At 66.7% G+C, this 57,342-nt stretch carries 48 protein-coding genes (1 of these 48 only partly in view); 19 read left to right on the forward strand and 29 right to left on the reverse strand.

Features of this window, described 5'->3' with window-relative positions; all coding sequences use genetic code 11:
- The first annotated feature begins 321 nt into the window (after positions 1-321).
- The gene (locus tag GL279_RS10010; RefSeq protein ID WP_155064491.1) at positions 322-933 is read left to right on the forward strand and encodes a YitT family protein; all 612 of its coding nucleotides are present in this window, start codon (positions 322-324) and stop codon (positions 931-933) included.
- Here the strand turns inward: GL279_RS10010 and GL279_RS10015 are convergent.
- Entirely contained in the window at positions 930-1,274 is a 345-nt protein-coding gene (locus GL279_RS10015) for an arsenate reductase family protein (RefSeq protein ID WP_155064492.1), read from the reverse strand. The two genes, GL279_RS10010 and GL279_RS10015, sit on opposite strands and share 4 nt — an antisense overlap.
- Positions 1,275-1,292: 18 nt before the next feature.
- Positions 1,293-2,585: a DUF3422 family protein gene (locus GL279_RS10020; RefSeq protein WP_155064493.1), complete on the reverse strand. Its 1,293-nt coding sequence runs from the start codon at positions 2,583-2,585 to the stop codon at positions 1,293-1,295.
- Between the two features lie 161 nt (positions 2,586-2,746).
- On the opposite strand from GL279_RS10020, the gene GL279_RS10025 reads away from it, so the two are divergent.
- Both GL279_RS10025 and GL279_RS10030 read left to right on the forward strand, forming a co-directional pair.
- Positions 2,747-3,256 (forward strand): L,D-transpeptidase family protein, encoded by a 510-nt coding sequence (locus GL279_RS10025; protein ID WP_155064494.1) that lies wholly within the window; start codon positions 2,747-2,749, stop codon positions 3,254-3,256.
- Between the two features lie 235 nt (positions 3,257-3,491).
- The gene (locus GL279_RS10030) at positions 3,492-3,731 is read left to right on the forward strand and encodes a hypothetical protein (RefSeq protein ID WP_246175268.1); all 240 of its coding nucleotides are present in this window, start codon (positions 3,492-3,494) and stop codon (positions 3,729-3,731) included.
- Positions 3,732-3,838: 107 nt separating this feature from the next.
- Here the strand turns inward: GL279_RS10030 and GL279_RS10035 are convergent, their stop codons facing one another.
- The 4 genes from GL279_RS10035 to GL279_RS10050 all read right to left on the reverse strand — a co-directional run bounded on the left by GL279_RS10035 (position 3,839) and on the right by GL279_RS10050 (position 10,061).
- On the reverse strand, positions 3,839-5,278 hold the full coding sequence (locus tag GL279_RS10035; RefSeq protein ID WP_155064496.1) for an NAD(P)(+) transhydrogenase (Re/Si-specific) subunit beta: 1,440 nt from the start codon (positions 5,276-5,278) through the stop codon (positions 3,839-3,841).
- Positions 5,279-5,288: 10 nt separating this feature from the next.
- Complete coding sequence (locus GL279_RS10040) at positions 5,289-6,863, reverse strand: Re/Si-specific NAD(P)(+) transhydrogenase subunit alpha (protein ID WP_343039769.1); 1,575 nt, start codon at positions 6,861-6,863, stop codon at positions 5,289-5,291.
- A gap of 213 nt (positions 6,864-7,076) precedes the next feature.
- Positions 7,077-9,215, reverse strand: a complete 2,139-nt coding sequence (locus tag GL279_RS10045; protein WP_155064497.1) for a malate synthase G — start codon at positions 9,213-9,215, stop codon at positions 7,077-7,079.
- 174 nt (positions 9,216-9,389) lie between these two features.
- On the reverse strand, positions 9,390-10,061 hold the full coding sequence (locus tag GL279_RS10050) for a hypothetical protein (RefSeq protein WP_155064498.1): 672 nt from the start codon (positions 10,059-10,061) through the stop codon (positions 9,390-9,392).
- Positions 10,062-10,229: 168 nt separating this feature from the next.
- Between GL279_RS10050 and pepN the strand changes: the two genes are divergently transcribed.
- The gene (gene pepN / locus GL279_RS10055; RefSeq protein ID WP_155064499.1) at positions 10,230-12,782 is read left to right on the forward strand and encodes an aminopeptidase N; all 2,553 of its coding nucleotides are present in this window, start codon (positions 10,230-10,232) and stop codon (positions 12,780-12,782) included.
- A 61-nt stretch (positions 12,783-12,843) separates the two neighbouring features.
- A complete protein-coding gene (locus GL279_RS10060) occupies positions 12,844-13,731 on the forward strand; it encodes a 1-acyl-sn-glycerol-3-phosphate acyltransferase (protein ID WP_246175269.1) in 888 nt (295 codons plus the stop codon).
- Between the two features lie 70 nt (positions 13,732-13,801).
- On the opposite strand, the gene proB is transcribed toward GL279_RS10060, so the two are convergent.
- Both proB and obgE read right to left on the reverse strand, forming a co-directional pair.
- On the reverse strand, positions 13,802-14,914 hold the full coding sequence (proB, locus tag GL279_RS10065; RefSeq protein ID WP_343039770.1) for a glutamate 5-kinase: 1,113 nt from the start codon (positions 14,912-14,914) through the stop codon (positions 13,802-13,804).
- Positions 14,902-15,933 carry a GTPase ObgE gene (gene obgE / locus GL279_RS10070; protein WP_343039771.1) on the reverse strand — a complete coding sequence of 344 codons (1,032 nt, stop codon included), beginning with the start codon at positions 15,931-15,933 and terminating at the stop codon, positions 14,902-14,904. The genes proB and obgE overlap by 13 nt, the downstream gene beginning before the upstream one ends.
- Before the next feature lie 159 nt (positions 15,934-16,092).
- Between obgE and GL279_RS10075 the strand changes: the two genes are divergently transcribed.
- From GL279_RS10075 to eno, 4 genes are all read left to right on the forward strand, one after another.
- Positions 16,093-16,428, forward strand: coding sequence for a DMT family transporter (locus GL279_RS10075; protein WP_155064503.1), 336 nt, complete (start codon positions 16,093-16,095; stop codon positions 16,426-16,428).
- 53 nt (positions 16,429-16,481) lie between these two features.
- Positions 16,482-17,900: a protein adenylyltransferase SelO gene (locus GL279_RS10080; protein ID WP_155064504.1), complete on the forward strand. Its 1,419-nt coding sequence runs from the start codon at positions 16,482-16,484 to the stop codon at positions 17,898-17,900.
- A 6-nt stretch (positions 17,901-17,906) separates the two neighbouring features.
- Positions 17,907-18,665: an endonuclease/exonuclease/phosphatase family protein gene (locus GL279_RS10085; protein ID WP_155064505.1), complete on the forward strand. Its 759-nt coding sequence runs from the start codon at positions 17,907-17,909 to the stop codon at positions 18,663-18,665.
- Positions 18,666-18,731: 66 nt separating this feature from the next.
- Complete coding sequence (eno, locus tag GL279_RS10090; RefSeq protein ID WP_155064506.1) at positions 18,732-20,009, forward strand: phosphopyruvate hydratase; 1,278 nt, start codon at positions 18,732-18,734, stop codon at positions 20,007-20,009.
- Positions 20,010-20,058: 49 nt separating this feature from the next.
- Here eno and GL279_RS10095 read toward each other — a convergent pair whose 3' ends face one another.
- From GL279_RS10095 to cysS, 3 genes are read right to left on the reverse strand one after another with little or no spacing between them, the layout of a single operon-like run.
- Positions 20,059-20,871, reverse strand: a complete 813-nt coding sequence (locus GL279_RS10095) for a squalene/phytoene synthase family protein (RefSeq protein WP_155064507.1) — start codon at positions 20,869-20,871, stop codon at positions 20,059-20,061.
- Positions 20,868-22,490: a citramalate synthase gene (gene cimA / locus GL279_RS10100; protein ID WP_155064508.1), complete on the reverse strand. Its 1,623-nt coding sequence runs from the start codon at positions 22,488-22,490 to the stop codon at positions 20,868-20,870. The genes GL279_RS10095 and cimA overlap by 4 nt, the downstream gene beginning before the upstream one ends.
- Positions 22,491-22,520: 30 nt before the next feature.
- Positions 22,521-23,939 carry a cysteine--tRNA ligase gene (cysS, locus tag GL279_RS10105; protein WP_155064509.1) on the reverse strand — a complete coding sequence of 473 codons (1,419 nt, stop codon included), beginning with the start codon at positions 23,937-23,939 and terminating at the stop codon, positions 22,521-22,523.
- Between the two features lie 154 nt (positions 23,940-24,093).
- On the opposite strand from cysS, the gene GL279_RS10110 reads away from it, so the two are divergent.
- On the forward strand, positions 24,094-24,435 hold the full coding sequence (locus GL279_RS10110) for an MmcQ/YjbR family DNA-binding protein (protein ID WP_155064510.1): 342 nt from the start codon (positions 24,094-24,096) through the stop codon (positions 24,433-24,435).
- Positions 24,436-24,528: 93 nt separating this feature from the next.
- Complete coding sequence (locus tag GL279_RS10115) at positions 24,529-25,290, forward strand: hypothetical protein (RefSeq protein ID WP_155064511.1); 762 nt, start codon at positions 24,529-24,531, stop codon at positions 25,288-25,290.
- 598 nt (positions 25,291-25,888) lie between these two features.
- Here GL279_RS10115 and GL279_RS10120 read toward each other — a convergent pair.
- The 6 genes from GL279_RS10120 to GL279_RS10145 form a co-directional block, all read right to left on the reverse strand.
- On the reverse strand, positions 25,889-26,332 hold the full coding sequence (locus tag GL279_RS10120) for a pore-forming ESAT-6 family protein (protein ID WP_155064512.1): 444 nt from the start codon (positions 26,330-26,332) through the stop codon (positions 25,889-25,891).
- Between the two features lie 98 nt (positions 26,333-26,430).
- Entirely contained in the window at positions 26,431-27,585 is a 1,155-nt protein-coding gene (locus tag GL279_RS10125) for an ABC transporter ATP-binding protein (RefSeq protein WP_155064513.1), read from the reverse strand.
- A complete protein-coding gene (locus tag GL279_RS10130) occupies positions 27,582-28,391 on the reverse strand; it encodes an ABC transporter permease (RefSeq protein ID WP_155064514.1) in 810 nt (269 codons plus the stop codon). Before GL279_RS10130 ends, GL279_RS10125 begins: the two co-directional genes overlap by 4 nt.
- Positions 28,388-29,257, reverse strand: a complete 870-nt coding sequence (locus GL279_RS10135) for an ABC transporter permease (protein ID WP_155064515.1) — start codon at positions 29,255-29,257, stop codon at positions 28,388-28,390. The genes GL279_RS10130 and GL279_RS10135 overlap by 4 nt, the downstream gene beginning before the upstream one ends.
- 94 nt (positions 29,258-29,351) lie before the next feature.
- Entirely contained in the window at positions 29,352-29,777 is a 426-nt protein-coding gene (locus GL279_RS10140) for a secondary thiamine-phosphate synthase enzyme YjbQ (protein WP_155064516.1), read from the reverse strand.
- Positions 29,774-31,246: a DNA recombination protein RmuC gene (locus GL279_RS10145; protein ID WP_155064517.1), complete on the reverse strand. Its 1,473-nt coding sequence runs from the start codon at positions 31,244-31,246 to the stop codon at positions 29,774-29,776. Before GL279_RS10145 ends, GL279_RS10140 begins: the two co-directional genes overlap by 4 nt.
- A gap of 142 nt (positions 31,247-31,388) precedes the next feature.
- Here GL279_RS10145 and GL279_RS10150 point away from each other — a divergent pair, with 142 nt between their 5' ends.
- Positions 31,389-31,937: an NADPH-dependent FMN reductase gene (locus GL279_RS10150; protein WP_155064518.1), complete on the forward strand. Its 549-nt coding sequence runs from the start codon at positions 31,389-31,391 to the stop codon at positions 31,935-31,937.
- Positions 31,938-32,003: 66 nt separating this feature from the next.
- Here GL279_RS10150 and rpoD read toward each other — a convergent pair whose 3' ends face one another.
- From rpoD to GL279_RS10165, 3 genes are all read right to left on the reverse strand, one after another.
- Positions 32,004-33,992, reverse strand: coding sequence for an RNA polymerase sigma factor RpoD (gene rpoD / locus GL279_RS10155; protein WP_155064519.1), 1,989 nt, complete (start codon positions 33,990-33,992; stop codon positions 32,004-32,006).
- A 164-nt stretch (positions 33,993-34,156) separates the two neighbouring features.
- Positions 34,157-36,082 (reverse strand): DNA primase, encoded by a 1,926-nt coding sequence (gene dnaG, locus GL279_RS10160; protein WP_155064520.1) that lies wholly within the window; start codon positions 36,080-36,082, stop codon positions 34,157-34,159.
- 70 nt (positions 36,083-36,152) lie between these two features.
- Positions 36,153-36,737: a TetR/AcrR family transcriptional regulator gene (locus GL279_RS10165; protein ID WP_155064521.1), complete on the reverse strand. Its 585-nt coding sequence runs from the start codon at positions 36,735-36,737 to the stop codon at positions 36,153-36,155.
- A 99-nt stretch (positions 36,738-36,836) separates the two neighbouring features.
- Here GL279_RS10165 and GL279_RS10170 point away from each other — a divergent pair, with 99 nt between their 5' ends.
- Both GL279_RS10170 and GL279_RS10175 read left to right on the forward strand, forming a co-directional pair.
- Positions 36,837-37,223, forward strand: coding sequence for a hypothetical protein (locus tag GL279_RS10170; protein ID WP_155064522.1), 387 nt, complete (start codon positions 36,837-36,839; stop codon positions 37,221-37,223).
- A gap of 11 nt (positions 37,224-37,234) precedes the next feature.
- Positions 37,235-38,398 (forward strand): alpha-hydroxy acid oxidase, encoded by a 1,164-nt coding sequence (locus GL279_RS10175; RefSeq protein ID WP_155064523.1) that lies wholly within the window; start codon positions 37,235-37,237, stop codon positions 38,396-38,398.
- 7 nt (positions 38,399-38,405) lie between these two features.
- On the opposite strand, the gene GL279_RS10180 is transcribed toward GL279_RS10175, so the two are convergent.
- On the reverse strand, positions 38,406-39,416 hold the full coding sequence (locus GL279_RS10180) for an acyltransferase family protein (RefSeq protein ID WP_155064524.1): 1,011 nt from the start codon (positions 39,414-39,416) through the stop codon (positions 38,406-38,408).
- A 177-nt stretch (positions 39,417-39,593) separates the two neighbouring features.
- Here GL279_RS10180 and GL279_RS10185 point away from each other — a divergent pair, with 177 nt between their 5' ends.
- The 3 genes from GL279_RS10185 (at position 39,594) to gluQRS (ending at position 42,480) form a co-directional block, all read left to right on the forward strand.
- Positions 39,594-40,205: a 50S ribosomal protein L25/general stress protein Ctc gene (locus GL279_RS10185; RefSeq protein ID WP_155064525.1), complete on the forward strand. Its 612-nt coding sequence runs from the start codon at positions 39,594-39,596 to the stop codon at positions 40,203-40,205.
- 104 nt (positions 40,206-40,309) lie between these two features.
- Entirely contained in the window at positions 40,310-41,647 is a 1,338-nt protein-coding gene (trmFO, locus tag GL279_RS10190) for a methylenetetrahydrofolate--tRNA-(uracil(54)-C(5))-methyltransferase (FADH(2)-oxidizing) TrmFO (RefSeq protein WP_155064526.1), read from the forward strand.
- Positions 41,629-42,480 carry a tRNA glutamyl-Q(34) synthetase GluQRS gene (gene gluQRS / locus GL279_RS10195; RefSeq protein WP_155064527.1) on the forward strand — a complete coding sequence of 284 codons (852 nt, stop codon included), beginning with the start codon at positions 41,629-41,631 and terminating at the stop codon, positions 42,478-42,480. Before trmFO ends, gluQRS begins: the two co-directional genes overlap by 19 nt.
- Here the strand turns inward: gluQRS and hisI are convergent.
- On the reverse strand, positions 42,469-42,828 hold the full coding sequence (gene hisI, locus GL279_RS10200; protein WP_155064528.1) for a phosphoribosyl-AMP cyclohydrolase: 360 nt from the start codon (positions 42,826-42,828) through the stop codon (positions 42,469-42,471). The genes gluQRS and hisI overlap by 12 nt on opposite strands.
- A 60-nt stretch (positions 42,829-42,888) precedes the next feature.
- On the opposite strand from hisI, the gene GL279_RS10205 reads away from it, so the two are divergent.
- Complete coding sequence (locus GL279_RS10205) at positions 42,889-43,326, forward strand: iron-sulfur cluster assembly scaffold protein (protein ID WP_155064529.1); 438 nt, start codon at positions 42,889-42,891, stop codon at positions 43,324-43,326.
- Positions 43,327-43,771: 445 nt separating this feature from the next.
- Here GL279_RS10205 and recG read toward each other — a convergent pair whose 3' ends face one another.
- The 4 genes from recG to GL279_RS19580 form a co-directional block, all read right to left on the reverse strand.
- Positions 43,772-45,904, reverse strand: coding sequence for an ATP-dependent DNA helicase RecG (recG, locus tag GL279_RS10210; RefSeq protein ID WP_155064530.1), 2,133 nt, complete (start codon positions 45,902-45,904; stop codon positions 43,772-43,774).
- Complete coding sequence (ligA, locus tag GL279_RS10215) at positions 45,880-48,249, reverse strand: NAD-dependent DNA ligase LigA (RefSeq protein WP_155064531.1); 2,370 nt, start codon at positions 48,247-48,249, stop codon at positions 45,880-45,882. The genes recG and ligA overlap by 25 nt, the downstream gene beginning before the upstream one ends.
- 98 nt (positions 48,250-48,347) lie before the next feature.
- Entirely contained in the window at positions 48,348-49,688 is a 1,341-nt protein-coding gene (locus GL279_RS10220; protein WP_155064532.1) for a sigma-54-dependent transcriptional regulator, read from the reverse strand.
- Entirely contained in the window at positions 49,685-51,394 is a 1,710-nt protein-coding gene (locus GL279_RS19580) for a sensor histidine kinase (RefSeq protein WP_343039772.1), read from the reverse strand. The genes GL279_RS10220 and GL279_RS19580 overlap by 4 nt, the downstream gene beginning before the upstream one ends.
- A 193-nt stretch (positions 51,395-51,587) precedes the next feature.
- On the opposite strand from GL279_RS19580, the gene GL279_RS10230 reads away from it, so the two are divergent.
- Positions 51,588-52,955 (forward strand): dicarboxylate/amino acid:cation symporter, encoded by a 1,368-nt coding sequence (locus tag GL279_RS10230; protein ID WP_155064533.1) that lies wholly within the window; start codon positions 51,588-51,590, stop codon positions 52,953-52,955.
- Between the two features lie 234 nt (positions 52,956-53,189).
- On the opposite strand, the gene GL279_RS10235 is transcribed toward GL279_RS10230, so the two are convergent.
- The 3 genes from GL279_RS10235 to ptsP form a co-directional block, all read right to left on the reverse strand.
- A complete protein-coding gene (locus GL279_RS10235) occupies positions 53,190-54,902 on the reverse strand; it encodes a fructose-specific PTS transporter subunit EIIC (protein WP_155064534.1) in 1,713 nt (570 codons plus the stop codon).
- Positions 54,903-54,973: 71 nt separating this feature from the next.
- Complete coding sequence (gene pfkB / locus GL279_RS10240; protein WP_155064535.1) at positions 54,974-55,924, reverse strand: 1-phosphofructokinase; 951 nt, start codon at positions 55,922-55,924, stop codon at positions 54,974-54,976.
- On the reverse strand, positions 55,921-57,342 hold the 3' portion of the coding sequence (ptsP, locus tag GL279_RS10245; RefSeq protein ID WP_343039773.1) for a phosphoenolpyruvate--protein phosphotransferase. Its footprint extends 1,113 nt past the window's final position; the window shows 1,422 of its 2,535 coding nt (coding positions 1,114-2,535); its start codon lies off the right edge, out of view; the stop codon is at positions 55,921-55,923. Before ptsP ends, pfkB begins: the two co-directional genes overlap by 4 nt.

A 57,342-nucleotide genomic window follows, 5' to 3' on the forward strand; every position in this document is an offset into this window, starting at 1 on the left:
ATCAGCATCCCGTGCTCGGCCTCCGATAATCATCGAAGGCACAATGGACCCAACCCCCGGTCGGTGGGGTCCCTTTTGGACGCCGATCACCCCAGAAGCGGGGTCCTTATTGCAAGCCGTTCAACATTTAGGTGTTCGATATGGTCATCACCAAGGCGCCAGAGGGGGCCTATGTGACGGTGATCACCGACCGCGCCTTCGACTGAGGCCGGCTGCCTCCGGCGGGGGTATTTGGGAAATGATGAAGGCCGGGGCTCTGTCCCGGCCTTTGCGCTTTTGCAGGGGCTTGCGGATCGCGCAGGGGCGCGGCATGGCTGCGACATGGAACCGACACCCGCACGCCCGACCCGCCACAGCCTGATCGACGATGCCCAGGGGCTGGCCTTTGGCAGTTTCATGGCCTCGGTCGGGGTGCTGTTGCTGACCCATCTGGGGCTGGTGACCGGGCAGACGGCGGGGCTGGCGCTGCTGATCGCCTATGCCACCGGCTGGGGCTTTGGCCCGGTGTTCTTTGTCGTCAACCTGCCGTTCTACTGGCTGGGCTATCGCCGGCTGGGGCTGGCCTTCATGATCAAGAGCTTTGTCGCGGTTGCCGGGCTGTCGGTGCTGGTGAGCTGGTTGCCGGCCCAGCTGCAATTCGGTGCCGTGCATCCCGCCGTGGGCGCGGTGCTGGTCGGCTGTCTGAGCGGATCGGCGCTGCTGGCGCTGTTCCGGCATGGCGCCTCGCTGGGCGGCATCGGCATCGTCGCGCTGTATCTGCAGGATGCCACCGGCTTTCGCGCCGGCTGGACGCAGCTGATCTTTGACGCCTGCCTGTTCGCGCTGGCGCTGTTCGTGCGCGACTGGCAGGCGGTGGCATGGTCGGCGCTGGGGGCCTTGGTGCTGAATCTGGTGATCGCGCTGAACCACCGGCGCGACCGCTACATCGCCTAGGCCGCCACGCCGAGGGCGCGTTTGACATTGGCGGTCCAGCCGAGCAGGCGGTTGTCGCCTTGCAGGATCGCCGGGCGCTTCATCAGCGAGGGCTTGGCCTGCAGCATGGCGAGCGGGGTCTGGGCGCGCTCGGCCTCGGACATGGCGCGCCATGTCAGGCTGGCGCGATTGACCAGCTTGTCGCCGAAATCGGCGATCATCGCCTGCCATTCGCTGTCGGAGAGCGGTTCCTTGGCCACATCGCGGAAGTCGATGCTCCAACCCGCCGATTCGAGCTCGGCGCGGGCCTTTTGCACCGTCGAGCAATGTCCGAGGCCATAGATCCTGAGTGACTTGCCCATGCGGACCCCCTTTCCTTGTCAGTGTTCGGCGTGCAGCCGCGCCTTGATCCGGCGCATCAAAGCCCATGCGCCAAGCACCACCACCGGGGTCAGCGCGGCGACCAGCACGCCCTTGTCGATGTCGAGCGCATGGGCCAGCGGATAAAGCGCATAGCCCAGCAATCCGACGGCGTAATAGCTGATCGCGACCACCGAAAGCCCCTCGACCGTGTGTTGCAGGCGCAATTGCAGGTCGGCGCGCCGGTCCATGCGCTGCATGATGTCCTGATTCTGGGCGCTGCGCTGGACATCGACGCGGGTGCGCAGCAATTCGCCGGCACGTTCCGCCCGATCAAGCATGGTGACCAGCCGCCTATGGGCGGATTTCGCCGTGCGCATCGCCGGGTGATAGCGCCGGGTCATGAATTCGGTCAGCATCTGGCCGCCCAGAAAGCGCGTCTCGCGCAGGGCGGCAACGCGGTCCATCACGATCGCCTCATAGGCATCGGTGGCGCCAAAGCGGAAATCATGCTGGGTGGCGGCGCTTTCCAGCCGGGTCGAGACGCTGAGCAGTTCGTGCAGCACCGCATCCGCCGGGCGGGATTCGTCGGCCATGCCCTGCACGATGCCAGCGAGCTGCGGGTCAAGCGCATTGAGCTGCGCGGTCAGTTCGCGCGCGCGGCCAAGGCCCAGCATGGACATGGCGCGATAGGTTTCCAGCTCCATCAGGCGCTGGACGATGCGGCCAATGCGGCCCGAGCCGGTGCCGGGACGCACGAAGACGGCAAAGCGCATCCAGCCGGCCGGGTCGATGCGGAAATCACCCGCGACCACCGCCGCCTCATCGAGCACCCAGACCGAGGCGAGGCTGTCGGCGGCGAACCATTCCTGAAGCCGGGGCAATACCTCTTGCGGGTCGTCGGGCAGGAAATCCACCTGAATCATCACCGCCGCCACCCGCTTGCCCGGGGCCCGTGCCTGCCAGTCGCGCGGGAACACCGCCCCCGCCGAAGGGTCGAAGGGGCTGGGCGGCAGGCCGCGCATGAAGGCGGCATAGGTCACGAATTCGGTATGGCTTTCCCAGCGCAGCTTGTAGCGGCCGAAGCTGGCCTTGTAATGGCCGGCCTGCGGATCGGGGCGCGGCGCGCCGTTGCGGGCGCAGAATTCGGCCAGATGCGCGACATCGCGGGCGCGGTCGCGGTTGGCAGCATCGCTGGGCTCTTTGATGGCCAGAAACACCGCCGTGCAGGGCGCCTCGAGCCGCGGCGAGGGCCGGGCATGCAGTTCATTGACCAGCGCATAGCGCTGCGGATGTTCGGCATCATCGTTCATGAACGATGAATATCAGGCGGCCATGGCCTCGCAAGACAGAAAGCGGGATGAGGCCCGGTTTGCGGCGCGGTTGTGGCCGCATCATGTTTTCGTGAAGACCGGCGCATTGCCGCGCCGGGACGGGCGGGGCAAAATGCGGCCAAACAGCATCGAGGGCAGGAATGAAACGCGGGATCATCAGGCTGGTTGCAGCCATTCTGATCATAGGGCTGGCCGCCTGTGCGCCGAGCAAGTTCAAGACCTACAACGGTCCGCCCGTCACCCAGGTTCTGGTGAAAAAGGGCGAACGCAAGATGTATCTGCTGAGCGGCAATACGGCGCTGAAGGTCTATGACATCGGTCTGGGCAATATGCCCATCGGCCACAAGCAGTTCGAGGGTGACGGCAAGACGCCCGAGGGCATGTATTTCATCGACCGGCGCAACCCCGACAGCCGCTATCACCTGTCGGTGGGTGTCTCTTATCCCAACCCGACCGACACCGCCTTTGCGCTGGCGCAGGGTCAGCAGCCGGGCGGCGACATCTTTATCCACGGTCAGGGCCCCGAGGGCCGAGCGTTGTCCAAGCAGCATCGCGACTGGACGGCGGGCTGCATCGCCGTCACCGATGATCAGGTCGAGGATATCTATGCGATGGTGCCCGATGGCACGCCGATCCTGATCCTGCCCTGAGGCGATTTCGGGCCGGCCGGCAAGCCCGGCTGGCCGCCTCCCCGGCCTGCGGGCCCCCTTTACCCCCCGGTTGCACCGCCGAAACCCCCTGCCCGCAGGGGCGGATTCGCATCGCCGTGGTATGGCAGACCTGTTCAAAAGGTCAGATGGTCAAGCGCCGACGCAGGGATTAACTTTTTCACGAGTAACCCAGCCGCGCAGAGCCCCGATGTTTCCCCCGGTCATCCATGAGAACATGATCGATTCCCCCGAGACGCTGGGCTACGTGCCCGGCCAGATCGCATTCGTCATGCGCTTCGGTCCCAAGTCCCGCTGGCGTGCCGGCGCCATCGTGGACAGTTCGGCCGAACGCTCGCAGGCCGTGGCAACGCGCTGCGCCCTGCTGATCCCCCGCCGTGGCAAGCGCACGCGCAAGCTGGCGCTGCACCCGGCGTTGCCCGCCGATGTCGTCAAATCCATGCTCCAGGCTCTTTGACCGTCCACCACCAGCACATCGACGGGAAATGACAAAGGCGGGCCCTTCGGGGCCCGCCTTTATACTGTGTCGCAGGGGTCGGGCGGCCGGGGTCCGGCCGCGCCCCGTCATTCGATCATCGGCAGCAGCTGGTCGATGGATTTCTTGGCGTCGCCATAGAACATCCGGGTGTTGTCCTTGTAGAACAGCGGGTTTTCGATGCCGGAATAGCCGGTGCCCTGACCGCGCTTCGACACGAAGACCTGCTTTGCCTTCCAGACCTCCAGCACCGGCATGCCGGCGATGGGCGAGTTCGGATCCTCTTGCGCCGCCGGGTTCACGATGTCGTTCGAGCCGATGACGATCACCACGTCGGTATTGGGGAAATCCTCGTTGATCTCGTCCATCTCCAGCACGATGTCGTAGGGCACCTTGGCCTCGGCCAGCAGCACGTTCATGTGGCCGGGCAGACGGCCTGCGACCGGGTGGATCGCGAAGCGGACGTTCTTGCCCTTGGCGCGCAGCTTGCGGGTCAGTTCGCTGACCGATTGCTGGGCCTGCGCCACCGCCATGCCGTAGCCGGGGACGATGATGATCTCGTCGGCATCGTTCAGGGCCGCCGCCACGCCGTCGGCGTCGATGGCGATCTGTTCGCCGGTGATTTCCATCGCCGGGCCGGTCTCGCCGCCAAAGCCGCCAAGGATGACGCTGACGAAGTTGCGGTTCATCGCCTTGCACATGATGTAGCTGAGGATGGCCCCCGACGAGCCGACCAGCGCGCCGACCACGATCAGCAGATCATTGCCCAGCGTGAAGCCGATGGCCGCCGCCGCCCAGCCCGAGTAGCTGTTCAGCATCGAGACCACGACCGGCATGTCGGCGCCGCCGATGCCCATGATCAGGTGGTAGCCGATGAAGAAGGCGGCCAGCGCGATGACCAGAAGCCACAGCACCGGCGCGCCGGTAGTGCAGTAAAGCACCAGCGCCAGCACCGACAGCGCCGCAGCCGCCGCGTTCAGCATATGGCCGCCGGGCAGTTTTTTGGGCTTGCCGTCGATCTTGCCGGCCAGCTTGCCAAAGGCGACGATCGAGCCGGTGAAGGTGACGGCGCCGATGAAGATCCCCAGCGCCACCTCGACCTTGAGCATGGCGATTTCGGCGGGGGTCTTGTGGGCCAGCACGGCGGCAAAGCCGTGGAACTCGGCCATGGCATCGGCGGCGCGGGCGCGCAGCACGCGGCTGAGTTCGAACTGGGCGTTGAAGCCGATCAGCACGGCGGCAAGACCGACAAGGCTGTGCATGGCCGCGACCAGCTGCGGCATTTCGGTCATCTGGACGCGCTTGGCGACGACCCAGCCGATGCCGCCACCCACGGCCAGCATCAGGATCGAGATCAGCCAGTTGCCATAGCCCGGCCCGATGAGCGTGGCGACCACGGCCAGCGCCATGGCAGAAATGCCATACCAGACCGCGCGCTTGGCGCTTTCCTGACCGGACAGACCGCCCAGAGACAGGATGAACAGCACGGCCGCGACGACATAGGCGGCGGTGGTGAAACCGTATTCCATCGCCCTCTCCTTACGATTTCTGGAACATGGCGAGCATCCGGCGCGTGACCATGAAGCCGCCAAAGATGTTGACGCCGGCCATCAGCACCGACAGCGCCGCCAGAAGCACCACCAGCCACGAGCCCGAGCCGATCTGCAACAGCGCGCCCACGATGATGATCGAGGAGATCGCGTTGGTGATCGCCATCAGCGGCGTGTGCAGCGAATGGCTGACGTTCCAGATCACCTGGAAGCCGATGAACACCGACAGCACGAAGACGATGAAATGCGACAGGAAGCTGGCGGGGGCAAAAAGGCCGACCAGCAGCATCAGCACCGCACCGGCGCCCAGGAGCGTCACCTGACTGCGGGTCTGCGCCTTGAAGGCGGCGACCTCGGCGGCGCGCTTTTCCTCGGGCGTCAGCTCGCGGGCCTTTTCCTTGGGCTTTTGCGCGGCGATGGCGGCCACCTTGGGCGGCGGCGGCGGCCAGGTCACGTCGCCGTCAAAGGTGACGGTGGCGCCGCGGATCACGTCATCCTCCATGTTCTGGACGATGACGCCATCCTTGCCTGGCGTCAGATCCGACAGCATGTGACGGATATTGTTGCCATAAAGTTCCGAGGCCTGCGCACCCATCCGCGACGGGAAGTCGGTGTAGCCGATGATGACCACGCCATTGTCGGTCACGATGCGCTGATCGGGAACGGTCAGATCGCAGTTGCCGCCCCGCTCGGCCGCAAGATCGACGATGACCGAGCCGGTCTTCATCGCCTCGACCATATCGGCGGTCCAAAGCTTCGGCGCGGGCCGTCCGGGGATCAGCGCCGTGGTGATGACGATGTCCATCTGCGGCGCCAGTTCGCGGAACTTGGCCAGTTGCGCCTCGCGGAATTCGGGCGACGAGGGTGCGGCATAGCCGCCGGTCGCCGCGCCATCTGTCTGGGCTTCCTTGAAGTCCAGATAGACGAATTCGGCGCCCATGGATTCGATCTGCTCGGCCACTTCGGGCCGCACGTCAAAAGCATAGACCTGTGCGCCAAGGCTGGTCGCGGCCCCGATGGCCGCAAGACCCGCGACGCCCGCACCGACGATCAGCACCTTGGCCGGCGGCACCTTGCCTGCCGCCGTCACCTGCCCGGTGAAGAAGCGGCCGAAGTTGTTCGCCGCCTCGATCACCACGCGGTAGCCGGCGATATTGGCCATCGAGGACAGCGCGTCCATCTTTTGCGCGCGCGAGATGCGCGGCACCATGTCCATGGCGATGGCGGTCACGCCCTGCTCGCGCGCGGTTTCCAGCAGATCGGCGTTCTGCGCCGGCCAGAAATGCGAGATCAGCGTCTGGCCGCGCCGCATGGCGTGGATTTCATCCGTGCTGGGGGGACGGACCTTGACCACGACATCGACGTCGTTGATCAGCGCCTGCGCCGTGGGCTCGACGGTCACCCCCGCCGCCTCATAGGCGGCATCGCTGAAACCGGCGCTGCGGCCAGCCCCAGATTCCACATAGACCTCATGGCCCAGCTTCTTGAGATGGGCTGCCGAGGACGGGGTCACCGCTACGCGCGCCTCCCCCTCGTAACTCTCTTTCAAAGCGCCGATTTTCACGAGGGCACCTCCCCAATTCGCGTCTTGATCGGGACTGCATAGCACCGCGCAACAATCTTTCACAAGGGCGCGAGGAGCCGTGACAGCGTGAAAAACGACGCTACGTCATGCGACCTTTGGTCCGGTCTGACCAAGCCATGCTGCAAATTCAGGCAGCAAAACGGCCCCGGAGCCTGCGCGCCGGGGCCGTTCGCGTGGTGGAACCTTTACCGCTTACGCGCGGCGTTCGGCCTTGGCCTGCAGGCGGCGGGCGTGCAGCACCGGCTCGGTATAGCCCGAGGGCTGGACACGGCCGAGGAAGACCAGATCGCAGGCGGCCTGAAAGGCCACGCCGTCAAAGCCCGGCGCCATCGGCAGATAGGCCGGATCGTTCTGGTTCTGACGGTCGACCACGGCGGCCATCTTGCGCATCGCGTCCATGACCTGCGCTTCGCTGACCACGCCCTGATGCAGCCAGTTCGCCAGCGACTGCGCCGAGATGCGCAGCGTGGCGCGGTCCTCCATCAGGCCGACATCATTGATATCGGGCACTTTCGAGCAGCCGACGCCCTGGTCGATCCAGCGCACGACATAGCCAAGGATGCCCTGACAGTTGTTTTCCAGCTCGCGGGTGATTTCCACGTCGCTGTAGTTGCGGCCCAGAGCCAGCGGCACGGTCAGCAGATCGTCCAGACGCGCCGGGCGTTTCAGCGCCGCGATCTCGGCCTGACGGGCATGGACATTGACGCGGTGGTAATGCGTGGCATGCAGGGTCGCGGCGGTCGGGCTGGGCACCCATGCGGTATTGGCGCCGGCCATCGGATGGGCGATCTTTTGCGCCAGCATCTCGGCCATGTGGTCGGGGATCGCCCACATGCCCTTGCCGATCTGCGCCTTGCCGGCCAGACCACAGGCCAGACCGATATCGACGTTGCGATCCTCATAGGCCGAGATCCACGGCTGCGATTTCATCTCGCCCTTGGCCAGCATGGTGCCGGCCTCCATCGAGGTGTGGATCTCGTCGCCGGTGCGGTCGAGAAAGCCCGTGTTGATGAAGGCCACCCGATGTTTCGCGGCGCGGATGCATTCCTTGAGGTTGGCGCTGGTGCGGCGTTCCTCGTCCATGATGCCCAGCTTGACGGTGTGGCGAGGCAGTCCCAGCGCATCCTCGACGAAATCGAAGATCTCGCTGGCGAAGGCGACTTCCTCGGGGCCGTGCATCTTGGGTTTCACGACATAGATCGAGCCGGTGACCGAGTTGCGCGGCCCCTGCCGTTCCAGATCGCGCTTGGCGCAAAGCACGGTGATCATGGCGTCCAGCAGGCCCTCGAACACCTCCCTGCCCTCGCGGTCAAGGACGGCGGGCGTGGTCATCAGGTGGCCCACGTTGCGCACCAGCATCAGGGCGCGGCCCTTGGCCGTCACCTCGGCGCCATCGGGGCCGGTGAAGGTCACATCGGGGCTGAGCCGGCGGGTGAAGGTCTTGCCGTTCTTTTCGACGGATTCGGTCAGCGTGCCGTCCATCAGGCCCAGCCAGTTGCCATAGGCCAGCGCCTTGTCCTCGCCATCGACGCAGGCGACCGAATCCTCGCAATCCATGATCGCCGACAGGGCGGATTCGATGACGATATCGGCGATGCCGGCGCGGTCCTGCTGGGCCACCGGCTTGCTGGCATCAAGGGTGATGCGGATGAAGAGGCCGTTGTTTTTCAGGAACACGTCCGTGGGTTTGGCGGCATCGCCGATATGACCGGCGAATTTCGCCGGATCACGCAGCGCCGGGACCAGCGCGCCGTCCTTGACCGACAGCCCGTCGATCCCCGCCCAGGACCCTTCCGCCAGCGGCGTGGCGCCGTCGAGGAACTCGCGGCCCCAGTCGATGACGCGGGCGCCGCGGGTGGCATCATAGCCCTTGCCCTGCGGCAGATCTCCCATCGCGTCGGTGCCGTAAAGCGCGTCATAGAGGCTGCCCCAGCGGGCGTTGGCGGCGTTCAGCGCATAGCGGGCATTGGTGATCGGAACCACCAACTGCGGGCCGGCAAGTTCGGCGAATTCGGGGTCGGTGGCGGGGGTCTCGATGCTGAAATCCTCGCCCTCGGGGACGAGATAGCCGATCTCGGTCAGGAAATCGCGGTAGGTGCCGGCGTCGATATCCTGGCCCCGATGCGCCAGATGCCAGCCGTCGATGGCCGCCTGCAGCGCCTCGCGCTTGTCCAGCAGGGCGCGGTTGCGCGGGCCGAACTCATGCAAAAGCCGCGACAGCGACTGCCAGAACTGCTGCGGCTCGACCCCGCTGCCCGGCAGGCCGCGGTCATTGAGGAAATCCGCCAGAGTCTGGTCCACCCGCAATCCGGCTTTTTCAACGCGACCCATGGTCAATCCTTCCTCTTTCTGCAGCACACCTAAATATGGTGTGCGGTGGTATGCCAAACACGGCTCCAGTTCAATTGTCCTATCTTTCCACGAATCCGATAAGGAGAATTGCGGATTTCAAAGGAAACGCCGCCCCGATCAGGGGCGGCGCGGCGGGCATTGCCCAACAGTCGGTCAGTTGCTGCTGGCCGGAGCGCCGGTTGCCGGCGCCGGAGTGGTCGGTGCGGGCGTGGCCGGTTCGACGCTGATCGCATTGTCGATGGCCTTGGCCGCGTCCGAGGCGGCATCCTTGGCCGCGCCTGCGGCATCGCGCGCGGCATTGGCAGCATCGGTCGCGACATTGTCGGCGGCGGTGCCAGCGGCTGTGGCGGCATTGCCGGCAGCAGTCGCGGCATCAGAGGCGGCGTTCTTGGCCGCATCGACCGCCTGACCGGCGGCATCCATCGCGGCGGTGCCACCCTCTTTGACGGCCTGACCCGCGGCATCGGCGGCGCTCTTGGCGGCGTCGGCGGCGTTGTTCGCGGCATCGGCGGCCGATTTCGCCGCATCCTCGGCGGGCGTGGTGGTGGTGGTGGTGGCAGCCGGGGCAGTCGCGGGGGCGGTGCTGGTTTCAGCCGGGGCCGGGGTGGTCACCGCCGGTTGCTCGGGCGTGGTGGTGGCCGTTGTGCCGTTCATGAAATACTGCAGCACGAAATAGGCGATCGCCAGGGCCAGAAGGATACCGACGATCAAGGGCAAGGGCGACGCCCGGCGCTCGACAGGCTCGACATAGGTCTGGTTCACCTGGCCCGGACGCACCGGATCGACGAGGTCAACCCGCTTGGGATCGTTCGGATCGTAGGACATGTGGCTCTCCTCTTTGTGGAACCGGCCGATCGCGCCGCGGCCCTGACCGGCTGCATTTTCAGCGCCGGTTGCGGGCCGGCACTCAGGCCACTAACTATTGGTTTCGCATGGGGTTCCCTGACCCGGGAATTTTCATCGCGCCGCCTCAACCGCCTTCGGGAGCCCAAGATGACCGCCACGCAATATCTCGCCGACTGGCGCCCCTATCCATTCGAGATCGACGAGACGCGGCTGGAATTCCACCTGCACCCGACCGCGACCCGCGTGCTGTCGCAGATCGACTTTCGCCGCACGGCGCCGGGCGATCTGGTACTGGACGGCGCCGGCCTGCGCACGCTGTCACTCAGCGTCGATGGCCAGCCGATCGACCCGGCGCTGATCCACGAAGCGGATGAGCGGCTGACCATCCCCGACCTGCCCGACCGCTTTACCTTCTCGGCCGAGGTCGAGATCGACCCGCAGGCGAATACCGCGCTGGAGGGGCTGTATCTGTCGGGTGGCATGTTCTGCACGCAATGCGAGGCGCAGGGCTTTCGCCACATCACATGGTATCCCGACCGCCCCGATGTGATGGCGCCCTTCCGCGTCACCATCCATTCCGACCAGCCGGTGCTGTTGTCGAACGGTAACCCGGTCGAGCAGGCGCCGGGCCGCGCCGTCTGGGTCGATCCGTGGAAGAAGCCCGCCTATCTGTTCGCGCTGGTCGCGGGCGATCTGCGCGCGGTCTCGGACCATTTCACCACCATGTCGGGGCGCGATGTGGCGCTGAACGTCTGGGTGCGTCCGGGCGATGAGGGGCGCGCGGGCTATGCGATGGAAAGCCTGATCCGCTCGATGCGCTGGGACGAGACGGCTTACGGGCGCGAGTACGATCTGGACGTGTTCAACATCGTCGCCGTCGATGATTTCAACATGGGCGCAATGGAGAACAAGGGGCTGAACATCTTCAACTCGAAGCTGGTCCTTGCCACCGCCGAAACCGCGACCGATGGCGATTACGAGCGCATCGAGGGCGTGATCGGGCACGAATATTTCCACAACTGGACCGGCAACCGCATCACCTGCCGCGACTGGTTCCAGCTGTGCCTGAAAGAGGGGCTGACGGTGTTCCGCGACCAGCAGTTCACCAGCGACATGCGCAGCGCAGCGGTCAAGCGCATCCATGATGTGCAGACCCTGCGCGCCCGCCAGTTCCGCGAGGATTCGGGCCCGCTGTCGCATCCGCCGCGCCCCGATCACTATCAGGAAATCAACAACTTCTACACTGCGACGGTCTATGAAAAGGGCGCCGAGGTCATCGGTATGCTGAAACGGCTGGTCGGCGATGACGGCTATGCCAAGGCGCTGGATCTCTATTTCACCCGCCACGACGGGCAGGCCTGCACGATTGAGGACTGGATCGCGGTGTTTCAGGACGCGACCGGCCGCGACCTGACCCAGTTCAAGCGCTGGTATACCGATGCCGGCACGCCGCGCCTGACCATGACCGAGGATTGGCAGGACGGCACGCTGGTCCTGAACTTCCGCCAGGACATCGCGCCGACGCCCGGCCAGTCCGAGAAGCCGCCGCGCGTCATCCCCATCGCTATCGGGTTGATCGGCCCGAATGGCGACGAGGTGCTGCCGACCACGGTGCTGGAGATGACCGAGGCGCAGCAAAGCTTCCGCTTCGACGGACTCGGCGCGCGGCCGGTGGTCTCGCTTTTGCGCGGTTTCTCGGCGCCGGTGACGGTCACGCGCGAGATCACCGCGAATGAGCAGGCGCTGCTCTTGGCGCATGACAGCGATGCCTATGCCCGCTGGCAGGCCGGCCACGATCTGGCGCTGGACGAGCTGACCCGGCGCGCCACTGGTGCAGCCGGCAGCCGCGCGCTGGTGCAGGCTCTGGGCGGCGTGCTGGATGATGCCGAACGCGACCCGGCCTTCGCGGCACTTTGCCTTGCGCTGCCGGGCGAAGAGGAAATCGCCACCACGCTGGCCGCGCGCGGCACCCCGCCCGACCCGGATGCGATCCACGCCGCCCGCCACGCGCTTCTCTCCGAGATCGCCGAGGCGCATCAGACGGCCTTTGCCCGGCTTTACGAGGCCATGGCGCCGCAAGGCCCCTATCGCCCCGATGCCGAGGGCGCGGCGCGGCGCAGCCTGCGCCTTGCCTGCCTTGCCAACCTGTCGCGGCGCGATGGCGGCGCCCGGGCCGAGGCGCTGTTTGCCAGCGCCGGCAACATGACCGAACGCCAGGGCGCGCTCGAGCAGCTGATCGCGCTTGGCCGCGACGCGCAGGCGCTGGCAGATTTCGAGGCCGAGTTCCGCGACAACCGGCTGGTCATGGACAAATGGTTCATGGTCCAGCCGCTGCGCGCCGCCCCAGATCAGGCGGTGGCCCGCGCGCGTGCCCTGGCCCAGCGGCCGGATTTCGACTGGAAGAACCCCAACCGCTTCCGCTCGCTGATCTCGGGGCTGACCGCCAATCACGCGGCCTTCCATGCCGCAGATGGCTCGGGCTATGACTTCCTGGCCGACTGGCTGATCCGGCTTGATCCGGTGAACCCGCAGACCACGGCGCGCATGTGCTCGGCCTTCGAGACGATCAGCCGCTATGACGCGACCCGGCAGGCCCGCGCCAAGGCCGTACTGGCCCGGATCGCCGCCCTGCCGGGGCTGTCGCGCAACACCGCCGAGATGGTTACGCGTATCCTCGCCGGTCTGAACCGGGCCGAGTAGAACCGCCCTTGCAGCCGCCTCGCGGGCACGGCATTACATATCCATGGATGCCCGCGAGGACATGAGAAACCGTCTGGATCCGCTGATACACGAGCGGGCGCCGTGGCTCTTTTCGGGCCGCTGGCATCATGGTCTGGCGCGTCAGGCGCTGATGTGGCTGCTCCGCTATCCGCAGACCGTCCGGCTTGGCGCCGAATACCGCGACCTGCCCACCGAAGACATCATGCGCCGCCTCGCGCAGCTGATCGTGCGCGATCTGACGGTCGAAGGGATCGAGAACATCCCGGCCAACGGCCCGGCGCTGATCGTCTCGAACCACCCGACCGGCATTGCCGATGGCATCGTGCTGAACGCGCTGGTCTCGGCGGTGCGCGACGACCTCTTCATCTATGCCAATCACGACATCATGCGCATCCTGCCGCAATTCGCGTCACTGATCGCGCCGGTCGAATGGCGGCTGGACAAGCGCAGCCATTCCAAGACCCGCGCCACCATGGATTACACCCGCACCGCACTCGAGCGGGGCCGGATCGGGTTGATCTTCCCCTCGGGCCGGCTGGCCAAGCGTCAGGGGCTGACACTCCACGAACGGCCGTGGATGGCCAGCGCCGCGATGATCGCCAAGAAGTTCGGCGTGCCGGTGATCCCGCTGCACATCCGCGCCCGCAACTCGGCGCTGTTCTACACGCTCGACGCCATCCACCCGACGCTGCGCGACGTGACCCTGTTCAACGAGGTGCTGAACAAGGCGGGCCAGCCCTTCCGCGTCACCATCGGCAAGCCCATCGACCCGGCCGGCCTGCCCGCGCGCAGCGAAGACGGCATCGCCCTTCTGCGCGATGCGACGCTGGCCCTGCCGCCCCCCGGCCCCGGCGCGGTCAAGCTCGCGCAACTGCCAAGGTTTCGCCAGTCCCCCCCGGCCGTCGCCGCCCCGCACGCCATCGACTGAGCGCCGCGCCAGCCATTCACCATTTTCCAAATACCCATGCGACAGCGCCACAGGCACTGCCGGCTATAGGTCACACGACCATATCGTCGCGATGCACCAGCGCCGCGCGACCGGGATAGCCCAGAATCGCCGCGATCTCGTCGCTGCGATGCCCGGCAATCGCCCGCGCCTCGGTCGAGGAATAGCGCACCAGTCCCGAGGCCAGTCGCGCACCGCGCATATCCTGCACCACCACCGGATCACCGCGCCCGAACCGACCCGAGATCGCCGTCACCCCGGCCGGCAGCAGCGATTTGCCGCGCCCCAGCGCCTCGGCCGCGCCGGCGTCCACGGTGATCTCGCCCTTGGGCTTCATTGCCGCGATCCAGCGCTTGCGCGCTGCCTGCGGGTCGGTGTCGGGCAGGAACCAGCTGACCCGCGCGCCGCCCGCGACCGCAGCCAACGGGTGCAGCACCGAGCCCTCGGCAATCGCCATGGCGCAACCGCCCGCGACCGCGGTGCGCGCCGCCAGCAGCTTGGTCTTCATGCCGCCTTTGCTGAGGCCCGAGATCGGGTCGCCGCCCATGGCCTCGATTTCCGGGGTGATCTGTTCGATCACCGGCAGGTGCCGCGCGGTCGGGTCCGTCTTGGGATTGGCGGTGTAAAGCCCGTCCACGTCCGAAAGCAGCAACAGTTGATCCGCGCCGCAGGTCACCGCGATCTGCGCGGCCAGCCGGTCGTTGTCGCCAAAGCGGATCTCGTCGGTGGCGACGGTGTCGTTTTCGTTGACGATCGGCACCGTGCCCATGTCCAGCAGCACCTGCATCGTGGCGCGGCTGTTCAGATAGCGGCGGCGGTCGGTGCTGTCGTCCAGCGTCAGCAGCAGCTGCGCGGTCTTGACGCCATGCGGCGCCAGAGCCTCTTCATAGGCGCGCGCCAGACGGATCTGGCCCACGGCGGCAGCCGCCTGCGATTGCTCGACCCGCAGCGCGCCGGCCGGCAGGCCCAGAACCTTGCGCCCCAGCGCGATGGCGCCCGAGGACACCAGCACCACATCCGTGCCGCGCGCCCGCGCCGCCGCCACATCGTCGCAAAGCGCCCGCAGCCATTCGGCGCGCAGGCCGTTATCATCCACCAGCAGCGCCGAGCCGATCTTGACGACCAGCCGCTGCGCCCGGCTCAGTTCCGGGATCACGGTTGCCACGGACTGTCGTCCTTGTCCTCGACCGGGCCGCGCGAGGGGGCGATCTGGGCCCAAAGCGCGCGCAGCACCTCGGGCACGCCCTGCCGCGAGACGCCCGACATCAGCAGGACCGGCCCGCCGATCTCGGCCTCAAGCGCGGCGCGCTTTTCGGCCAGCTCCTCGGGGTCGATGGCGTCGATCTTGTTCAGCGCGGTCACGCGCGGCTTTTCGGCCAGCGCCGGCGAATAGGCCGCAAGCTCGTTCAGGATGGTGCGGGCATCACCCGCCACATCCTCGCCGGTGCCGTCGATCAGGTGCAAGAGCACGCGCGAGCGCTCGACATGGCCCAGGAACTGGTCGCCAAGGCCCCGCCCCTCGCTTGCGCCTTCGATCAGGCCGGGGATGTCGGCCATGACGAATTCATGCTGGTCGATGCCCACGACGCCCAGATTGGGGTGCAGGGTGGTAAAGGGATAGTCGGCGATCTTGGGTCGCGCATTCGACACCGCCGACAGGAAGGTCGACTTGCCCGCGTTCGGCAGCCCCAGCAGGCCCGCATCGGCGATCAGCTTCAGCCGCAGCCACAGGGTCCGCTCGATCCCCTCCTGCCCCGGATTGGCCCGGCGCGGCGAGCGGTTGGTCGAGCTTTTGAAATGCAGGTTGCCAAAGCCGCCATTGCCGCCGCGCGCCAGCAGCACGCGCTGGCCCGGCTCGGTCAGATCGGCGATGACGGTTTCCTGATCCTCTTCCAGAATCTCGGTGCCGACGGGCACGGTCAGCACGATGTCGTCACCCGAGGCGCCGGTGCGCTGCGAGCCCATGCCGTGCTGGCCCGACTTGGCAAAGAAATGCTGCTGGAAGCGGAAATCGATCAGCGTGTTCAGACCGCCCACCGCCTCGGCCCAGACATCGCCGCCCTTGCCGCCGTCGCCGCCATCGGGGCCGCCGTATTCGATGAACTTCTCGCGCCGGAACGAGACGCAGCCCGCGCCACCGCCGCCCGAGCGGATATAGACCTTGGCGAGATCGAGAAATTTCACTGGCTGCACCCCTGGAATTGGCAAGACATCGGGATAGTCAGAACGGGGCCCGTATTCAAGGGTGGCGTGTTCAAGGGTGGCGTGACTTTTCCCCGCCGCCGGGACTAGATGGCGCGGCCAGTCCCCGCGCCTGCGGGACACCCGCCAAGGATATCCGCCATGCTGACGACCTATGCGACGCTGTTGACCGCCATCGTGCTGGAAGTGATCGGCACCTCATTCCTGCAACGCAGCCAGCAGTTCACCCAAGTTCTGCCGACCGTCATGATGGGGCTGTGCTACGCCGCAAGTTTTTATTTCCTGACGCTGGTGCTGCGTTCGATGCCGCTTGGCATCGCCTATGCGATCTGGAGCGGTCTGGGCATGGTGCTGGTATCGGTCATCGGGCTGCTGGTCTTTGGGCAGAAACTGGACGGGCCTGCCGTGCTGGGTCTGGGGCTGATCGTGGCCGGCGTCATCGTCGTCAATCTGTTTTCCAAGACCGTCGGTCACTAAGCGGCCTTAACATTTCCGCGCCAGAGGCTAGATAATGTCCAAAGGAGGGTCCGATGATCCACTTCGACAATTCCTACGCCCGTCTGCCGCAAGGCTTCTTCACCCGCACGGCGCCCACTCCGGTGGCAGCGCCGCGCCTGATCGCGCTGAACCGGCCGCTGGCCGAGCGGCTTGGCCTTGACGCCGATTGGCTGGACAGCCCCGAGGGGGTGCAGATGCTGGCCGGCAACGCCCTGCCCGAAGGGGCCGAGCCCATCGCCCAGGCCTATGCCGGCCACCAGTTCGGCGGCTTTTCGCCGCAGCTTGGCGATGGCCGCGCGGTGCTGCTGGGCGAGGTGGTGGCCCCGGACGGCGCACGGTTCGACATCCAGCTGAAGGGCGCGGGCCCGACGCCGTTTTCGCGCCGGGGCGATGGCCGCGCCTGGCTGGGCCCGGTGCTGCGCGAATATCTGGTCAGCGAATTCATGTCGGCCTTTGGCATCCCGACCACCCGCGCCCTGGCCGCCGTCGTGACCGGCGAGACGGTGATCCGCGAAACCCTGCTGCCCGGCGCCGTGCTGACCCGCGTGGCCGCCAGCCATATCCGCGTCGGCACCTTTGAATTCTACGCCGCGCGCGGCGACCGCGACCGACTGCAACTTTTGGCCGATCACGTCATCGCCCGCCACTACCCGCAGGCCCGAAGCGCCGCCGATCTGCTGCAATGCGTGGTCGATGCGCAGGCGCGAACCATTGCCGGCTGGATGGGCCTTGGCTTTATCCATGGCGTGATGAACACCGACAACATGTCCGTCTCGGGCGAGACCATCGACTATGGCCCCTGCGCCTTCATGGATGGCTATCGGCCGGATCAGGTGTTTTCCTCGATCGACGCGCAGGGGCGCTATGCCTGGGACCAGCAGCCGAATATCGCGGTCTGGAACCTTGCGCAGCTGGCCAGCTGCCTTGTGCCCCTGATGGGCAATGACGATGCCGCCGTGGCCGAAGCGACGCGGATCGTGCACAGCTTTCCCGAGATCTATCAGCGCGAATGGCTGCGCGTCTTTGGCGCGAAACTGGGCATCAATGCCCCCGAGCCGCAGGACCGCGCCCTGATCGAGCGGCTGCTGGCGGTGATGGCCGCCGAGCGCGCCGATTTCACCCGCGTCTTTTCCGGGCTCTCGGATGGCACCGCGCGCGACGAATTCACCGACCCCGCCGCCTATGACACCTGGGCGCGCGACTGGCAGGGCCGCATTGCCGAACTGCCCGAGGCGGCGGCGCTGATGGCCCGCGCCAATCCGCGCCGCATCCCGCGCAACCACCGGATCGAGGAAGCCATCGTCAAGGCCCGCGACGAGGGGGATTTCACCCTGTTCCACCGGCTGGACGACGCCCTGCGCGCGCCCTTTGACGACCGCCCCGAATGGGCCGATCTGGCGCAGGCGCCGCTGCCCGATCAGATCGTTCACCGCACTTTCTGTGGCACCTGACGCCCCATGCCCCTGCGACATCCCAGCCTGCGACTGGCCAGCTACAACCTGCACAAATGCCGGGGCATGACCGGGCCGCACGCGCCCGAACGCAACCTGCGCGTCATCGCCGACCTGCGGCCCGATGTCATCGCGCTGCAAGAGGTCGACTTCCGCATGGGCCGCCGCCCCGAAGCGCTGCCCCGCGCCATGATCGAAGAGATGACCGGCATGGTGCCGGCGGCCTTTCTGGGCACCGGCGAGAATTCGCTGGGCTGGCACGGCCAGACCATCCTGATGCGCCCCGAACTGATGGAGCAGGCCCGCGTGCGCCGCCTGCCCCTGCCCGGCATCGAGCCGCGCGGCGCCATCGCGCTGCGGCTGCCCGGTCTGACGGTGATCGCCGTGCATCTGGGGCTGGCGCGCTCCTCGCGGCGTCAGCAGCTGGCGCGGCTGGTGGCACAGGCCGGCCGCATCGGCCATGAGCGGCTGATCCTGACCGGCGATTTCAACGAATGGCACGACAATCGCGGTCTCGAGGCGCTGGAGCCGATGCATGTCATCGCCCCCGGCCCCAGCTGGCCCGCGCCGTTTCCGCGCCTGCGCTATGACCGCATCGCCGTCTCGCGCGGGATCGAGGTGCTGGATTGCGGTGTCTGGGACAGCCGGACCGCGCGGCAGGCCAGCGACCATCTGCCGATCTGGGCCGATCTGGCGCTGGAGCCACGCTCGGCCGCGCCGGAACCGGGCGCCGCCGGTCGAATTGTTAGCGGTAACAAAGAATGACGCTTCCCCCCTCATCCGAAGGTCGCTAAACAACCGTCAATCATTGCCATGAGGGGACGGAAGACAATGACCGCCATCATCGACATTTACGCGCGCGAGATTCTGGACAGCCGGGGCAACCCGACCGTCGAGGTCGACGTGACCCTGGAAGACGGCACCATGGGCCGCGCCGCCGTGCCCTCGGGCGCCTCGACCGGCGCGCATGAGGCCGTGGAAAAACGCGACGGCGACAAGTCGCGCTACATGGGCAAGGGCGTGCTGGAAGCCGTCAATGCCGTCAACGGCGAGATCGCCGAGAACCTGATCGGCGAAGACGTCACCGACCAGATCGGCATCGACCGCCTGATGATCGAGCTGGACGGCACCCACAACAAGGGCCGTCTTGGCGCCAATGCGATCCTTGGCGTGTCGCTGGCCGCCGCCAAGGCTGCTGCCGAAACCAGCGCGCAGCCGCTTTACCGCTATGTCGGCGGCACGGGCGCGCATGTCCTGCCGGTGCCGATGATGAACATCATCAACGGCGGCGAACATGCCGACAACCCGATCGACATTCAGGAATTCATGATCATGCCGGTCAGCGCGGAAAACATCCGCGAAGCCGTGCGCATGGGCTCGGAAGTGTTCCACACGCTGAAGAAAGAACTCTCGGCGGCGGGTCTGGCCACGGGCGTCGGCGATGAGGGCGGCTTTGCCCCGAACCTCTCCTCGACCCGAGATGCGCTGGACTTCATCCTGAAGGCCATCGAGAAGGCGGGCTATACCCCGGGCGAGGACATCATGCTGGCGCTGGACTGCGCCTCGACCGAGTACTTCAAGGGCGGCAAGTATGAGATGAAGGGCGAAGGGAAATCCCTGGCCCCGGCCGAAAACGTCGCCTATCTGGAAGCGCTCTGCAACGACTACCCGATCCTGTCGATCGAGGATGGCTGTTCCGAGGATGACTGGGACGGCTGGAAACTGCTGACCGACACGCTGGGCAACCGCGTGCAGCTGGTGGGCGACGATCTTTTCGTGACCAACCCGGCCCGTCTGGCCGAGGGCATCGCCAAGGGCTGCGCCAACTCTCTGCTGGTCAAGGTCAACCAGATCGGCACCCTGACCGAGACGCTGGACGCCGTGCGCATGGCCGACCGCGCCCGCTACACCTCGGTCATGTCGCACCGCTCAGGCGAGACCGAGGACGCGACCATCGCCGATCTCGCCGTGGCCACCAACTGCGGCCAGATCAAGACCGGCTCGCTGGCGCGTTCGGACCGGCTGGCGAAATACAACCAGCTGATCCGCATCGAAGAGGCTCTGGGCGCCTCGGCCGTCTACGCCGGCACCTCGATCCTGCGCGGCTGATCCCGGCCCACCAGAAACGATCAGGGCGGTCCTTGCGGGCCGCCCTTTTTCATATCCACCAGCGATGCGTCAGCCCCAGCCGCATCAGCGCCCAACGCCTGCGAAACTCCGAAGGGCGCGCCTCGGCCAGCGCCTCGATCCCCTGCGGCGCCGCTGCCAGCGTCGGCTGCACGCCCGCCCCGGCAAACAGCACCGGCGCCAGCCGTCGCGGCACCAGCCGCCGCCCGGCCCGCGCCACCGCCAGCCGTTCGCGCGCCAGTGTCGCGATCTGGCCCAGCACCTCGGGCGAAGCATCCCACAGCCCCAAGTCCATGCCCTGCAACGCCGGCAGGGCCGCCAGCCATTGCGCGAGCCCCACCCCCTCGACCTGCGCCGCGATCACGTCCGCACTTCTTTCGTGGTCAAATATCCCACGGGAGTGCGGGGGTGTGAAACCCCCGCCGCCGACCTCGCCGCTGATCGCCTCCGCCGCGAACAGCGCCAAGGGCACTGCGGTGCCGCGCACATATTCAGCCACCGCCTCGGGCCCGTCATGCGGCTCACGCAGGCAGTCGCGGCGGCGCGGCTCGGCGAGAGCGGCGAACGCCGCCGCCCGCGCCCCCCAAGCTTCGGCCAGGGGCGTCAGCAACTCATGCGAGGGCACCTGCCCGGCGCCGATCGCCTGCAGCCGCTCGACCCACCATTGCAGGCGCATCTCGGCGATCAGCGGCTCGGCCGAGGCCAAAGGCGCGCGCGCCAGCTCAAGGTTCAGCGCGTAAAGCGTCAGCAGCTTCGGCCGCGCGGCCGGATCGGCCAGCAGGCAGATGCCGAACCGCTCCGGGTCATGTTCGCGCAGCAGTGCGCCGCAGGCGTCAAGTTTCATGCCGGTTTCACTCCGTCGCGGATCAGCTTCCAGCGGATCGCCTCGACAAGCGCCTCGAAACTCGCATCGACGATATTGGGCGAGACGCCCACGGTCGCCCAGCGGCGGCCCTGCCCGTCGGCGCTTTCGATGATGACGCGCGTCGTGGCATCCACCCCGCTGCCGGTGATGCGCACGCGGAAATCGACCAGATGCATGTCGCTGATATTGGCCTGATAGGGGCCCAGATCCTTGGCCAGCGCCCGCCACAGCGCGTTGACCGGGCCCAGATCCTCGCCCTGCTCATCGACACTTTCGCTGACCGACAACATGCGCTCGCCGCCGATCCGCACCACCACCACCGCCTCGGACACCGAGATGCGCCGCCCGATCGCGTTCTTGCGCCGCTCGACCGTGACGCGGTAGCGCTCGACGTCAAAGAAATGCTGCATCCGGCCCAGCTCGCCCAAGGCCAGCAGCTCGAAACTGGCCTGCGCGCCGTCATAGGCATAGCCCTGATCCTCGCGCAGCTTGACCAGATCAAGGATGCGGGCCAGCGCCGGATCGTCGCGGCAGACCTCGATCCCGGCCTCGGCCAGACGCGCGCGCAGGTTCGACTGCCCGGCCTGGTTCGACATCGGGATGATGCGCTGATTACCGACCAGCGCCGGATCGACATGCTCATAGGTCGCGGGGTTCTTCAGGATGGCGCTGGCATGCAGCCCGGCCTTGTGGGCAAAGGCCGAACTGCCGGCATAGGGTGCGGCGCGCAGCGGCGGCCGGTTCAGGATCTCGTCCAGCCGGCGCGAGATGCGGGTGATCTGCGACAGCCCCTGCGCCGTCACGCCGATCTCCAGCGTCGAGCGATAGGGCTCCTTCAGCATCAGCGTCGGGATCAGTGTGGTCAGACTGGCATTGCCACAACGCTCGCCCAGACCGTTCAGCGTGCCCTGGATCTGGCGGGCGCCGGCATCGATGGCGGCCAGCGCGCAGGCGACCGCATTGCCGGTGTCGTCATGGGTGTGGATGCCCAGACGCGCTCCCGGAATGCCGGCGACGATGACCGCGCGCGTCACGCGCCCGACCTCGGCCGGCAGGGTGCCGCCATTGGTGTCGCACAGGATGACCCAGGTCGCGCCCGCCTCCAGCGCGGTCTTTAGGCACAGGACGGCATAATCGGGGTTCTCGGCATAGCCGTCAAAGAAATGCTCGGCATCGAACAGCGCCTCGCGCCCCTCGGCCACCAGATGCGCGACCGAGGCGCGGATATTGTCGAGGTTTTCCTCCAGAGAAATCCCCAGCGCCTCATGCACGTGGAAAGGATGCGTCTTGCCGACCAGACAAACGGCGGGTGTGCCGGCGTTCAGAACGCCCGCCAGCACCTCGTCATTCTCCGCCGAACGGCCCGCGCGCTTGGTCATGCCAAACGCCGTCATCGTGGCGCGGGTCGCGGGCGCGGCGGCAAAGAATTCGCTGTCGGTCGGATTGGCACCGGGCCAGCCGCCCTCGATATGATCGACGCCAAGCGCATCCAGCATCAGCGCGATCTCGGTCTTTTCAGCAGCCGAGAACTGCACGCCCTGCGTCTGCTGACCGTCGCGCAGGGTGGTGTCGTAGAGGTAGAGGCGCTGGCGCGTCATCGGGAAAACCCCATTGGCTGGCTGATGGCACTATTGCGGCAGTCGGGCAGGATCGAAACGAGGGCCGGGAATGAGCTCAACGTTCGCTTTACTCATCCTGACTTCGACCCCAGCATCGACTATTCTGCCTTTCAGCTCATCCAAGGCTGAGAAGTCCTTGGTTTCCATCGCAAGCTGTCTCAAACCGGCAAGACGCCCCGTCAGATCGGTCAGCACCTCATCGACACTGACAATCATGCTTTGGGCCACGCCGAGGTCATGCTCCATCCATTGACCCATTCCTGGCTCTAGAAACCCTAGCAAGCGGGCCGAGGTCAGGAGTTGGCTTGGATCGTCCTTCAACCGATGCAGGATTGAAATTGCCTCTGCCGTGTTCAAATCGTCGGACAGAGCAGCGAGAATACGTTGGTCAGGGATCGGAGCAGGTTCCACTCCATCCGTGATCAACCGCCACTCCCATAATACATCTCTTGCTTGGTCTTTTTTTTCTTCCGTCCAGTCCATCGGCTTGCGGTAATGCGTCGACAGCAGCACGAACCGCACCACCTCGCCGGGGATGCCCTGATCCAGCAGATCGCGGACGGTGAAGAAATTGCCAAGGCTCTTGGACATCTTCTTGCCCTCGACCTGCAGCATCTCGTTATGCAGCCAGACCCGGGCGAATTCGCCCTGCGGATGCGCACAGCAGCTTTGCGCGATCTCGTTCTCATGATGGGGGAATTGCAGGTCGATCCCGCCGGCATGGATGTCAAAACTGTCACCCAGCAGCTCATAGGACATGGCCGAGCATTCGATATGCCAGCCCGGACGGCCCCGGCCCCAGGGGCTGTCCCAGCCCGGCAGATCGGCATCCGAGGGCTTCCACAGCACGAAGTCCATCGGCTCTTCCTTGAATGGCGCGACCTCGACCCGCGCGCCCGCGATCATGTCATCGACCGAGCGGCCCGACAGCCGGCCATATTCCGCATAAGAGCGCACCCGGAACAGCACATGGCCGTCGCGGGCATAGGCATGGCCGCCCTCGATCAGCGTCTGGATCATCGCGATCATCTGGGCGATGTAATCGGTCGCGCGCGGCTCATGGTCCGGGCGCGTCGCCCCCAGCGCATCCATGTCGGCGTGATACCAGCCGATGGTTTCCTCGGTCCGCTCGCGGATCAGATCCTCCAGCGTGCCGGGCGCGCCGGCCTGCTGGCGGGCCAGCGCCGTCGCGTTGATCTTGTCATCGACATCGGTGAAGTTGCGCACATAGGTGACGTGATCCGCGCCATAGACATGGCGCAACAGCCGCACCAGCACGTCGATAACGACCACCGGCCGGGCATTGCCCAGATGCGCGCGGTCATAGACCGTGGGGCCGCACAGATACAGCCGCACATTGCCCGCATCCAGCGGCTGGAACACTTCCTTGCTGCGTGTCCTGGTATTCGTCAGCTTGATCTCGACCATGACTTCCCCTTTGCGGGCGTCATCAGGTCACCATGATCCGCCCGCCTGTATTTCAGCCGGTAATGATGCAGCAGATGGTGATGGTGCAGCACTTCATGCGCCCGCCTTAACGCATCACCTTGCCTCTGCCAAGAGAGGCTGCAAAACTCGTGCCATGAGCCGCGAACTTGTCAATGAAATCTGTGCCGCACAGCCGGGGGCCGAATGGTCGGACCCCTGGGGCGGCGGGCATGACTGTTGGAAGGTCGGAGGCAAGACATTCGCCGTCACCGGCGCCGTGGGCACGCATGTCTCGGTCAAGACCGACAGCGTCGAGACTGCCGCCTTCCTGATCGAAACCGGGGCTGCGGAACGCGCGCCCTATCTGCATGCAAGCTGGGTCGCCCTGCCCCTTGATGCGGCGCCGGACGAGCTGGCGCACCGCATCCGCCATTCCTATCGCATCGTCCGCGCCGGGCTGACGCGGGCGGCGCAGGCGGCCTTGCCGCCGCTCTAGAACCGGCAGGATTGGCCCTGCCGGCGGCGGAACATTCACCCGCCCCAAGGGGTTGAGCCCCAGCCAATGCGTTTCGCACCAAGGACCATGCCCATGCGCCCGACCGACAAGCCCGCCCCGCACCACCCCGAGCCGGAAGGCCGCGTTCACCTCCGCCCCGAGGCCGATGCCGACAGCGAGACCCGTTTCGGCCCGCGCCCGGTCCCCGAAGGGCATCGCGCCGCCGCCGGCCCGTCGGAATCGCGGCGGATCCCGCCCTCGGGTCAGGTGTCGCCGGACGGCACCCGCGCCTATCCGCGCCCCTCGCAAAGCGCGAAATGGCTGGTCTGGGGCGGCACCGCGCTGGCCGCCGCCGCAGCGACTGCGGGCACGGTCTATGCCGCGCGCCATATCGCCGCACTGATCGCGGGCGACGGCGATCGCCAGCCCCGCCCCAAGCCGCGGGATACGCAGGCCCCGGGCTTTTACCGGCCCGCCCCGACCAGCCGCACCGCGCCCGAGCGCGATCACGAAGCGCCCCGCGCGCAGCGGCCGCGCCCGACCCGCAAGGCCCGGCCCAATCTGATGCAGGAAATCCAGTCGAACACCGCCAGCCTCAGCCAGGGGATGGATGGCGTGATGCAGTCGCTGAGCTCGGCCGTCGCCGGGTTTCGCGGTGTGGCCGGACAGGCCAGCACCATCATCCGCGACTTCAGCGATGCCGCCGCGCTGGTGCGCGACATCATCGACGCCAAGCCCGCGCCGGATCGGGCCGATGAAGGAGAGCGCAGCGCCTCGGCCCATGCAGCCCGCCCCGCTCCGCAGGAAGCCGAGCGCGAACCCGCCCTGCGCGATCCGCGCACACATCGGCTGTAGGGCGGGCGTTGCGATAAGGCAGGCTAGCGATGGCCCGCCTTCTCCGCGGCGGGAAGTGTGCGCAGTTCGGGCCAAGCTGGTGCGACGCGCGGGTTGGCTTCATTGTCGGATGGGCTTTTCCTAAAGCTTAGCAGCTTGCGACGGCATGCTAAGCTGCACGCCGATTTTCCGCGCTATCACGGGCTAGCTGGATAGCGTGCGGTTGGCGATTGGACCCTCTGCAGGTGCGGAGCTGACAGGGCAACGGCCCCCTGCAATCTTTTTGACTCAAGTTCCGATGATGACGGCTGCCTTGGGCTTCGCCCCTTTGACCAGCACCGGCTCAGGTCGCGCAAGGCGAGCGAGCCGGAAAACGGTATAGTCCGGCAGCGGGTTTGAGCTCTGCGTCTTCGCCAATCTCGCGCAGAGGGCATTGCTGGGAATGAGCTGCAAGCCGTATGCTTGGAAAGGCGGACCCTGCTCCCCCTGTGCACAGTCCGCCAATGATCAAGCCCGACGCGGCAGGCAGACGCTGGCCTCACGCCCTCGCACCCGCCCGAAAACGAAAAGGCCCCTCCCGCAGTGCGGGAAGGGCCCGATGGCAGCCGGTCGAGGCCGCTCAGCTCGGCACTTGCGTCGCAAGCTGTTGCAGCAGTGCGTCCATCTGCTTGCACAGCGCGTCCTCGGTCGTCTTTTGCTCGGTCGCTGCATCGGCCAGCGAGCGTTCGACGCCCATGGCCGAAACGGTGCCTTCCTTGCCCTTGGCCTCGGCGGCATCGCCCTTGGCGGTGTCGCCGGCCGGGATCATGGTCAGCAGCTTGTTCTGGGTCTCGACTGCCTTGCCGTCGATATAACCCTTTTCCTGACAATAGCTCAGCACGCCCAGCTGGTTGCGGGCGCTTTCATAGGCGGCGCCGGCATCCGCTGCGGCAGGAGCCGCCGGGGCCGCGCCAGCGGCAGGGGCATCGCCGGTCGCGGGCGCGGGGGTGGCTTCTTGCGCCAGGGATGCGCCGGCGGTCAGGGTGGCCACGAAGGCGGCCAGAATGGCGGAACGTGCGATCATCTCGATCTCCGTCTGTTTGCATTGCCGGCCAAGGGTGGCACGCCAGCCCGCCGGTCGCAAATCACGACCCGGCAAGTTCTTGCGCATGGGGCGCGATTTCAGCGGAAAAGCACCAAAGACCCCGGAGACCAGCTCACATTCGCGCGGGTGCCGACATCCTGCACCTCGCGGCCAAAGACGTTGCGCATGGCGATGCGCACGGGCCGCGCCTTGCCGTCAAACCCGGCGGAGCCATCCAGACGCACGTCGTAATAGGTCATGTCGCCGTAATAGACGACTTCGTCGATGACGCCGGGCGTGACGCGGGCGCCGGTCTGCTGATGCGCACCCAGCAGAGACACCGCCTCGGGGCGGAAGCCGACCGAAGGTCCCTCATCGCCCGGATCGGCATGGCTGATATTGGCGGCCGGGATCTCGACCCGGCCCAGCCCCGGCACGTCCACCTCGACCCCGGTGGCGCTTTCGCCAAGGATGCGGGCGGGCAAAAAGTTCATCACGCCGATGAAGTTCGCCACCCGGCGGCTGGTCGGGTGCGCATAAAGCGCCTCGGGCCCGTCCAGCTGGGCGATCTGGCCCTCGAACATCACGGCGATGCGGTCGGACATGACCAGCGCCTCTTCCTGATCATGAGTGACCAGCACGAAGGTGATGCCGACCTGACGCTGCAGCTTGATCAGCTCGACCTGCATCTGCTCGCGCATCTTGCGATCCAGTGCAGACAGCGGCTCGTCCAGAAGCAGAACCTTGGGCTTCAGGATCAGCGCCCGGGCCAGCGCGACCCGCTGGCGCTGGCCGCCCGACAGCGCGTGGCTGGCGCGGTTGCCATAGCCCTTGAGCCCGACCATCGCCAAAGCCTCTTCAACCGCCGCCGCCTTTTCCGCCTTCGAGCGCGGATCGCGGCGCAGGCCAAAGCCCACGTTTTCGGCCACCGTCAGATGCGGGAAGATGGCATAGGACTGAAACACCATATTGGTCGGACGCCGTTTCGCCGGCACCCCCTGCATGTCCTGCCCGTCGATCAGCACCACGCCCGAGGAGATATCCTCAAACCCTGCGATGGTGCGCAGCAGCGTTGTCTTGCCGCAGCCGGACGGCCCCAGCAGCGAAAAGAACTCGCCCGAGCGTATGGTCAGGTCGATGCCGCGCAGCGCATGATAATCGCCATAATATTTCTGCACATCGCGGCATTCGATCATCGGCTTGGCCGTGGCTGTGCGCGCGCGATAGGCGGCGGCGCTGGATTGGGTGCTCATAGGAAGCCTCCGCTATCGGTGGCGCCGGTCTTGGCGATGCCGCGACGGCGGAAATATTCGGCGACGGTCAGCAGGATCACTGACAGCACCACCAGCATGGTCCCCAGCGCCATGATCATCGGGATCTGCTTGGGGAAGCGCAGCTGGCTATAGATATAGGTCGGCAGCGTCGGCTCGTTCCCGGCGAGGAAGAAGGCGATGATGAATTCATCAAGGCTGATGGTAAAGCTCATCAGCAAGGACGAGATGATGCCCGGCATGACCAGGGGCAGGATGACCAGCCGGAACGCGCTCCACCGGGTTTCGCCCAGATCATAGGCCGCCTCTTCCAGCGAGCGGTCGAGCGAGTTGAAGGCCGTGGACAGGATCACCGTGGCATAGGGCATGCAGATCAGCGTATGGCCCAAAATCACCGTCAGCACGGTCAGCTGCACGCCCAGCGACAACAGCACCACCAGAAGCGAAATCGAGACGATGATCTCGGGCAGGACCAGCGGCAGCATGATCAGCCCCATGACCGGGCCCTTGCCGGGAAAATCGAACCGGGTCGAGGCGCGGGCGGCAAAGATGCCAAGGCAGGTCGCAAAGATCGACGAGCTGACCGCAATGGTCAGCGAATTGCCCAGTGCCTGCCGCAGCGAGGCATTCTCGAACATCTGCGTGAACCACTGGGTGGTAAACCCCTTCAGCGGAAAGGCGATGATCGTGCCCGAGTTGAACGCAAAGACCGGCAAAAGCAGGATCGGCGCATAGAGAAACAGCAGATAGAGCAGCGCATAGGCGCGCAGGCCGGCACCGGGCTTCATTGCCGCACCTTCAGGAAACGCCGGTTCATCGCCATGAAGATCAGGCTGATCGCCGCGACGATCAGCATCGCCGTCACCGCCAGCGCCGAACCCATCGGTCGGTTGTCCTGATCCAGCATCTGGCTTTGGATCATGTTGGCGATCATCGGAATCTTGCCGCCGCCGATCAGCGCCGGCGTTACATAATCGCCGATGGTCGGAATGAAAACGATCAGCGACGCCGCCACCACGCCCGGCATGGCCAGTGGCAAGGTGACGCGCCAGAAGGTCATTGCCCGGCTTTCGCCGAGATCGCGCCCGGCTTCGAGCAGTGAACGGTCGATCTTTTCCAGCGCAATATAGATCGGCAGGATGGCAAAGGGCGCGTAGGCATGGGCCAGCGTCATCACCATCGAATTGACGTTATAAAGCAGAAAGCTCAGCGGCTGTTCGATGATGCCCAGCGATTTCAGGCCCGAGTTGACCACGCCGTTATAGCCAAGGATCACCTTCCACAGAAACACCCGGATCAGGTAGCTGGTCCAGAACGGAATGGTGATCAGAAACAGCCACATGGATTTCTTTCGCGGATCCACCACGAAGGACAGGAAATAGGCCACCGGAAAGGCCAGCGCCACCGTGACCAGCGTCACCAGCCCGGCCACGCCCAGGGACCGTAACATGATCTTGTGAAAGATCGGGTCGGCCCAGACGGCGCGGTAATTCTCCAGCGTGAATTCGCGGATGACGGTCAGATAGCCGTCCTTGAGAAAGGAATAGGCCACGATGGTCAGCAGCGGCGCCGCCATGACCAGCACGGCGTAAAGGAAAGGCGGGGCGATCAGTGTCAGCCCCTGTCTGTCCTGAGTCTGGTTTCCCGTTGCCATGCCGCTGTCTTTGCTGCCTGCCCTTTTGTTACGCAAGCTTTCACAACATCCCGTTAAGGGGAAGCCGTTTTTGCCGCCCGCGCCGCAGCTTTCGTCAGCCTGCCTGAAACTTCACCACCACCTCGCGGCGATGCGGATGGCGGCGATGCTCGACCAGATAGATACCCTGCCAACGGCCCAAAGTCATGCGCCCGGCCTCGACCGGGATTTGCAGGCTGGTCGGCAGAACCGCCGCCTTCAGATGCGCCGGCATGTCGTCGGGCCCCTCGTCGCGATGGGTGATCCAGCCCATCGTCGGGTGATCGGAAGGCGGCGCGATGCGGTTCAGCCAGGCCAGCAGATCGACCTGCACATCGGGATCGGCGTTTTCCTGGATCAGCAGCGAACAAGAGGTGTGGCGGACGAACAGCGTGACCACCCCGTCAGCCGCACGGATGCTGCGCAGCCAGTCCGCGACCTCGCTGGTGATCTCGTGGCAGGCGGGACCATGGGTTGCGATGCCAAGCCGGTGCAGGCTCATTCCGCTGCCTCGCCCAGATCGCTGTCGGGCGGCGGCAAGGCGCCGGCATCATGGTCCAGCGCCAGCCGCTTTTGCGTGCGTGCGCCCAGTTCGCGCAGCATCTCGGCCTGCCGGATGACATTGCCCGAGCCGCGCGTCAGCCGGTCCATCGCCGTGGCATGGCTTTTCTGCGCCCGGTCCAGCGCGGTGCCGACCTCTTCGATGGCGCCGACGAAACCGTGCAACTTGTCATAAAGCTGGCCCGCCCGCGCCGCGATCTGCATGGCATTCGATTCGCGCCGCTCGACGGTCCAGATGTGATCGACGGTGCGCAGCGTCAGCATCAAGGTGGTCGGCGTCGACAGGCCCACGCGGTTTTCCATGGCAAAGCGCGCGAGGTCCGGATCGATGCGCAGTGCCTCGGAAAACGCGCCCTCGACCGGAATGAACATCAGCACGTAATCGACCGAGCCCTCGTCCAGCGCCTGATAGCCCTTGGCCGAAAGCTGCTGGATATGGGTGCGCATGGCCGCGACATGGCGACGCAGCGCCGCCTCGCGCAGCGCGGCATCCTCGGCATTCACCGCCTCTTCATAGGCCACCAGCGAAACCTTGCTGTCGACGATCAGCAGCTTTTTCTGCGGCATTTTCACGATCACGTCCGGGCGCCAGCGCCGGCCCTCGGCATCGGTCTGGCTGGACTGGGTCAGATAATGCGTGCCGGCGATCAGCCCGGAATCCTCAAGGATACGCTCAAGGATCATCTCGCCCCAGGCGCCGCGTTTCTGGCTGTCGCCCTTCAGCGCGCGGGTCAGCGCCACCGCCTCGCGCGAGATGTCCTCGGATCGCTTGTGCAGATATTCGATCTGCTCCTTCAGCCGGGCGCGTTCCTCATCCGTGGCCTTGTTGCGGGCCTGCAATTCGGTCTGAAAGCGGTGCACCTGCTCGCGGAAGGGGTTCAGCAGCGATTGCAACTGCTCGCCCTGCGCCTTTTGCATCTCGCTGCCTTGGGATTTCAGCGTCTCATGCGCCAGCAGGCGGAACTGGCCGGTCATCTCTTCGCGCAATTCGCGCAGGGTGGCGATGTCGCGATCTGCCGCTTCGCGGTCTTTTTCAGCGGCCAGCCGGGTCTCTGCCAGCTGACGCTGCACCACGGCCAGCGCCTGACGTTCGCGGTGCAGCGCATCGGTCAACCCGTCGCGCTCTTCGACCAGCTCGCCCAGCCGCTGCGCCTGCGACTCGCCCCGGGCCTCCAGACGACCGCCGGCCAGCTGCTGGTCGTGCAACTGGCGGTTCAGGCGTTCCAGCCGGTCGCGCAGTTCCGCCTCGCTCTGGCGCGCCGCCTCGGCGGCATCCGTGGCCGAACGCCGCGTTCGCCGCAGCGCAACGAAGGCCGTCAGGAACCCGACCAGCAGCAGCACAGCCAGCACCTGCAGATTGCCTGAATCTGCCAGCCATCGTTGAATTTCCTGCCCCAGCTGCGCTTGCATCGGCGGTTCCTGCCCGTTCGTTGTTCTGGTTATCCGCGGCGACTGTTCCCCTTTTGCCCCGGAATTGCAACCGAAAGCCCCCTATCCAAGCTTCAAGACCGGATTTAGCTTTCGCAGGCAGAAACCATCATCGGAGATTGTCATGGCCAAATCAGTCGCGCTGATCATCGGCTCGCTTCGCAAGGATTCAATCAACCGTAAGCTCGCCAAGGCGCTGGAAAAGCTGGCCGAGGGCCGGCTGGCCTTTCATGAGCTGCATATCGGCGATTTGCCGCATTACAATGAGGAGCTTTGGGACCACCTGCCGGACGCCGTGGCCCGGCTCAAGGACCGGGTCGAGCATTCCGACGCGGTGCTGGCACTGACGCCGGAATACAACCGCAGCTATCCCGGCGTCATCAAGAACGCGCTGGACTGGGGCAGCCGCCCCTATGGCGCCAACAGCTGGGCCGACAAACCCGCCGCGATCACCGGCACCTCGCCGGGCGCCATCGGCACGGCCGTCGGACAGGCGCGGCTGAAAGGCGACATGCTGAACCTTGGCATGATCATCATGGCCCAGCCCGAAGCCTATATCCAATGGAAGCCCGAAGCCGTCGCCGCCGATGGCAGCATCAGCGACGAGCCGCTGCGCAAGTTCCTGGCGGCCTATGTCGATGCCTTCGTGGCATTCGTGGAAAAGCACGGCTGAAACGGCAGGGGCCCCGCGATATGCCGCGCGGCCCCGGTTCTATGGATCATGTGGCCAGCGCCGGCCCTATTGGTCGAGGAACGAGCGCAGCTTGCGCGACCGCGACGGGTGCTTCAGCTTGCGCAGGGCCTTGGCCTCGATCTGGCGGATGCGTTCGCGGGTGACGCTGAACTGCTGGCCGACCTCTTCCAGCGTATGGTCGGTGTTCATGCCGATGCCGAAACGCATGCGCAGAACCCGTTCTTCGCGTGGGGTCAGGCTGGCCAGAACCCGGGTTGTGGTTTCCTTGAGGTTTTCCTGAATGGCGCTGTCCAAAGGCAGCACGGCATTCTTGTCCTCGATGAAATCGCCCAGCTGGCTGTCTTCCTCGTCCCCGATCGGGGTTTCAAGGCTGATCGGCTCCTTGGCGATTTTCATCACCTTGCGAACCTTTTCCAGCGGCATCTGCAGCTTTTCGGCCAGCTCTTCCGGCGTCGGCTCGCGGCCGATTTCGTGCAGCATCTGGCGGCCGGTGCGGACCAGCTTGTTGATCGTCTCGATCATATGGACCGGGATGCGGATCGTGCGGGCCTGATCCGCGATCGAACGCGTGATCGCCTGCCGGATCCACCAGGTCGCATAGGTCGAGAACTTGTAGCCGCGCCGGTATTCGAACTTGTCCACCGCCTTCATCAGGCCGATGTTGCCTTCCTGAATAAGATCAAGGAATTGCAGGCCACGGTTCGTGTATTTTTTCGCAATCGAGATCACCAGACGCAGGTTGGCCTCGACCATTTCCTTCTTGGCCTGACGCGCCTCTTTCTCGCCGCGCTGGACCTGATTCACGATGCGGCGGAATTCCTCGATGTCGACGCCGACGTGCTGGCCGACCATCGCCATCTCGCCGCGCAGATCCTCGACCTGACGGCGAGACTTGTCGAACAGGGTCTGCCAGCCGCGGCCCTTGTTCTCGAACATGCGATCGACCCAGGTCGGATCCAGTTCCGAGCCGCGATAGGCGTCGATGAACTCGCGCCGGTTGATGCGGGCGGCATCGGCCAGCTTGACCATGCCCGAGTCGATGGTGACGATGCGGCGGTTGATGCCATAGATCTGGTCCACCAGCGCCTCGATCCGGGCGTTGTGCAGATGCAGTTCGTTGACCAGCGCCACGATGCGCGAGCGCAGATGCTGATAGGCGATCTCGTCGGCGGCGGAAAAGCTGCCGTCCTCGTTCAGCGTGGCGGACATGCGGTTGTCCTGCATATGCGCCAGTTCTTCGTAGCCCTGGGCAATCGCCTCAAGCGTTTCCAGAACCTTGGGCTTGAGCGAGGCTTCCATGGCCGAAAGCGACAGGTTCTGGCCGTCCTCGTCCTCGTCCTCATCCTCGGCGCGCAGGATCGGGTTGCCGTCGGCGTCAAGCTCGGCCTCCTCGCTGGCCGGGGCGGCTTCGGCGCGCGGCGCATCGCCGGGCTCGGGCAGCACCTCTTCCTCGTCGCCATCCTCATCCATCGAGCGGCCGAAGGTGGTTTCCAGATCGATCACGTCGCGCAGCAGGATGTCTTCGTCCAGCAGCTCCTGACGCCACAGCGTGATCGCCTTGAAGGTCAGCGGGCTTTCGCACAGGCCGGCGATCATGGTGTTGCGGCCGGCCTCGATGCGCTTGGCAATCGCGATCTCGCCCTCGCGCGACAGCAGCTCGACCGAGCCCATCTCGCGCAGATACATGCGCACCGGGTCATCGGTGCGGTCCAGCTTTTCGGTCTCGGTGGTGGCGATGGCCACCTCGCGCGAGCCCGAACTGGTGGTGGCGACCTGACCGCCGGTCTCGCCCTCGTCGGCCTCTTCGTCATTCTCGACGACGCGGATGTCCATTTCCGAGAGCATGGACATCACGTCCTCGATCTGGTCCGAGCTGGCCTGCTCGGGCGGCAGCACCGCGTTGAGCTGGTCATAGGTGATGTAACCACGCTCGCGCCCTTCGGCGATCATGCGCTTGACCGCAGCCTGCGACATGTCCAGCGAATGATCGTCGTCCTTGGTGTCGGGCTTCTGGTCGTCGTCGTTGGCTGCCATGCTGGCTCCCTTGAGGCGAATGATTCGCGAATCAGCGAATCGGGTCGGCTTGTCGGCCGGTTCTATTCAAATCGCGGGCGGATTTCAAAGCCTGCACCGGACGGAACCTGCAGTGATTCCATTCATGATTCGGGACTGCCGCGAATGGCGGCCCCGCTGAGGGGTCAACGGCGCGGCTTGCGCCATATCTGGTTTTCGATCGCGGCCCGCAATTGTGCGACCAGCGCCTCGCGGTCCTCGCCGAAATCCGACAGGTCCGAAAGCGAGGCGTGATCGGCATTCTGACGGGCCCGGTTCGACTGCGCCACGCGCCATGTCAGCCCCTCGTCCGCCAGCCCCTCGATCTCGGCCTCGGCGCGGGCGATCTCTTCGCGGGCGACCCGGCGCGCCTCGATCCGGTCGAGGGCATTGGTCAGAATTTCGGCCGCGCCGGTGCCATCCTGCGAACGCAGGATGGCCGGAGCCGCCCTGACATGGGGCTCGGCCATGATGCTTTCAAGAGCGCGCTGCCCGGCCTGCGACTGGCTGCCCGCGAGCAGATCGTGGACCAGTTGCGCGCGGTCGGCATCCTCGGGGTCCAGCCGCTCCAGCCGCGCCTCGACGGCGCCGATCAGCTGCGGATGCGTGGCGCAGATCGCAAGGATCATCGCCTCGATCAGCGCCTCGGCGTCGCGCTCGCCAGCCTCGGGCGAGGACAGGCGCGAGGCGCGCGTCGGTGCCGCCGGCGCAACCGGCAGCGCGACACGCATGCCGCGCGGCTGCCATGGTTGACGGGCCTGCCCCTGCGGGGCCGCCTCGCGCCGGCGCGCGCCGAACATCTCCCATTTCAGGTTCTTGAGCGTGGCAAAGTAATGGTCGCGGGTGTCCTTGTCGGGGATTCTGGCGATGGCCTCGCCCAGCACCTTGTCCAGCGCGGCCTTGCGTTCGGGGCTGTCAAAGACGCGGCCCTCGGTCTCGCGCCGCCACAGCAGGTCGATCAGCGGGCGCGATTCGTCCAGCACCGCCGCCATGGCGCCGGCGCCGCGCGCCCGGATCAGGTCGTCGGGATCCTGCCCCTCGGGCAGAAAGGCGAAACGCAGCGCCTGCCCCGGCGCCGTCATCGGCAGCGCCAGATCGATCAGCCGCATCGCCGCGCGCAGCCCGGCGCTGTCACCATCAAGCGCGATCACCGGCTCGGGCGAGATGCGCCACATCAGCCGCAGCTGATCCTCGGTGATGGCGGTGCCCAGCGGCGCCACCGCGCCCTCGAAACCGGCGCGCACCAAGGCGATCACGTCCATATAGCCCTCGGCCACCAACAGCGGCTTGCCCTTGGCCACCGCCGCCCGTGCCGGGCCGACGTTGTAAAGGTTGCGCCCCTTGTCAAACAGCGGCGTTTCCGGCGAGTTCAGGTATTTCGCCCGCGCGTTCGGGTCCAGCGAGCGGCCGCCAAAGGCGATGCAGCGCCCGCGCGCGTCGCGGATCGGGAACATGATCCGGCCGCGAAAGCGGTCAAAGGGCGCGCCGCCGTCGTCGGGCTTGGCGCAAAGCCCGGCCTCGACGATCAGCGCATCGGCGACGCCCTTGCTGCGCAGCGCGTTGAACAGGCCCTGCCGCTGGTCGGGGGCAAAGCCGATGCCGAATTGCTCGCAGGCCGCCGCATCCAGACCGCGCCGGGTCAGATAGTCGCGCGCGGATTGCGCCACGCCCATGCCCAGCTGCATGCGAAACCAGCGCACCGCCTGCTCCATCACCTCGACCAGCTCGGTCCGGCGGTCGGCGCGCTGCACCTGACGCGGATCGCGTTCGGGCATCTGCAGCCCGGCCTCGGATGCCAAAAGCTCGACCGCCTCGATAAAGCTCATGCCCTCGGCCTCGCGCAGAAAGGTCAGCGCGTCGCCCTTGGCGTGGCAGCCAAAGCAGTAATAAAAGCCCTTCTGGTCATCGACATGGAACGAGGCGGTTTTTTCGCCGTGAAACGGGCAAGGCGCCCACCAGTCGCCCTTGGCCTGATTCGAGCGGCGCAGATCCCACACCACCTTGCGCCCGATGACGCGCGACAAAGGCACGCGGGCGCGGATCTCGTCAAGGAACTGGGGCGAAAGGCTCATAGGCCTTTATATCGGTCGCGCGGCAGCTTTTGAACAGCCCCGCTGTCGCAAGACTTTGTGCCCCCCGTCATCACGCCCCCACCGCGCCGCGCACCAGATCCCAATAGGTCGCGACCACCCGGTCGCGGTCCAGCCGCCCGCCCTCGCGATACCAGTTCGTCACCCCGGTCAGCATGGCGATCAGCGCCATCGTGGTCAGCCGCAGGTCCGGCACCACCATGCTGCCCTGCGCCACACCATCGGCCAGGATCGCCTGCAAGGCATCCTCATAGCGCCGACGCAGCAGGGCCAGCGCGCGGCGGTTCTCGGGCGTCAGGTTGCGCAGCTCCATATAGGACAGGAACACGTCCTCGGGATGTTCGAGACTGGTCGAGACATGAAAGCGCAGGAAGGCATGCAGCCGCTCGGGCGCCGGACGGCTGGCATCGTCCTGCCAGCGCGCCAGCAGGAACTCCATATGGCTGCGCAGCAGATCGGCCAGCAGCGCCTGCTTGTCGGGGGTATAGCTGTAAAGCGTGCCGACCTGCACGCCGACCTCGGCCGCAATCTGGCGCATCGAGACGGCGGCATAGCCATGGCGCGCAAACAGCCGCCGCGCCGCGTCGCGGATCAGCGGACCGGTGATCTCTGCCTTGGATCCTTGGGTTCGGGCCATGCCGTCTTCTAGGCCGGGGTCCGGGATCGGGAAAGCCGTATCTTGCCCCTGCCCCGCCCCCGCGCCTATGTTGCGGCAATTCGGCAAGGATGCGAGGACATGAAGGCAGGAGTGATCGGTTTGGCCGTTCTGGCGGCGGGCGCACTGGCGGGCTGCAGCGACCGGATCGGCGACTATCCCGCGCTGCTGCCCACGGATCAGGTTCTGGCCGAGCCGCAGCTGCCCGGCCATGCCCGCGACGCGGCCCGTGATCCGCAACAGACCCGCGATGCGCTCAGCGCGCGCGCGGCGGGGCTGAGCGCATCGGCCGGTGCGGGGCCGGGTTCGGACAGCGCGCTGACCGCCCGGGCCGAGGCGCTGCGCGCCCGCGCCGCCGCCCTGCGCAAGACCTCGCTCGACTGCCCCGAGGGTCAGGCCGATTGCCCGCCCCCCGCAGCCGAGCCCGCAACCCAACCGGCCGCCACGACGACGACGACCCAAGACTGAAGGACAGACCCATGGCGGTCATCACCTGCATCGACGACCTCAAGACCCTCTATCGCCGGCGCGTGCCGCGCATGTTCTACGATTACGCCGAAAGCGGCAGCTATACGGAAAGCACCTTCCGCGAGAATTGCAGCGACTTCGCCCGCATCAGGCCGCGCCAGCGCGTCGCCGTGGACATGAGCGGGCGCAGTACCGCCAGCGCCATGATCGGCCAGAACGTGACCATGCCGGTGGCGCTGGCCCCGGTTGGCATGACCGGCATGCAATCGGCCGATGGCGAGATCAAGGCCGCGCAGGCAGCGCATAAATTCGGCGTGCCCTTCACACTGTCCACCATGTCGATCTGTTCGATCGAGGATGTGGCGGCGGCAACGCAGGCCCCGTTCTGGTTCCAGCTTTACGTCATGCGCGATCAGGATTTCCTTGAAGCGATCATCGAACGGGCCCGGCGCGCCAATTGCTCGGCGCTGGTGCTGACGCTGGATCTGCAGATCCTTGGCCAGCGGCACAAGGATCTCAAGAACGGCCTGTCGGCGCCGCCCAAGATGACACTGCCGGTGATGCTGGACCTTGCCACGCGCTGGCGCTGGGGTCTTGAGATGCTGCGGACCAAGCGGCGGTTCTTTGGCAATATCGTCGGCCATGCCAAGGGCGTCGGCGATCCGTCGTCGCTGATCGAATGGACGGCCCAGCAATTCGATCCGCAACTCGATTGGGACAAGATCGCCCGCATCCGCGACCTCTGGGGCGGCAAGCTGATCCTCAAGGGCATCAACGACGCCGAGGATGCCCGCATCGCCGCCGATTTCGGTGCCGATGCAATCATCGTGTCGAACCATGGCGGCCGGCAGCTGGATGGCGCGGTCAGCTCGATCCGGATGCTGCCCGAGATCGTCGCGGCGGTGGGCGACCGCGTCGAGGTGCATCTCGACAGCGGCATCCGCTCGGGTCAGGACGTTCTCAAGGCGCTGTCGCTGGGGGCCACGGGCACTTATATCGGCCGCGCCTTCATCTATGGTCTGGGCGCCATGGGTGAAGCCGGCGTGACCAAGGCGCTGGACATCATCCGCAAGGAACTGGACATCACCATGGCGCTCTGCGGCGAACGTGATGTGCGCAACCTTGGCCGGCACAACCTGCTGCTGCCGCCGGATTTCCTGACCCCCTGGTGCTAGGACGGGGCTAGGACGCGGGCTCGACCGGCGGCTGCGCCGCCTCGGCGCGGCGTGCCGCCCCACCCCGGCGCATCAGCCGGCGTGAACGCGGCACAAGGGCACCATAGAGCAGCGCGATCAGGGTCGGCACGCTGACCCCGATCAGCAACAGCTCCCAGCGGGTATCGAAGCCCAGCAGATAGCCCAGTTCGAAGGCCCAGATATGCAGGAAATAGATCGAGGCCGAGATCAGCCCCAGATCGACGGCCTGCGGCGGCGCGTCGACCCCCAACACCAGCAGGAAGACCGCCGGCACCGCCAGATAGGTCATTACCGGGATCTCGATCATCACCCCGGTGCCGCGCCAGCTCTGCACCAGCCATGCCTCAAGGCACAGCAGTCCCAGCCCCAGCGCCGCAACTGCCAGAAGCCGGCGCCGCCCGGCGATGGGATTGCCGCCCGCCATCTGCCGGCTCAGCATGAAACCGATGACAAGAAAGGGAAAACACAGGAACAGCCCATTGCGATAGCGCTGCGCCGAAACCGAAGCGAGGCCCGACAGGTCCAGATATTCCAGCGTCACCCCGACCAGCGCGCAAAGTGTCGCCGGCAGGATGACGAACCAGATCTCCCAGCCCGGCGCCAGCCGCCGCCCCAGCGCCAGCAGCCCGGTCAGCGCCAGCCCGGCCAGCAAAAGCCCGCTCAGAAACCACAGATGCAGATAGCCCCAGAACAGCGTGGTGCCCAGCGACCGCAGCCCCGTCACCTGCCCCCGCCAATGCGGGTAATAAAGCGCCATCCAGAACACATAAAGCATCAGCACGCGCAGCAACCATTTCCGGGTCTTGCCCCGCTGCACGGCATGGAACAGGAAATAGCCCGCGATGACGCAAAACAGCGGCACCAGCATGCGCAGCAGCCCGTTGCCCACGACAAAGACCCGCGGCGACATGTTCGCCTGCATCCAGTTGGTATGCGCGAACACGACCAGAACGGCAAAAACGGTCTTGAGATAGTCAAGGGAATGAATACGTTTCATCAATGCGGACCCGGGATAATGAGCGGACTTTCGCCGAAGCCCCGCTCGAAAAGCAAGCGCTTTTCACTTGATGCTGCGGTATTTCGCTTCCAATGCTACGCATTTGCCGCTATAGGGCCGGCTTCGGCCGTGCACCCTTGGAGGACGGCCGCCTACACTTAGCAAAGGAATACCAACATGGCCAAAGAGATCCCGGATCTGGTGGTCGAGGCACGCGCGGGGACAGGCAAGGGGGCCGCCCGCCAAGCTCGCCGCGAAGGCAAGGTGCCCGGCATCGTTTATGGCGACGGCAAAGACCCGCAGCCGATTCAGATCGAGTTCAACTCGCTGCTGACCAAACTGCGCGCCGGTCGCTTCCTGTCCACGCTGTGGAACCTGAAGATCGACGGTCAGGATGACGTGCGCGTCGTCTGCCGCGGCGTTCAGCGCGACGTGGTGAAAGACCTGCCGACGCATATCGACTTCATGCGCCTGCACCGCAACACCCGCGTGAACCTGTTCATCCACGTGAACTTCGAAAACCACGAGGAAGCCCCCGGCCTGAAACGCGGCGGCACTCTGGTTATCGTGCGTCCCGAGGTCGAGCTGGTCGTCACCGCCTCGGAGATCCCCGATCACATCACGGTCGACCTGACCGGCAAGAAGATCGGCGACACCATCCACATCAGCGACATCGTGCTGCCGAACGGCGCGAAGCCGACCATCGACCGCGACTTCGTCATCGCCAATATCGCTGCGCCTTCGGGCCTGCGTTCGGAAGAGAACGAAGAAGCCGCTGCCGAAGCCTGATTTCAGGCTGACGGCAGGTATCGGGCGGCATCCCCAGCGGATGCCGCCCTTTCTCTTGCCTGCGGGCGGTGCTAACAGACCCGCCTGACGAGAAAGAGGCTGACATGGACCCCATCCACATCATCGGTGCCGGCCTCGCCGGATCCGAGGCCGCATGGCAGATCACCCGCGCCGGCGTCCCGGTCGTGCTGCACGAGATGCGCCCCAAGGTCGCCACATTCGCCCACAAGACCGGCGATTGCGCCGAGATGGTCTGCTCGAACAGCTTCCGCTCGGATGACGACCGCATGAACGCGGTGGGCCAGCTGCATTGGGAAATGCGGGCGGCGGACGGGCTGATCATGGCCATGGCCGAACGCCACCGCCTGCCCGCCGGCGGCGCGCTGGCCGTAGACCGAGACGCCTTTTCGGCGGCGGTGACGCAGGCCCTGCACGATGAGCCGCTGGTCAGCTTCGCCCCCGGCGAGATCACCGAATTGCCACAGGACGGCCGCTGGATCATCGCCACCGGCCCGCTGACCTCGCCCGCGCTGGGTCAGGCGATCCTGCAAGCCACCGGCGAAGGCGCTCTGGCCTTTTTCGACGCCATCGCCCCCATCGTCCATGCCGAAACCATCAACATGTCCGTCTGCTGGCTACAAAGCCGCTACGACAAGGGCGAGACCGAGGCCGAGCGCACCGCCTATATCAACTGCCCGATGACGCGCGCGGATTACGAAACCTTCATCGACGCGCTGCTGGCTGCCGACAAGACCGAGTTCCACGAGGGCGAGACGGCGGGCTATTTCGACGGCTGCCTGCCCATCGAGGTCATGGCCGAGCGCGGCCGCGAGACCCTGCGCCACGGCCCGATGAAACCGGTGGGCCTGACCAACGCCCATAACCCGACCGAAAAGCCCTATGCCGTGGTGCAACTGCGCCGCGACAACGCCATGGGCACACTCTACAATATCGTCGGCTTTCAAACCAAGATGAAATATGGCGCGCAAACCGATGTTTTCCGGCGCATTCCCGGTCTGCAGAACGCAAGTTTCGCGCGCCTCGGCGGCATCCATCGCAACACGTTCCTGAATTCTCCGCGCCTGATCGATGACCGGCTGCGGCTGCGCGCGCGGCCGAACCTTCGTTTTGCCGGTCAGGTGACCGGGGTGGAGGGCTATGTCGAATCGGCCGCCATGGGCCTGCTCGCGGGCCGCATGGCCGCGGCCGAGGCGCTGGGGCGCGACCTGCCGCCGCCGCCCGTCACCACCTCGATGGGGGGGCTGGTCAACCACATCACCGGCGGCGCGGATGCCAAGACCTTCCAGCCGATGAACGTGAACTTTGGCCTTTACCCGCCGCTGGACGAGATGCGCAGCGGCCGCAAGGGGCGCAAGGACCGTTACCCGGCCTATACCGACCGCGCGAAACAGGATTTCAGCGCATGGCTGGCGGCACAGTAACCCGCTTTGCGCCCTCGCCGACCGGGCCGCTGCATCTGGGCCATGCCTTTGCCGCGCTGACCGCCGCGCGGCTGGCCGGGCCCGGCCAATTCTTGCTGCGGATCGAGGATATCGACCAAAGCCGCTGCCGCCCTGAATATGAGGCGATGATCGCCGAGGATCTGCACTGGCTGGGCCTTGACTGGCCACAGCCCGTCATGCGCCAGTCCGAACGCCTGCCGGCCTATCAGGCGGCTCTGGACCAGTTGGCGGCATCGGGCCTGACCTATCCCTGCCAATGCCGCCGCGCCGATATCCGCGCCGCGCTTTCTGCCCCGCAAGAGGGCGCGCCGGTGATCGGCCCCGATGGCCCGGTCTATCCCGGCACCTGCCGCCACCGCCATATGGCCGAGGCTAGTCCCAACGACACCATCCGCCTGAACTCCGCAGCTGCACTCGCCCATCTCGGGCTGGACGAGGTCGGCTTTCTGGACGAGAATGTCGCCCCCGGCGTAGCGCATCGGCTGGCGGCGGCTGACCTCATCGCCGGGATCGGTGATGTCGTTCTGGCCCGGCGCAGCATGGGCACCAGCTATCACCTTTCGGTGGTGGTGGATGATGCCGCGCAGGGCATCACGCTGGTCACGCGCGGAAAAGATCTGTTGGATTCCACATGGATCCATGTGCTTCTTCAGAAATTGCTGCAACTTGAAACGCCGCGCTATCACCACCACCGCCTGATCCGTGACGCCCACGGCAAGCGTCTGGCCAAGCGCGACGACGCCCGCGCCCTGCGGCTTTACCGGGCCGAGGGCGCGACGCCCGAGGATATTCGCCACATGTTAGGGCTGTAGCGGCTGCATGATCTCGACCTCGGCCCCGTCGCGGATCGCGGTATAAAAGCACGAGCGGCGGTTGGTGTGGCAGGCCGGCCCGGTCTGATCGACCAGCGCCAGCAGACAGTCTCGATCGCAATCGACCCGCAGCTCGACCAGTTTCTGCAGATGGCCCGAGGTTTCGCCCTTGACCCAGAATGCCTGACGCGAGCGCGACCAATAGGTGACATTGCCGCTGGACAACGTGCGGGCCACGGCATCGGCGTTCATCCACGCCACCATCAGCACCTCGCCCGAGACATGGTCCTGCGCCACGACCGGGATCAGGCCATTGGCGTCGTATTTCAGGCTGGAGGGATCGAACATCGGCTTTCCTTTCGCGCGGGCCATGCCTATCTAAGGCCGGCACGCCGCAAGGAAAAGACCATGGCCGACAGCGATCTGATGCAGCTTTATTCCCGCCGGATCCTGGCTTTGGCGGCCGATATCCCGCATCTGGGCAAGCTGGCCGCGCCGGGTGGCAGCGCACACAAGCGTTCGCCGCAATGCGGATCTTCGGTGACCGCGCATGTCGTGGTCCAGGACGGGCGTATCGCCGAATTCTCGCAAGAGGTGCGGGCCTGCGCCTTGGGACAGGCCTCGGCCGGGGTGCTGGGCAGTGTCGTTCTGGGCCGCAGCCGCGAGGAATTGGCCAAGGCGCGCGAGGAATTGCTGGCCATGTTGAAATCCGACGGGCCTGCCCCCGCCGCGCCCTTTGATGCGCTTGAGGTGCTGATGCCCGCGCGCGAATTTCCCAATCGCCATGCCTCGATCCTGCTGGCATGGGATGCCACGCTGGGCGCGATGGACGCGGCCCAGGCCTGAGCTTTCCATTTGATCGAAAAAGAAAACCGGCCCGCAAGGAGCCGGTCAGTTGCGCGCATTTCAAAGGACCGGGGACGATCCGGGACCGGCTGACAAGGCAGGTCGGAAAAGCGCGGGGCAGGAAGGCAGAAAGGCGGGGTCGTCAGGCGGCGGTCAGGATCGGGGCCACCGACGGCAGGGAAAACAGGATCACGGCGGTCACGGAAATCGCCAGGGCGCCGACAAGATCAGAGAGCGTATCGCGGTTCATCTCAAGCTCCTCGGGGTTTGTTTCTTATTTGTTCTCATCGAATCGGGTTAAAGTAAAGAACTTTTTAAGAACATCGAAACCGGGATGAGAACATCCGTGTCGCCGGGGGGCTCTGCCCCCACGCCGGCCTGTCCCCTGACCGGGGACCTGCCGGCGTCCCCCCGGGATATTTGGGCACGAAAGAAAGCGGAACTGTCAGCCGGCGCTGATCATGCGGATGGCGCGGTCCTGCTCCATCAGCCAAAGCAGGAATCGCACGGCCTGCGCGCGGTCGCCCTGCATGTCGGGGTCGCGTTCCAGAAAGGCTTGCGCGTCCTTGCGCGCCAGCGCCATCAGCCCGGACTGGCGTTCGATATCGGCGATGCGAAAGCGCGGCAGGCCGGATTGGGCGGTCCCGATCACGTCACCGGCGCCGCGGATAGCCAGATCCTCTTCGGCGATGCGAAAGCCGTCCTCGGTCTCGCGCAGGATCGACAGGCGACGGCGGCCGGTTTCAGAGAGCGGTTCCTGATACATCAGCAGGCAGCTTGAAGCGCCGGTGCCGCGCCCGACCCTGCCGCGCAACTGGTGCAGCTGGGCAAGGCCGAAACTTTCGGCGCGTTCGATGACCATGATCGTCGCCTGAGGGACATCGACGCCGACCTCGATCACCGTGGTGGCGACAAGGATACCGGCGCGACCGGCGGCGAAATCGGCCATGGCGGCATCGCGTTCCTCGGGCGGCATCTGGCCATGCACCAGCCGGACCTGATCGCCAAAGCGGGCGCGCAATGCCTTGAAGCGCGCCTCGGCCCCGGTCAGATCCACCGCCTCGCTTTCCTCGACCAGCGGGCAGACCCAATAGGCCCGGGCGCCGCCATCCAGCGCCCGGGCAAGATGCTCGACCACCTCATCGATGCGGCTGTCGGGCAGCACGGTGGTACGGATCGGCTGCCGGCCCGGCGGCTTTTCGTCCAGCACCGACAGGTCCATATCGCCGAATTGCGCCAGCGCCAGCGAGCGCGGGATCGGCGTCGCCGTCATCACCAGCATATCGGGCGGCAGATGGCCCTTAGCGCCCAGTTCCATGCGCTGGTTGACGCCGAAACGATGCTGTTCGTCGATGATTGCCAGCCGCAGATCGTGGAAATGCACCGTCTTCTGGATCACCGCATGGGTGCCGACGAGGATGTCGATGCGCCCCTCGGCCAGATCGGTCAGGATATTGGCGCGGGCATCGCCCTTGTCTCGGCCGGTCAGCGCCTCGAGCCGGATGCCGGCGAGCCGCGCGAAGGGCTCCAGCGCGCGGTAATGCTGACGGGCCAGGATTTCGGTCGGGGCCATCAGCACCGCCTGCCCGCCCGCCTCGACCGCGTTCAGCGCCGCCAGAAAGGCGACCAGCGTCTTGCCTGCGCCGACATCGCCTTGCAGCAGCCGGTTCATGCGGCGCGGCGCGGCCATGTCGGCGGCGATCTCGGCCACGGCGCGCGACTGCGCCCCGGTCGGCGGCCAGGGCAAGCCGGCCAGCACGCGGGCGCGCAGGGCGCCATCGCCCATGGTTTCGACGCCCCGCTGCCTGCGTCGGTCGCGGCGCAGCAGCGCCAGCGTCACCTGATGGGCGAAAAGCTCATCATAGGCCAGCCGCGCCCGGGCCGGATCCGTGCCCGAGAGGTTTTCGACGCCGTTCGGCGCATGGGCGGCATGCAGCGCCTCGGCCCAGCCGGGCCAGCCTTCGCGCGCCACGACCGAGGCGTCGATCCATTCGGCAACCGCCGGCAACCGGTCCAGCGCGGCGTGCACGGCCTTTTGCATCAGCCCCTGCGTCAGCCGACCCGAGAGCGGATAGACGGGCTCGAAATCGGGCGGCTGCGCGCTGGTTTCGGCGCCGATATGGTCGGGATGCACCATCTGCGCCATGCCGTCGAACAGCTCGACCTTGCCCGAGACCAGCCGGCGCGCGCCTAGCGGCAGCTGGCTTTCGATCCAGTCCTTGCGGGCGTGAAAAAACACCAGTTGCAGGTCATTGCGCCCGTCCGAGCAATAGACCCGCCACGGCCTGCCGCGCGCGGGCGCCGGGGCATGGCGCTGGACGGTGACGGTCAGGGTGACGATCTCGGGCGGGCGTGCCTCGGCCAGCGAAGCGATGCGGCGGCGGCGGATGCCGGAATGCGGCAGGGTCAGGATCAGGTCGCGCGGCCGGGTCACGCCCATCTGCTCCAGAGCCTCTGCGGCGCGCGGGCCGACGCCCGGCAGCGTCTCGATGCCGGCAAACAGCGGGAACAGCGCCGGCGGCCGCCCCGCGGACGGACGCGCCGGACCAGGCCCTATTCCCGCGCCAGAGCCAGCCATGCGTCCTCGTCGATCACCTCGATGCCCAGATCGGCGGCCTTTTTCGCCTTGGAGCCCGCGCCCGGTCCCGCGATCAGCAGGTCGGTCTTGGCCGAGACCGAGCCCGCGACATGCGCCCCCAGCGCCTCGGCCCGCGCCTTGGCCTCGGCGCGGGTCATTTTCTCCAGCGTGCCGGTGAAGACCAGCGTCTTGCCGGCGATGGCGGTGTTGCTGGCGCGCGCCTCGGGCGGCTGGATCTGGCGCAGCTCTGCCGCCAGCCGGTCGATGGCGCCCCGTTCGCGCGGATTGGCAAAGGCGTCCGACAGCGACATGGCAAGCACCGGCCCGATGCCATCGGCCGAGATCAGATCTTCCCATGCGGTCATTGCGGCGCGCGGAACGGCGGCTGCGGCCAGCGCGGTCGCCCGCGCCTCGGCCAGCCGGGCGCGGCGGCTGTCGCGGGCGGCAAGCTCGCGTTCGGTCTGCGCGGCCAGATCGGCGGCGCGATGCGCCAGCGCCGCCGGGCGCGACAGGTCCAGCGCCGCCACCAGACGTTCCCAGCCGCCGAAATGGCGCGCCAGATCGGCGGCGCCGACCTCGCCCAGATGCCGGATGCCAAGGCCGAACAGCAGCCGCGCCAAGGGGATCTCGCGCTTGCGCTCGATGGCCTGGAACAACGCGCTGGCGCTTTTCTCGCCCCAGCCCTTGATCGCGGAAAGCGGGGTTTGCGACAGCCGCTCCAGCGCCCCTGCAAGCCCGATGCCCGCAAGCTGCAGCTTGTCGAGACCCAGCGAGATCAGCAGTTCCTCATCGGCATCGGGGCTGGCGTTCGTCAAAAGCTTGCCGTTTGCGTCGCGCTTTTCGAGGGTGAAGATATCCGCAGGCTCGGCGATCCAGCCCAGACGGTGGAACAGCTCGACCTGCTTTGCCCCCAGCCCCTCGATGTCGAAGGCCGCGCGCGACACGAAATGGCGCAGCTTTTCCACCGCCTGCGCCGGGCAGATCAGCCCGCCGGTGCAGCGCCGGACCGAGTCGCCCTCTTCGCGGATCGCAGGCGAGCCGCATTCCGGGCAGGTCTGCGGGAACGGATAGGGCTGCGCCTCGGGCGGGCGTTTCGCCAGATCGACATCGGCCACCTTGGGGATGACGTCGCCGGCACGGTAGACCTCGACCCAATCGCCGATGCGGATGTCCTTGCCGCCCCGGATCTCGCGGCCATCGGCACCGCGCCCGGCGATGTAATCTTCGTTGTGCAGGGTGGCGTTCGACACCACGACGCCGCCCACCGTCACCGGGGTCAGCCGCGCGACCGGGCTTAGTGCACCGGTGCGGCCCACCTGAATGTCGATGGCCTCCAGCCGGGTCCAGGCACGCTCGGCCGGGAATTTATGCGCCAGGGCCCAGCGGGGCGTGGTCGAGCGCATCCCCAGCCGCGCCTGAAAGGCCAGATCGTCGACCTTGTAGACCACGCCGTCGATGTCATAGCCCAAGGTCGCGCGCATCTGCTCGATCCCGGCCCAGGTGGCCAGCATGTCCTGAACAGAATGGCAAAGCCGCATCAAGGGGTTGGTCTGAAAGCCCATCGCGGCCATGCGTGCAACCGCCCCCATCTGGGTGGCGGCCAGCGGCGCGCTGACCTCGCCCCAGGCATAGGCGAAAAAGCGCAAGGGTCGCGCCGCCGTCACCGCCGGGTCCAGCTGACGCAGCGAGCCTGCGGCGGCATTGCGCGGATTGGCAAAGACCCGGGCCGGATCGGCGCGGTTCAGCGACTCGAAATCCTCATGCGACATATAGACCTCGCCCCGGATCTCGACCACGGCAGGAATGTCGTCACCCAGCAGGCGCTGCGGAATGTCGGCGATTGTGCGGGCATTGGCGGTCACATTCTCACCCACCGCGCCATCGCCGCGGGTCGAGGCCAAAACCAGCTCGCCCGCCTCATAGCGCAGCGACAGCGACAGGCCGTCGATCTTGGGCTCGGCGGTGAAGTCCAGCGGCGCATTGGCCGGCAGGTTCAGAAAGCCGCGCACGCGCTGGACAAAGGCGGTCACATCCTCGGGGTCAAAGCCGTTTTCCAAAGACAGCATCGGCAGGCGATGCGCCACCTTGGCAAAGCGGCTGTCAGGCGCGGCGCCGACCTGTTCGGTCGGGCTGTCGGCGCGGGCCAGCGCGGGGAAACGCGCCTCGATCTCGGCCAGACGGCGCTTGGCGGCGTCATATTCGGCATCGCTGATAAAGGGCGCATCGGCGCCGTGATAGGCGTCATTGGCGCGGGTCAGAAGCTCGGTCAGGACCGCCGCCTGATCGGCAGCAGCGGCGGCGTCCAGGGCCGAAACCGGCGGTTCAACGGGTGTGTCTTGGGCCATGCCTGCCTCCGCTCATAGGCCCAGGCGGGGCCGATCTTTCGGGCCGAGTGATAGCGGCACCGCCGGGCGCTTGTCCAGCGCCGGCACCCCGTATGGGCCTAGCGCGACGGATCGCGGAACTCGGCGGGTTTGATGCCATGCCGGGTCAGCTTGTCGTAAAAGGTCTTGCGCGGCAATTGCAGGCGCTCCATCGCCTGACTGGCGTTCCCTTGGGCCAGCCGCAGCGCCTCGCGGATCAGCCCGGCCTCGTATTCGGCCATCATCTCGGTCAGGCCGCGCGCGGCGGACCCGGCCCCGCCGCCGTCAAAGGGCGACAGCCCCAGCGCGTGACCCTCGGCATATTGGCGCAGCTCGCGCAGGTTGCCGGGCCAGTCATGCCCGGCCAGCCGCGCCTTGACCATCGGCGTGACCGGCGCCGCCGGCACCTGCAACCGGGCGCAGGCCTCCAGCAGGAAATGCCGAAACAGGTCGGGGATGTCCTCGCGCCGCTCGGCCAGGGTCGGCAGGCGCAGCACCACGCCCGAAAGCCGGTAATAAAGATCGCCGCGAAAGCCGCCCTGCTGCACCAGCGCCGCCAGATCCGCCCCGGTCGAGGCGATCAGCTGCAGGTCCAGCGGACGCGGTGCCGCCGCCCCGACCGGCCAGAACTCCCCCGCCTCGATCAGCGCCAGAAACCGCGCCTGTAACCCCGGCGCCAGCGCCTCGACCTGATCCAGATAAAGCGTGCCGCGATGCGCCTTTTCCAGCCGGCCGGGGCTGCGCGCCATGCGGCCCTGCGGCTCGCTGCCAAGGAATTCGGTCTCGAAGCGCGCCTCGTCCAACGTGGCACAGGCGACATGGACAAAGGCGCGGGCGCGGCGCGGCCCCTGCCGGTGGATGGCGCGGGCCACGGTTTCCTTGCCGGTGCCCGATGCCCCGAGCAGCAACAGATCGCCCCCGGTGGCCGCCATCCGGTCGATGCCGTCGCGCAGATGCTGCATGACCGGGCTTTGCCCGATCAGCCGGGTTTCGCGCGCCGCCTCGGCCTGCGCCTCCTGACGCAGCGCGCGGTTTTCCATCACCAGCGCCCGTGACTGGCAGGCCCGATTCAGCGCCGCGACCAGCGTGCCCGCCCCGACCGGCTTGGACAGGAAATCATAGGCGCCCTGTTTCAGCGCCGCGACCGCCATCGGCACATCGGCATGGCCGGTCAGCAGGATCACCGGCAGATCGGGATCGCGGTCGTGCAATTGCGTAAACAGCTCGAACCCGTCCATGCCCGGCATCCGCACATCGCTGAGCACCACGCCCGGATAGTCCGGCCCCATCCCCTCCAGCGCGGCAAGGGCCGAGCCGAAGGCCTCGACCTGAAAGCCGGCCAGCCGCAGGGTCTGGACCTGCACGGCCAGCAGATCCTCGTCATCATCGACCAGCCGGACAAGGCGCAGCGCGTCGCTCATGCCGCCCTCGGCAGATCAAGCACAAAGCGGGCGCCCTGCCCGCCCGGCGGATCCTCGGCCCGCAGGCTGCCGCCGAAATCGCGCGCAATGTCCTGCGAGATCACCAGCCCCAGCCCCAGCCCCTGTGGCTTCGAGGTGGCAAAGGGCGTGAAAAGCTGTCGCGCGATCTGAGGCGCAAGGCCAGGGCCATTATCCTCGACAGCGATGCGGACGCGCTGATCATCGGCATCGACCAGCACGCGGATCAGCCCCGCCCCGGCGCGGCCCGACAGCGCCTCTTGCGCGTTTTGCAGCAGGTTGACCAAAATCTGCTCCAGCCGCACCGTCTCGCCCTGAATGGACAGATCCGGGGCCAGCTTGGGCAGCTCCAGTTGGATACCTTCGGCCTTGCGGCGACCGGCGGTCAGCAGCGCCGCGACCTCCAGCGCCGGGGCCAAGACCACCGGACCCAGATCGCCGGTCGCCTTGCGGGCAAAGCCGCGCAGCTCTTGCGTGATGCGCGAGATGCGGTCGGTCATGCGCAGGATGCTGTCCATATTCCCCGCAAGCTCGGGCGCGGCATCGCTTGGCATCATGGCGATGCCGTTTTCGGCCAGCAGCCGGATCGCCGCCAGCGGCTGGTTGACCTCATGGGCGACGCCGGCGGTGATCTGGCCCAAGGCCGCCAGCTTGTTGGCCTGCACCATCTCGCCGCGCAGCCGGTCCAGCCGCTCTTCGGCGGCGCGGCGTTCGCGGATTTCCTCGGACAGCGCCCGCGTGCGCTCATCCACCGCGCGCTCAAGGTCGATGCGATAGCGCCGCTCGGCCTCGGCCGCGCGCCGGGCGCGGCGGCGGGCGCGCAGGCGCAGACTGGCGATCACAGCCGCCAACAACAGCAGAAACCCGGCCGAGCCCGCCGCAAACCCGCCGGCATAGGCCGCCGGCGCCGAGGACGAGACCAGCACCATGCTCCAGGCCGTGCCCGGCACCGCCTGCCGGCTTGCCAGCGCCCGCCCCACCGGTGCCGGCGGCACAAAGCGCAGGTCGGGCTGGCTCGACAGGATGATCTGCCCCGCCCCGTCCAGCACATAGGTCAGATCGCCGGCCTGTCGCCATTCGGCCTCCAGCCGGTCGAACTCAACCTTGACCACGACCACACCCAGCGCCCGCGCCGGCTGGTCGCTGCCACCGGGCTCGGTCCTGATGTCATGCGACAGATACAGGCCCGGCCGGTTGCTGACCGTGCCCAGCGCGAATTGCGTCGCGCTGCCATCGCGCAGCGCCTGCCGGTAATAGTCGCGGAAACTGTAATCGGCGCCGACGAAACTGTCGGGCTGACGCCAGTTCGATGCGGCCAGCGCGATGCCGCGCAGATCCAGCAGATAGATCACCGCGCTGTCGGTCTCTTCGCGCAGCCGCGCCAGCTTTTGCGACACGGCCGCCAGCTTGGCCTCACGCGGATCGCCCAGTGCGGCGCGCACCGCCGCATCATCGGCCAGCACCGTCGCCACGGCGCGCTGGCGCGACAGCGTGCTTTCCAGCGCCTGCACCCGCGAGCGCAGCGTGGTCTCCTGCGCCTCGCGCATGTCGGCCAAGGTCGCGCGCTGCGCCAGCACAAAGCTCGTCAGCAGCACCAGCACCGCCGTGACCCCAGCCAGCGCCAGCGCCAGCGTCCGGGGCACCCGCGCCAATCGCGCCATCGAATCGCTGTGAACCCCGGTCTGCACCCGTCCTCCTGTGTGGATTTTCACACTATCACGGATGCTCTGTGCGGAAAACCACACAGATATGCACGACCAACCCGCACAAATACCCAGAAATTCAACGCATTGCAGCTATGCGCCCAGCGCTTGGTCCGCAAATGCCCCGGCCCTAAAACCGATGACACAAGCATGACAGCGCAGGTTGGAGGAGGCCTCAATGCAGTTCCATACATCGGCAGAGCCGGTCGTCGTCGCGCATCGACCGTTTTATCGGCACCTGTATTTTCAGGTGCTGTGCGCCATCGTGGCCGGCGCGCTCATCGGCCATTTCTACCCGCAGACCGGCGAGGCGCTAAAGCCGCTCGGCGACGGCTTCATCAAGCTGGTCAAGATGATCATCTCGCCGGTGATCTTCCTGACCATCGTCACCGGGCTTGCCGGCATGGGCACGCTCAAGGGCGTGGGCTCGGTAGTGGGCAAGGCATTCGCCTATTTCCTGACCTTCTCGACGCTCGCGCTGGTCGTGGGTCTGGTCACCGCCAATGTCATCCAGCCCGGCGCCGGCATGAACATCGACCCGGCCTCGCTCGATGCCAGCAAGGTCACCACCTATACCGAAAAGGCGCATGAGACCTCGCTGACCGGCTTTGTCATGGACATCATCCCGTCCACGATGACCTCGGCCTTTGTCGAGGGCAACATCCTGCAGGTCCTGTTCGTCGCCATCCTGTTCGGCATCGGCCTGATCCTGATCGGCGATCGCGGCAAGCCGGTGCTGGCCCTGTTCGAGGCGGTCAGCCAGGTCGTGTTCCGCATCGTCGACGTGCTGATGAAGGCCGCCCCCATCGGTGCCTTTGGTGCCTTCGCCTTTACCATCGGCAAATACGGCATCGCCTCGGTCGTGAACCTCGCGACGCTGGTCGGCACCTTCTACCTGACCTCGGTGATCTTCGTCGTCGTCATCCTCGGCACGGTCTGTCTGGTGAACGGCTTCTCGATCTTCAAGCTGATCGCCTATCTCAAGGCCGAGCTGCTGCTGGTGCTGGGCACCTCGTCCTCGGAATCGGCACTGCCCTCGCTGATCGAAAAGATGGAAAAGGCCGGCTGCAAGCGTTCGGTCGTCGGGCTGGTCGTGCCGACGGGCTACAGCTTCAACCTTGACGGCACCAATATCTACATGACGCTGGCGGCGCTCTTCATCGCGCAGGCCACCAACACCCATCTGTCGCTGGAACAGCAGGTGCTGCTCTTGCTGGTGGCGATGCTGTCGTCCAAGGGTGCTGCGGGCGTGACCGGCGCGGGCTTCATCACGCTGGCCGCGACGCTTTCGGTGGTGCCCACCGTCCCGGTCGCCGGCATGGCGCTGATCCTCGGCGTGGACCGCTTCATGTCCGAATGCCGCTCGCTGACCAACTTCATCGGCAATGCCGTGGCCACCGTGGTCGTCAGCCGCTGGCATGGCGCGCTGGACCGCGACCAGCTGAACCGCGCCCTGAACGGCGAGGAACTGGCCCCGGTCCGCCCGGTGACCGAACTCGAACCCGCCCCCGCTGGTCTGCGTCTGGGCGAGGCGAGCGCGGACTGAACCGCGCCTGCACTCCGGGGCGGCTCCTCCCCGCCGCCCCGACTTCAAGGCCGCTCCCCCCGGGATGCGGCCTTTCTCTATGCCCGCCCCGGCGCGCCCAGCTGCCGGTTTCACCATTTCCCAAATACCCATGCGACCGCACCACATAGCGCCGCAGCCGCCATCCCCCCCCGCGCAACGAAAAACCGCCCCCGCTTGGCGGAGGCGGCTTGATCCGCAGATATGGAGATCAGCTCAGGCCGGTTGCGCCTGCGCGTTGTCGGCCAGCGCGATCGGCCGCTTGACCAGCGCCAGCGCCGCCACCGAAACCGCCGTGCCGACCAGCATGGCGATGGCAAAGCCCGGCAGGTTCACCACCGCATTCGGGATCGGCAGCACGAAGATCCCGCCATGCGGCACCTTCAACTGCACGCCCAGCACCATGCAGATCGCGCCGGCAACGGCCGAACCGGCGATCAGCGAGGGGATGACGCGCAGCGGATCACGGGCGGCAAAGGGAATGGCCCCCTCGGTCACGAAAGCCAGCCCCAGCACAAAGGCGGCATTTCCGGCCTCGCGTTCCTCGGCAGTAAAGCGCGACGGGAACAGTTTCGAGGCAATGGCCAGCGCCAGAGGCGGCGTCATGCCCGCGCACATCACCGCCGCCATCGGCTCGGTCACGTTCGAGGCGATCAGCGTGGTGCCAAAGACATAGGCCGCCTTGTTGATCGGCCCGCCCATATCGACGGCCATCATGCCGCCCAGGATCAGGCCCAGGATCGCGGCCGAGCTGCCCTGCATCCCCTGCAACCACGCGGTCAGCGCGGCCAGAACCTTGGCCGTCGGCGCGCCCACGACGTAAAACATCAAAAGCCCGGTGATCGCCGTGCCCAGAAGCGGCAGGATCAAGACCGGCATCAGCCCCTGCAGCGTGCGCGGCAGCCGGATGATCCGGGTCAGCACCAGAATGACATAGCCCGCGATAAAGCCCGCAGCGATGCCACCCAGAAAACCCGCCCCGATCGAGCCTGCGATCACGCCCCCGGTCATCCCCGGCGCGATGCCGGGTCGGTCGGCGATGGAATAGGCGATATAACCGGCCAGCGCCGGCACCATCAGCGTAAAGGCGCCCTTTGCCCCGATCTGGAACAGGGTATGGCCCAGCGTGCCGGCATATTGGTCCTCATAGACATAGATCCCGCCCAGCGCGAAGGCGAGCGCGATCAGCAGACCGCCCGCGACCACAAAGGGCAGCATGAAGCTGACCCCGGTCATCAGGTGCTTGTAGACCCCGGCCTTGTGCGCGGGGCTGGCGGCCTTGTCCTCGGCCTGCGCGCTGCCCGATTGCACGCTGGCCTCGGCCAGCGCCTTGCGGATCAGCGCCGCGCCATCGTTGATCGCGGGCTTGGTCGGGCCGGAATGCAGTTTCTTGCCGGCAAAGCGCGACAGCTCGACCTGCCGGTCGGCGGCGATGATGACCAGATCGGCGGCAGCGATCTCTTCGGCGGTCAGCGGATCCTGCGAGCCGACCGAGCCCTGCGTCTCGACCCGGATGTTATAGCCCAGGGCCTTGGCGCCCTCTTGCAGACCCTCGGCCGCCATGAAGGTATGGGCGATGCCGGTCGGGCACGAGGTGATCGCGACGATGTTCAGCGGCTTTTGCGCGCCCGAGGCATCGGGTTTGCGGGCCAGAACCCCGGCCGCATCGGCCAGAACCTCGGCGATGCTGGCGCGCACCTGCGCCAGCCCGGAAAAGCGCGGCTCGTCGGCGATCTCGCCCACCAGCAGCACATGGCCGGCCCCGGCCAGCGCCGCCGGATCCAGCGGATCCACGACCCCGTCCGAGGTGCGCAATTCCACGGCCAGCGCCTGCCCCCTGGCCTTGGCGGCCTTTTTCAGCGCCTCGCGCGCCAGGACCGCATGGGTGCCAAGGTCGCCTGCTCCGACCACGGCGATGATCTGTTGCATGTTATCCTCCTGTCCGGGCGCAAGCGCCGTGACATTTCCCTAAGGCCCGCACATGGGCGCGGGCCGATCGTTCAGCCGGCGGTGAATTCGCCGGCAGCCTTGGTGCTGACCCATGCGGCCAGCGCGCGCACCTCGTCGGGCGGCGGCAGATGCGGGCCGGGATTGCGCAGCTTGGCCCCGGCAAAGGCCGTGGCCTGCCGCGCCAGATCCGGCAGCGCCAGCCCCTCGGCCAAAGCCGCCGTCAACCCCGCGACCATGGCATCGCCCGCGCCAACCGAACTGCCGGTCGCAATCGAGACCGGACGCGCCATCAGCGCTCCCTCGGTGCTGACAAACAGCGCCCCGGCCTCGCCCAGCGAAACCACCACCAGCCGGATGCCGCGCGCCAAAAGATCGCGCGCCGCGCCCAGCACATCGTCGGGGCCCTTCAGGCTGCGGCCCAGAAGCTCCTCCAGCTCATGCCGGTTGGGCTTGATCGCATAGGGCATGGCGGAACCGGCCAGCGCCTGCGCCAGCGTCTCGCCCGAGACATCCAGCACCACCCGCGCCCCGCGCCCGGCCAACCGCGCCAGAAATTGCGCCGTGCAATCGGCGGGCAGGCCCGAGGGCTGGCTGCCCGAGATCACCACCAGATCGCCCTCGGTCACGGTGTCGAGCTGGTTGAACACCGCCTTGAGGTCATCGGCGCTGGCGACGAAACCCGGCAGGTTCACATCGGTGGTGCGGCCGCTGTCCTCAAGGATCTTGATATTGGTGCGCGTCGCGCCCGCCACCCGGATCATCCGGTCGGCGATGGCCTTGTCGGCAAAGAGCTGCTCGAAGGTGGTGGCATTGTCGCGCCCCAGAAAGCCGGTGACGACCACCTTCATGCCCCAGTCGGCAAGGCATGAGGCGACATTCACCGCCTTGCCGCCCGGATCCTGCCGGGTGCTCATGGCGCGCACGACCTCGCCCGCCGCCAGCCGGGGCACGGTGACGGTCTGGTCGATGGCCGGATTGAGAGAAAGCGTCCGAACGATCATGCGCGCACCTCTGCCAACGGAAGTTCAGCAGCCAGCGCCCGAACGGCAGCGGCATCGCGCGCGGCCAGGGCCCGCTGCGCCAGCGCCTGCAGCGCGGGCAGATCGGCGTTGCGGATGCGCTCCTTGACCGCCGGAATGTCGCGCGGCGTCATCGACAGCTCATCGACGCCAAGGCCCGTCAGCAGCGCGGCGCCAAAGGCGTCACCCGCGATGCCGCCGCAGACGCCGACCCAACGGCCATGGGCATGGGCACCCCGGACGGTCAACTCGATCAGCTTCAGCACGGCAGGATGCAGGCTGTCGGCCTCGGGTGCCAGAACCGGGTTCTGCCGGTCGATGGCCAGCGCATATTGCGTCAGGTCATTGGTGCCGATCGAGAAGAAATCGGCGTGTTTCGCCAGCTGATCCGCCAGCAGAGCCGCCGAGGGCACCTCGATCATGATGCCCAAGGGCACGTCCGGCGCCTCCAGCTCGGCGCGAATCTGTTCGCAGGTCTCGCGCAGCGCCAAAAGCTCGGCGACCGAGGTGATCATCGGGAACATGACCTGGATCTGCGCGCCGTCCTTGGCCGCGCGGTAAAGCGCACGGACCTGCGGCACCAGCAGTTCGGGCCGGCGCAGCAGCAGACGCGCACCGCGCACACCAAGGAACGGGTTTTCCTCGCGCGGCAGGTCCAGATAGCTGACCTGCTTGTCGCCACCAATGTCCAGCGCGCGGATGACCAGAGGCCGGTCGCCCATGGCACGCGCCATGGCGGAATAGGCGCGATACTGATCCTCTTCGGTCGGGCTGTCGCCGCGTTCAAGGAACAGAAACTCGGTCCGCATCAGGCCGACGCCCTCGGCACCCTGTTCCAGCGCAAAGGCCGCCTGTTCGGCCAGGTTGATATTGGCGCCGATCTGCACCTCATGCCCGTCGCGGGTCTTGGCCGGCAGGGCGCGGGCCTCGGCGGCGCGGGCGCGCTTGGTTTCCTCATCGGCGATCCAGCCCCGGGCCGAGGCCAGATCCGCCTCGGTCGGGTTCAGATAGAGCCGGCCGGAGTTGCCGTCGATGATCGCGGGCGCGCCATCGACCAGCCGCGACAGCGCAGCCCCTGCGCCCACCACAGCCGGCAGGCCCAGCGTGCGGGCAAGGATCGCGGTATGCGAGGTCGGACCGCCCTGCGCGGTCACCAGACCGGCGACGCGGTCGGCGTCCATGGTCGCGGTGTCGGTGGGCGTCAGGTCATCGGCGATCAGGATGGCGTCCTGCGGCACTTCGGCCGGCGCGGGCTTGGCCAGCGCCGGGTCGATCAGCGCCAGCACGCGCTGGCCCACGTCGCGCAGGTCGACGGCGCGGCCGGCCAGCACCGGATTGCCGATATTGACCAGTTGCTGCGCGGTTTCCTGCACCGCCTGATGCCAGGACCAGGCCAGACC

The organism is Paracoccus limosus (genome assembly GCF_009711185.1).
Taxonomy (GTDB): domain Bacteria; phylum Pseudomonadota; class Alphaproteobacteria; order Rhodobacterales; family Rhodobacteraceae; genus Paracoccus; species Paracoccus limosus.

What these genes read in the sequence shown, in the direction of transcription:
- GL279_RS10010 (WP_155064491.1), top strand. Translation starts at nt 322, where the DNA reads ATGGAACCGACACCCGCACGCCCGACCCGCCACAGCCTGATCGACGAT.
- GL279_RS10185 (WP_155064525.1), top strand. Translation starts at nt 39,594, where the DNA reads ATGGCCAAAGAGATCCCGGATCTGGTGGTCGAGGCACGCGCGGGGACA.
- cimA (WP_155064508.1), bottom strand. Translation starts at nt 22,490, where the DNA reads ATGACGCGCCAGCGCCTCTACCTCTACGACACCACCCTGCGCGACGGT.
- GL279_RS10205 (WP_155064529.1), top strand. Translation starts at nt 42,889, where the DNA reads ATGGCCGACAGCGATCTGATGCAGCTTTATTCCCGCCGGATCCTGGCT.
- GL279_RS10095 (WP_155064507.1), bottom strand. Translation starts at nt 20,871, where the DNA reads ATGAAACTTGACGCCTGCGGCGCACTGCTGCGCGAACATGACCCGGAG.
- GL279_RS10050 (WP_155064498.1), bottom strand. Translation starts at nt 10,061, where the DNA reads ATGTCCTACGATCCGAACGATCCCAAGCGGGTTGACCTCGTCGATCCG.
- ligA (WP_155064531.1), bottom strand. Translation starts at nt 48,249, where the DNA reads ATGGCCCAAGACACACCCGTTGAACCGCCGGTTTCGGCCCTGGACGCC.
- GL279_RS10025 (WP_155064494.1), top strand. Translation starts at nt 2,747, where the DNA reads ATGAAACGCGGGATCATCAGGCTGGTTGCAGCCATTCTGATCATAGGG.
- GL279_RS10230 (WP_155064533.1), top strand. Translation starts at nt 51,588, where the DNA reads ATGCAGTTCCATACATCGGCAGAGCCGGTCGTCGTCGCGCATCGACCG.
- GL279_RS10120 (WP_155064512.1), bottom strand. Translation starts at nt 26,332, where the DNA reads ATGATCGCACGTTCCGCCATTCTGGCCGCCTTCGTGGCCACCCTGACC.
- GL279_RS10085 (WP_155064505.1), top strand. Translation starts at nt 17,907, where the DNA reads ATGCCCCTGCGACATCCCAGCCTGCGACTGGCCAGCTACAACCTGCAC.
- GL279_RS10030 (WP_246175268.1), top strand. Translation starts at nt 3,492, where the DNA reads ATGATCGATTCCCCCGAGACGCTGGGCTACGTGCCCGGCCAGATCGCA.
- GL279_RS10175 (WP_155064523.1), top strand. Translation starts at nt 37,235, where the DNA reads ATGGCGGTCATCACCTGCATCGACGACCTCAAGACCCTCTATCGCCGG.
- GL279_RS10125 (WP_155064513.1), bottom strand. Translation starts at nt 27,585, where the DNA reads ATGAGCACCCAATCCAGCGCCGCCGCCTATCGCGCGCGCACAGCCACG.
- GL279_RS10110 (WP_155064510.1), top strand. Translation starts at nt 24,094, where the DNA reads ATGAGCCGCGAACTTGTCAATGAAATCTGTGCCGCACAGCCGGGGGCC.
- dnaG (WP_155064520.1), bottom strand. Translation starts at nt 36,082, where the DNA reads ATGAGCCTTTCGCCCCAGTTCCTTGACGAGATCCGCGCCCGCGTGCCT.
- GL279_RS10135 (WP_155064515.1), bottom strand. Translation starts at nt 29,257, where the DNA reads ATGGCAACGGGAAACCAGACTCAGGACAGACAGGGGCTGACACTGATC.
- GL279_RS10075 (WP_155064503.1), top strand. Translation starts at nt 16,093, where the DNA reads ATGCTGACGACCTATGCGACGCTGTTGACCGCCATCGTGCTGGAAGTG.
- GL279_RS10145 (WP_155064517.1), bottom strand. Translation starts at nt 31,246, where the DNA reads ATGCAAGCGCAGCTGGGGCAGGAAATTCAACGATGGCTGGCAGATTCA.
- GL279_RS10060 (WP_246175269.1), top strand. Translation starts at nt 12,844, where the DNA reads ATGAGAAACCGTCTGGATCCGCTGATACACGAGCGGGCGCCGTGGCTC.
- GL279_RS10080 (WP_155064504.1), top strand. Translation starts at nt 16,482, where the DNA reads ATGATCCACTTCGACAATTCCTACGCCCGTCTGCCGCAAGGCTTCTTC.
- GL279_RS10045 (WP_155064497.1), bottom strand. Translation starts at nt 9,215, where the DNA reads ATGGGTCGCGTTGAAAAAGCCGGATTGCGGGTGGACCAGACTCTGGCG.
- rpoD (WP_155064519.1), bottom strand. Translation starts at nt 33,992, where the DNA reads ATGGCAGCCAACGACGACGACCAGAAGCCCGACACCAAGGACGACGAT.
- GL279_RS10220 (WP_155064532.1), bottom strand. Translation starts at nt 49,688, where the DNA reads ATGAGCGACGCGCTGCGCCTTGTCCGGCTGGTCGATGATGACGAGGAT.
- GL279_RS10235 (WP_155064534.1), bottom strand. Translation starts at nt 54,902, where the DNA reads ATGCAACAGATCATCGCCGTGGTCGGAGCAGGCGACCTTGGCACCCAT.
- GL279_RS10130 (WP_155064514.1), bottom strand. Translation starts at nt 28,391, where the DNA reads ATGAAGCCCGGTGCCGGCCTGCGCGCCTATGCGCTGCTCTATCTGCTG.
- cysS (WP_155064509.1), bottom strand. Translation starts at nt 23,939, where the DNA reads ATGGTCGAGATCAAGCTGACGAATACCAGGACACGCAGCAAGGAAGTG.
- gluQRS (WP_155064527.1), top strand. Translation starts at nt 41,629, where the DNA reads ATGGCTGGCGGCACAGTAACCCGCTTTGCGCCCTCGCCGACCGGGCCG.
- eno (WP_155064506.1), top strand. Translation starts at nt 18,732, where the DNA reads ATGACCGCCATCATCGACATTTACGCGCGCGAGATTCTGGACAGCCGG.
- hisI (WP_155064528.1), bottom strand. Translation starts at nt 42,828, where the DNA reads ATGTTCGATCCCTCCAGCCTGAAATACGACGCCAATGGCCTGATCCCG.
- GL279_RS10180 (WP_155064524.1), bottom strand. Translation starts at nt 39,416, where the DNA reads ATGAAACGTATTCATTCCCTTGACTATCTCAAGACCGTTTTTGCCGTT.
- GL279_RS10020 (WP_155064493.1), bottom strand. Translation starts at nt 2,585, where the DNA reads ATGAACGATGATGCCGAACATCCGCAGCGCTATGCGCTGGTCAATGAA.
- GL279_RS10140 (WP_155064516.1), bottom strand. Translation starts at nt 29,777, where the DNA reads ATGAGCCTGCACCGGCTTGGCATCGCAACCCATGGTCCCGCCTGCCAC.
- GL279_RS10150 (WP_155064518.1), top strand. Translation starts at nt 31,389, where the DNA reads ATGGCCAAATCAGTCGCGCTGATCATCGGCTCGCTTCGCAAGGATTCA.
- GL279_RS10165 (WP_155064521.1), bottom strand. Translation starts at nt 36,737, where the DNA reads ATGGCCCGAACCCAAGGATCCAAGGCAGAGATCACCGGTCCGCTGATC.
- GL279_RS10015 (WP_155064492.1), bottom strand. Translation starts at nt 1,274, where the DNA reads ATGGGCAAGTCACTCAGGATCTATGGCCTCGGACATTGCTCGACGGTG.
- pepN (WP_155064499.1), top strand. Translation starts at nt 10,230, where the DNA reads ATGACCGCCACGCAATATCTCGCCGACTGGCGCCCCTATCCATTCGAG.
- recG (WP_155064530.1), bottom strand. Translation starts at nt 45,904, where the DNA reads ATGGCTGGCTCTGGCGCGGGAATAGGGCCTGGTCCGGCGCGTCCGTCC.
- GL279_RS10115 (WP_155064511.1), top strand. Translation starts at nt 24,529, where the DNA reads ATGCGCCCGACCGACAAGCCCGCCCCGCACCACCCCGAGCCGGAAGGC.
- GL279_RS10170 (WP_155064522.1), top strand. Translation starts at nt 36,837, where the DNA reads ATGAAGGCAGGAGTGATCGGTTTGGCCGTTCTGGCGGCGGGCGCACTG.
- pfkB (WP_155064535.1), bottom strand. Translation starts at nt 55,924, where the DNA reads ATGATCGTTCGGACGCTTTCTCTCAATCCGGCCATCGACCAGACCGTC.
- GL279_RS10035 (WP_155064496.1), bottom strand. Translation starts at nt 5,278, where the DNA reads ATGGAATACGGTTTCACCACCGCCGCCTATGTCGTCGCGGCCGTGCTG.
- trmFO (WP_155064526.1), top strand. Translation starts at nt 40,310, where the DNA reads ATGGACCCCATCCACATCATCGGTGCCGGCCTCGCCGGATCCGAGGCC.